At 67.2% G+C, this 55,788-nt stretch carries 55 protein-coding genes (1 of these 55 running past the window's edge); 24 read left to right on the forward strand and 31 right to left on the reverse strand.

Translation table 11 applies throughout. The annotated features are described in order from the left end of the window. Nucleotides 1–336 precede the first annotated feature (336 nt). The 3 genes from ACFVIV_RS14345 to ACFVIV_RS14355 all read left to right on the forward strand — a co-directional run bounded on the left by ACFVIV_RS14345 (nt 337) and on the right by ACFVIV_RS14355 (nt 3,126). The gene (locus ACFVIV_RS14345) at nt 337–1,209 is read left to right on the forward strand and encodes a hypothetical protein (RefSeq protein ID WP_379196162.1); all 873 of its coding nucleotides are present in this window, start codon (nt 337–339) and stop codon (nt 1,207–1,209) included. After that, complete coding sequence (locus tag ACFVIV_RS14350) at nt 1,190–1,993, forward strand: hypothetical protein (protein WP_379196164.1); 804 nt, start codon at nt 1,190–1,192, stop codon at nt 1,991–1,993. Before ACFVIV_RS14345 ends, ACFVIV_RS14350 begins: the two co-directional genes overlap by 20 nt. A 758-nt stretch (nt 1,994–2,751) precedes the next feature. Continuing rightward, the gene (locus ACFVIV_RS14355; protein WP_379196166.1) at nt 2,752–3,126 is read left to right on the forward strand and encodes a hypothetical protein; all 375 of its coding nucleotides are present in this window, start codon (nt 2,752–2,754) and stop codon (nt 3,124–3,126) included. Between the two features lie 162 nt (nt 3,127–3,288). Here the strand turns inward: ACFVIV_RS14355 and ACFVIV_RS14360 are convergent, their stop codons facing one another. Both ACFVIV_RS14360 and ACFVIV_RS14365 read right to left on the reverse strand, forming a co-directional pair. Then, nucleotides 3,289–3,453: a hypothetical protein gene (locus ACFVIV_RS14360; protein ID WP_379196168.1), complete on the reverse strand. Its 165-nt coding sequence runs from the start codon at nt 3,451–3,453 to the stop codon at nt 3,289–3,291. Further along, nucleotides 3,450–3,647, reverse strand: coding sequence for a hypothetical protein (locus ACFVIV_RS14365; protein WP_379196170.1), 198 nt, complete (start codon nt 3,645–3,647; stop codon nt 3,450–3,452). Before ACFVIV_RS14365 ends, ACFVIV_RS14360 begins: the two co-directional genes overlap by 4 nt. A 181-nt stretch (nt 3,648–3,828) precedes the next feature. On the opposite strand from ACFVIV_RS14365, the gene ACFVIV_RS14370 reads away from it, so the two are divergent. Continuing rightward, on the forward strand, nt 3,829–4,980 hold the full coding sequence (locus ACFVIV_RS14370) for a helix-turn-helix domain-containing protein (RefSeq protein WP_379196172.1): 1,152 nt from the start codon (nt 3,829–3,831) through the stop codon (nt 4,978–4,980). A gap of 55 nt (nt 4,981–5,035) precedes the next feature. Here ACFVIV_RS14370 and ACFVIV_RS14375 read toward each other — a convergent pair whose 3' ends face one another. From ACFVIV_RS14375 to ACFVIV_RS14390, 4 genes are all read right to left on the reverse strand, one after another. Continuing rightward, complete coding sequence (locus tag ACFVIV_RS14375) at nt 5,036–6,397, reverse strand: beta-N-acetylhexosaminidase (RefSeq protein ID WP_379196174.1); 1,362 nt, start codon at nt 6,395–6,397, stop codon at nt 5,036–5,038. Nucleotides 6,398–6,519: 122 nt separating this feature from the next. Further along, nucleotides 6,520–7,398, reverse strand: coding sequence for a carbohydrate ABC transporter permease (locus tag ACFVIV_RS14380; protein WP_379196176.1), 879 nt, complete (start codon nt 7,396–7,398; stop codon nt 6,520–6,522). Further along, the gene (locus ACFVIV_RS14385) at nt 7,395–8,348 is read right to left on the reverse strand and encodes a carbohydrate ABC transporter permease (protein ID WP_379196177.1); all 954 of its coding nucleotides are present in this window, start codon (nt 8,346–8,348) and stop codon (nt 7,395–7,397) included. The genes ACFVIV_RS14380 and ACFVIV_RS14385 overlap by 4 nt, the downstream gene beginning before the upstream one ends. An 8-nt stretch (nt 8,349–8,356) precedes the next feature. Then, nucleotides 8,357–9,577, reverse strand: a complete 1,221-nt coding sequence (locus ACFVIV_RS14390) for an extracellular solute-binding protein (RefSeq protein ID WP_379196179.1) — start codon at nt 9,575–9,577, stop codon at nt 8,357–8,359. Nucleotides 9,578–9,837: 260 nt separating this feature from the next. Here ACFVIV_RS14390 and ACFVIV_RS14395 point away from each other — a divergent pair, with 260 nt between their 5' ends. Both ACFVIV_RS14395 and ACFVIV_RS14400 read left to right on the forward strand, forming a co-directional pair. Beyond that, nucleotides 9,838–11,322 (forward strand): AMP-binding protein, encoded by a 1,485-nt coding sequence (locus ACFVIV_RS14395; protein WP_379196181.1) that lies wholly within the window; start codon nt 9,838–9,840, stop codon nt 11,320–11,322. An 11-nt stretch (nt 11,323–11,333) separates the two neighbouring features. Next, the gene (locus ACFVIV_RS14400; RefSeq protein ID WP_379196183.1) at nt 11,334–13,355 is read left to right on the forward strand and encodes a hypothetical protein; all 2,022 of its coding nucleotides are present in this window, start codon (nt 11,334–11,336) and stop codon (nt 13,353–13,355) included. Between the two features lies 1 nt (nt 13,356). Here the strand turns inward: ACFVIV_RS14400 and ACFVIV_RS14405 are convergent, their stop codons facing one another. Further along, entirely contained in the window at nt 13,357–14,145 is a 789-nt protein-coding gene (locus ACFVIV_RS14405; RefSeq protein WP_379196184.1) for a GTP-binding protein, read from the reverse strand. Between the two features lie 156 nt (nt 14,146–14,301). Between ACFVIV_RS14405 and ACFVIV_RS14410 the strand changes: the two genes are divergently transcribed. Then, nucleotides 14,302–14,724, forward strand: a complete 423-nt coding sequence (locus ACFVIV_RS14410) for a Zn-ribbon domain-containing OB-fold protein (protein WP_379196380.1) — start codon at nt 14,302–14,304, stop codon at nt 14,722–14,724. Further along, entirely contained in the window at nt 14,717–15,916 is a 1,200-nt protein-coding gene (locus tag ACFVIV_RS14415) for a lipid-transfer protein (protein WP_379196186.1), read from the forward strand. Before ACFVIV_RS14410 ends, ACFVIV_RS14415 begins: the two co-directional genes overlap by 8 nt. Nucleotides 15,917–16,088: 172 nt before the next feature. Here the strand turns inward: ACFVIV_RS14415 and ACFVIV_RS14420 are convergent, their stop codons facing one another. Then, a complete protein-coding gene (locus tag ACFVIV_RS14420) occupies nt 16,089–16,985 on the reverse strand; it encodes a bile acid:sodium symporter family protein (RefSeq protein ID WP_379196188.1) in 897 nt (298 codons plus the stop codon). 232 nt (nt 16,986–17,217) lie between these two features. Between ACFVIV_RS14420 and ACFVIV_RS14425 the strand changes: the two genes are divergently transcribed. The 5 genes from ACFVIV_RS14425 to ACFVIV_RS14445 all read left to right on the forward strand — a co-directional run bounded on the left by ACFVIV_RS14425 (nt 17,218) and on the right by ACFVIV_RS14445 (nt 23,327). Beyond that, nucleotides 17,218–18,693, forward strand: coding sequence for a glyceraldehyde-3-phosphate dehydrogenase (locus tag ACFVIV_RS14425; RefSeq protein ID WP_379196190.1), 1,476 nt, complete (start codon nt 17,218–17,220; stop codon nt 18,691–18,693). Between the two features lie 157 nt (nt 18,694–18,850). Continuing rightward, the gene (locus ACFVIV_RS14430; protein WP_379196192.1) at nt 18,851–19,645 is read left to right on the forward strand and encodes a S1 family peptidase; all 795 of its coding nucleotides are present in this window, start codon (nt 18,851–18,853) and stop codon (nt 19,643–19,645) included. A gap of 10 nt (nt 19,646–19,655) precedes the next feature. Continuing rightward, nucleotides 19,656–21,035, forward strand: a complete 1,380-nt coding sequence (locus tag ACFVIV_RS14435; RefSeq protein ID WP_379196194.1) for an FAD-dependent oxidoreductase — start codon at nt 19,656–19,658, stop codon at nt 21,033–21,035. A 128-nt stretch (nt 21,036–21,163) separates the two neighbouring features. Next, nucleotides 21,164–22,168: a YncE family protein gene (locus ACFVIV_RS14440; RefSeq protein ID WP_379196196.1), complete on the forward strand. Its 1,005-nt coding sequence runs from the start codon at nt 21,164–21,166 to the stop codon at nt 22,166–22,168. A gap of 82 nt (nt 22,169–22,250) precedes the next feature. Continuing rightward, entirely contained in the window at nt 22,251–23,327 is a 1,077-nt protein-coding gene (locus ACFVIV_RS14445) for a serine hydrolase domain-containing protein (protein ID WP_379196198.1), read from the forward strand. Here the strand turns inward: ACFVIV_RS14445 and ACFVIV_RS14450 are convergent, their stop codons facing one another. Genes ACFVIV_RS14450 through ACFVIV_RS14460 form a run of 3 tightly spaced genes read right to left on the reverse strand, consistent with a single transcriptional unit; the run spans nt 23,328 to nt 27,284 of the window. After that, complete coding sequence (locus ACFVIV_RS14450) at nt 23,328–24,749, reverse strand: aspartate ammonia-lyase (RefSeq protein WP_379196200.1); 1,422 nt, start codon at nt 24,747–24,749, stop codon at nt 23,328–23,330. 22 nt (nt 24,750–24,771) lie between these two features. Next, nucleotides 24,772–25,821, reverse strand: coding sequence for an asparaginase (locus ACFVIV_RS14455; protein ID WP_379196202.1), 1,050 nt, complete (start codon nt 25,819–25,821; stop codon nt 24,772–24,774). Then, on the reverse strand, nt 25,818–27,284 hold the full coding sequence (locus ACFVIV_RS14460) for an amino acid permease (protein WP_379196204.1): 1,467 nt from the start codon (nt 27,282–27,284) through the stop codon (nt 25,818–25,820). Before ACFVIV_RS14460 ends, ACFVIV_RS14455 begins: the two co-directional genes overlap by 4 nt. A gap of 217 nt (nt 27,285–27,501) precedes the next feature. Between ACFVIV_RS14460 and ACFVIV_RS14465 the strand changes: the two genes are divergently transcribed. Then, nucleotides 27,502–28,179 (forward strand): FadR/GntR family transcriptional regulator, encoded by a 678-nt coding sequence (locus ACFVIV_RS14465; RefSeq protein WP_379196206.1) that lies wholly within the window; start codon nt 27,502–27,504, stop codon nt 28,177–28,179. A gap of 1 nt (nt 28,180) precedes the next feature. On the opposite strand, the gene ACFVIV_RS14470 is transcribed toward ACFVIV_RS14465, so the two are convergent. From ACFVIV_RS14470 to ACFVIV_RS14495, 6 genes are all read right to left on the reverse strand, one after another. Further along, a complete protein-coding gene (locus ACFVIV_RS14470) occupies nt 28,181–29,032 on the reverse strand; it encodes a hypothetical protein (RefSeq protein WP_379196208.1) in 852 nt (283 codons plus the stop codon). Between the two features lie 87 nt (nt 29,033–29,119). Then, a complete protein-coding gene (locus ACFVIV_RS14475; RefSeq protein ID WP_379196210.1) occupies nt 29,120–29,530 on the reverse strand; it encodes a nuclear transport factor 2 family protein in 411 nt (136 codons plus the stop codon). 241 nt (nt 29,531–29,771) lie between these two features. Further along, complete coding sequence (locus tag ACFVIV_RS14480) at nt 29,772–30,434, reverse strand: DUF998 domain-containing protein (RefSeq protein WP_379196212.1); 663 nt, start codon at nt 30,432–30,434, stop codon at nt 29,772–29,774. Nucleotides 30,435–30,553: 119 nt separating this feature from the next. Continuing rightward, nucleotides 30,554–32,200: a CocE/NonD family hydrolase gene (locus ACFVIV_RS14485; protein ID WP_379196214.1), complete on the reverse strand. Its 1,647-nt coding sequence runs from the start codon at nt 32,198–32,200 to the stop codon at nt 30,554–30,556. A gap of 577 nt (nt 32,201–32,777) precedes the next feature. Further along, nucleotides 32,778–33,509 (reverse strand): hypothetical protein, encoded by a 732-nt coding sequence (locus tag ACFVIV_RS14490; RefSeq protein WP_379196216.1) that lies wholly within the window; start codon nt 33,507–33,509, stop codon nt 32,778–32,780. A 30-nt stretch (nt 33,510–33,539) separates the two neighbouring features. Further along, complete coding sequence (locus ACFVIV_RS14495; RefSeq protein ID WP_379196218.1) at nt 33,540–34,100, reverse strand: maleylpyruvate isomerase family mycothiol-dependent enzyme; 561 nt, start codon at nt 34,098–34,100, stop codon at nt 33,540–33,542. 74 nt (nt 34,101–34,174) lie between these two features. Between ACFVIV_RS14495 and ACFVIV_RS14500 the strand changes: the two genes are divergently transcribed. Both ACFVIV_RS14500 and ACFVIV_RS14505 read left to right on the forward strand, forming a co-directional pair. After that, complete coding sequence (locus tag ACFVIV_RS14500) at nt 34,175–34,774, forward strand: TetR/AcrR family transcriptional regulator (protein ID WP_379196220.1); 600 nt, start codon at nt 34,175–34,177, stop codon at nt 34,772–34,774. A gap of 145 nt (nt 34,775–34,919) precedes the next feature. Continuing rightward, the gene (locus ACFVIV_RS14505; RefSeq protein ID WP_379196222.1) at nt 34,920–36,662 is read left to right on the forward strand and encodes a cutinase family protein; all 1,743 of its coding nucleotides are present in this window, start codon (nt 34,920–34,922) and stop codon (nt 36,660–36,662) included. A 72-nt stretch (nt 36,663–36,734) separates the two neighbouring features. On the opposite strand, the gene msrA is transcribed toward ACFVIV_RS14505, so the two are convergent. The 3 genes from msrA to ACFVIV_RS14520 form a co-directional block, all read right to left on the reverse strand. Continuing rightward, nucleotides 36,735–37,199, reverse strand: coding sequence for a peptide-methionine (S)-S-oxide reductase MsrA (msrA, locus tag ACFVIV_RS14510; RefSeq protein ID WP_379196382.1), 465 nt, complete (start codon nt 37,197–37,199; stop codon nt 36,735–36,737). A 44-nt stretch (nt 37,200–37,243) separates the two neighbouring features. Then, complete coding sequence (gene msrB / locus ACFVIV_RS14515) at nt 37,244–37,699, reverse strand: peptide-methionine (R)-S-oxide reductase MsrB (protein WP_379196224.1); 456 nt, start codon at nt 37,697–37,699, stop codon at nt 37,244–37,246. A 113-nt stretch (nt 37,700–37,812) separates the two neighbouring features. Further along, entirely contained in the window at nt 37,813–38,643 is an 831-nt protein-coding gene (locus tag ACFVIV_RS14520; protein ID WP_379196226.1) for an alpha/beta fold hydrolase, read from the reverse strand. Nucleotides 38,644–38,781: 138 nt separating this feature from the next. Here ACFVIV_RS14520 and ACFVIV_RS14525 point away from each other — a divergent pair, with 138 nt between their 5' ends. Beyond that, entirely contained in the window at nt 38,782–39,747 is a 966-nt protein-coding gene (locus ACFVIV_RS14525) for a DoxX family membrane protein (RefSeq protein ID WP_379196228.1), read from the forward strand. Nucleotides 39,748–39,818: 71 nt separating this feature from the next. Here ACFVIV_RS14525 and ACFVIV_RS14530 read toward each other — a convergent pair whose 3' ends face one another. After that, a complete protein-coding gene (locus ACFVIV_RS14530) occupies nt 39,819–40,631 on the reverse strand; it encodes an RNA polymerase sigma factor SigF (protein WP_379196230.1) in 813 nt (270 codons plus the stop codon). Between the two features lie 156 nt (nt 40,632–40,787). Here ACFVIV_RS14530 and ACFVIV_RS14535 point away from each other — a divergent pair, with 156 nt between their 5' ends. The 3 genes from ACFVIV_RS14535 (at nt 40,788) to ACFVIV_RS14545 (ending at nt 43,822) form a co-directional block, all read left to right on the forward strand. Then, a complete protein-coding gene (locus ACFVIV_RS14535) occupies nt 40,788–42,296 on the forward strand; it encodes an MFS transporter (protein ID WP_379196232.1) in 1,509 nt (502 codons plus the stop codon). A 66-nt stretch (nt 42,297–42,362) separates the two neighbouring features. Further along, the gene (locus ACFVIV_RS14540; protein ID WP_379196234.1) at nt 42,363–43,088 is read left to right on the forward strand and encodes a FadR/GntR family transcriptional regulator; all 726 of its coding nucleotides are present in this window, start codon (nt 42,363–42,365) and stop codon (nt 43,086–43,088) included. After that, nucleotides 43,085–43,822, forward strand: coding sequence for a sterol desaturase family protein (locus ACFVIV_RS14545; RefSeq protein WP_379196236.1), 738 nt, complete (start codon nt 43,085–43,087; stop codon nt 43,820–43,822). Before ACFVIV_RS14540 ends, ACFVIV_RS14545 begins: the two co-directional genes overlap by 4 nt. Before the next feature lie 17 nt (nt 43,823–43,839). On the opposite strand, the gene ACFVIV_RS14550 is transcribed toward ACFVIV_RS14545, so the two are convergent. From ACFVIV_RS14550 to ACFVIV_RS14570, 5 genes are all read right to left on the reverse strand, one after another. After that, nucleotides 43,840–44,553 carry a vancomycin high temperature exclusion protein gene (locus ACFVIV_RS14550; RefSeq protein ID WP_379196238.1) on the reverse strand — a complete coding sequence of 238 codons (714 nt, stop codon included), beginning with the start codon at nt 44,551–44,553 and terminating at the stop codon, nt 43,840–43,842. Between the two features lie 52 nt (nt 44,554–44,605). Next, on the reverse strand, nt 44,606–45,238 hold the full coding sequence (locus tag ACFVIV_RS14555; protein ID WP_379196240.1) for a TetR/AcrR family transcriptional regulator: 633 nt from the start codon (nt 45,236–45,238) through the stop codon (nt 44,606–44,608). A gap of 94 nt (nt 45,239–45,332) precedes the next feature. After that, nucleotides 45,333–45,506: a hypothetical protein gene (locus tag ACFVIV_RS14560; RefSeq protein WP_379196242.1), complete on the reverse strand. Its 174-nt coding sequence runs from the start codon at nt 45,504–45,506 to the stop codon at nt 45,333–45,335. Nucleotides 45,507–45,645: 139 nt separating this feature from the next. Beyond that, a complete protein-coding gene (locus tag ACFVIV_RS14565; RefSeq protein ID WP_379196244.1) occupies nt 45,646–46,161 on the reverse strand; it encodes a gamma carbonic anhydrase family protein in 516 nt (171 codons plus the stop codon). Nucleotides 46,162–46,172: 11 nt separating this feature from the next. Continuing rightward, complete coding sequence (locus ACFVIV_RS14570) at nt 46,173–47,132, reverse strand: GlxA family transcriptional regulator (protein WP_379196246.1); 960 nt, start codon at nt 47,130–47,132, stop codon at nt 46,173–46,175. 71 nt (nt 47,133–47,203) lie between these two features. Here ACFVIV_RS14570 and ACFVIV_RS14575 point away from each other — a divergent pair, with 71 nt between their 5' ends. Further along, nucleotides 47,204–47,977 (forward strand): MBL fold metallo-hydrolase, encoded by a 774-nt coding sequence (locus ACFVIV_RS14575; RefSeq protein ID WP_379196248.1) that lies wholly within the window; start codon nt 47,204–47,206, stop codon nt 47,975–47,977. Between the two features lie 266 nt (nt 47,978–48,243). Then, complete coding sequence (ald, locus tag ACFVIV_RS14580; protein ID WP_379196250.1) at nt 48,244–49,386, forward strand: alanine dehydrogenase; 1,143 nt, start codon at nt 48,244–48,246, stop codon at nt 49,384–49,386. A gap of 66 nt (nt 49,387–49,452) precedes the next feature. Here ald and sigJ read toward each other — a convergent pair whose 3' ends face one another. The 4 genes from sigJ to ACFVIV_RS14600 form a co-directional block, all read right to left on the reverse strand. Next, on the reverse strand, nt 49,453–50,433 hold the full coding sequence (gene sigJ / locus ACFVIV_RS14585; RefSeq protein WP_379196252.1) for an RNA polymerase sigma factor SigJ: 981 nt from the start codon (nt 50,431–50,433) through the stop codon (nt 49,453–49,455). A 111-nt stretch (nt 50,434–50,544) separates the two neighbouring features. Next, nucleotides 50,545–51,465 carry a cobalamin biosynthesis protein gene (locus ACFVIV_RS14590; protein ID WP_379196254.1) on the reverse strand — a complete coding sequence of 307 codons (921 nt, stop codon included), beginning with the start codon at nt 51,463–51,465 and terminating at the stop codon, nt 50,545–50,547. 246 nt (nt 51,466–51,711) lie between these two features. Beyond that, nucleotides 51,712–52,650 carry an SURF1 family protein gene (locus ACFVIV_RS14595; protein WP_379196384.1) on the reverse strand — a complete coding sequence of 313 codons (939 nt, stop codon included), beginning with the start codon at nt 52,648–52,650 and terminating at the stop codon, nt 51,712–51,714. Between the two features lie 20 nt (nt 52,651–52,670). Then, a complete protein-coding gene (locus ACFVIV_RS14600; RefSeq protein ID WP_379196256.1) occupies nt 52,671–53,171 on the reverse strand; it encodes a low molecular weight protein-tyrosine-phosphatase in 501 nt (166 codons plus the stop codon). Between the two features lie 134 nt (nt 53,172–53,305). Here ACFVIV_RS14600 and cobC point away from each other — a divergent pair, with 134 nt between their 5' ends. Both cobC and ACFVIV_RS14610 read left to right on the forward strand, forming a co-directional pair. Further along, nucleotides 53,306–54,373, forward strand: a complete 1,068-nt coding sequence (cobC, locus tag ACFVIV_RS14605) for an Rv2231c family pyridoxal phosphate-dependent protein CobC (protein ID WP_379196386.1) — start codon at nt 53,306–53,308, stop codon at nt 54,371–54,373. 61 nt (nt 54,374–54,434) lie between these two features. Beyond that, nucleotides 54,435–55,565: a Nif3-like dinuclear metal center hexameric protein gene (locus tag ACFVIV_RS14610; RefSeq protein WP_379196258.1), complete on the forward strand. Its 1,131-nt coding sequence runs from the start codon at nt 54,435–54,437 to the stop codon at nt 55,563–55,565. A 71-nt stretch (nt 55,566–55,636) separates the two neighbouring features. On the opposite strand, the gene ACFVIV_RS14615 is transcribed toward ACFVIV_RS14610, so the two are convergent. Continuing rightward, nucleotides 55,637–55,788, reverse strand: partial view of an OsmC family protein gene (locus tag ACFVIV_RS14615; RefSeq protein ID WP_379196260.1) — the final stretch only. It continues 295 nt past the right edge of the window; only the last 152 of its 447 coding nucleotides appear in the window; its start codon lies off the right edge, out of view; it ends in the stop codon at nt 55,637–55,639.

The raw sequence follows: 55,788 nt of genomic DNA on the forward strand, positions 1-55,788 counted from the left end.
TGTTGCTGATTGCCCTGCTGAGTTTCCGCAAGTCGGGAGGGTTCCTCAGTTTCGCTGGTGACGACGATGCGGTGTTCGCGTTTGGACATGTCGACTCTTCGTGAGCGTCAGTCTGGTGTGTTTGCAGCTTATACCCTTCTGTTGAACTGCTGTCAAACAAGCATATGGGGATGGACTCTAGTAAGCTTGTTTGACATTGTCCCGTCAGAACGCTAGAGGGGTGTGGCTGCAGTGCAGTATGACGTACTTGCTCGGCTGCTGCCATTGCTGCGGCGAGCGGGAGTTACTGTCTTAGCGGGGACACAGAATGATCTGGTGCTGAGGGTATCGGGGGACATGCCTGCCGTTCGCGTAGATCTGAAGGCGGTGCGACAGCGGCTTTGGGCGAGTACGACAAACCACAGCACTGAGGGCATCCGGACGTTGTATGTAGCGCCGTCGGCCGCGCCGGATGTTATTGCTGCTGCCGTCGCCGGGGGATTTGATCTGGTTACGGACGATCCCGAACTGGTGATCGTCGGCGGGGTCGTCCTGCTGCAGTCGGAAGAACCGAGACGTCGTCCCAGCAGTGGCAGGCCTGCCTGGGGCCGAAGCGCGGTCTTGCGTGTGCTGGCCTTGGCTTCCCGACCACTACAGCAGTCCGAACTCGCGTCGGCGATCGGTGTCAGCCAGCAAGCCGTCTCTCTTGCGCTGAGCAGGCTGTCGTCCACCGTGACTCGTGACGAGCATGGCTGGATCGCTCTCGAAGGTGCACTCGAGTCTTGGGAGCGTGACTATTCGGGCCCTGGCGGGACTGTCAGCTACTGGTATGGCCTGGACGATCCCGCAACGCAAGCGAATACCGCTTTGCAGTTACTGGACGAGTTGGGGTTGAACGCTGTTGTGTCCGGCGATCTCGCCGCAGACACCTACGCGCCCTGGCAATTGCCCACCACCGTGCGCATGTACCTGCCCGAGATCATCGATTTCACCGTCGTCGGGTTCTCTCCGGCCGAGCCGAACGACGCGACGATGACCATTGTGGTTCCCGAAGATCCCACGGTCGCACACGTTGCTGCCGCCTTTGGCACCCGCTACGGCGGGCGGCACCTTCTTGCCGACGCCGCAATCACCTTGTGGGACTTGCTCAATACCAGCACCGCGCCCACCGAAGATGAAGCGGCCGATCGGCTGCGGGACGTGATCCGCAGTGGAGGGCTCGGTGTCTGACCATCCTCGTGCACAGCTGCACATCATCTCCACATCGAACGCGGCCGATCGCGGCTTCCTGGCTCTTGCCGATCTCGCGGCCGCTGCCGAGGGCCTTCCCGAGACCAGTTATCGAGTCATCGGTGGGCACATGGTGCAGATGCTCCAGCACATCTATCCGTTGGAGGGCTGGCGGTTGCGTGGCACAGCCGATGCCGACGCCGGTATGGACAAAGAGGCCCTTGTCGCTGCGGAACGACAGTTGCACCAGGAGATGCTCGTCCTCGGTTATGAACTCGAATCGGGAAACCGCTACACCAGGGTCAGCGACAATGGCAGGCTCGATGTGGATATCCTTGTCGCGACTTACGGCAGCGCAGGCCAGAGCGAGGTTGCCGGCCGTGCATTCGACTCGGCGCCCGGCCTGCATCTGGCTGTGGCCGGTGACGCGGTCATCGCAAACGCGCGCGTGGATCTGTTCGCAGGTGGAACCATCGAATTCACTGTTCCGGTACCGGATGTCGAATCGGCTGTGGTCCTCAAAGCTCTCGCTTGGCGAAAACGGCTCGCCGACAAGGACGTCATCGATCTGGCTACGCTGTTCGAGATCGTTCATCAGCACCGCACCGAGATCCGGACCTGGCGGCTGGCCGATACCAGGCTCATCGGTGCGCGCCGAGACGCAGTCGCCGCGCTTGCCATGCTCGTCTCGAACGTCGATCAAGGCAAGTGGCGGAGCGAGTTCGCCGGCTCCGCGAACTACGCCAGATTCACCGCCATCATTCGCCGAAACGTCGGAATCTGAGTTCACGTTGGTGACGAGAGGATGCTGAGCTTGTGCGGGTCCGGAACCCGAGTTCGGCGTATCCGGATGCGCGTTTGCGGAGCGAGGAGGCGATCACCGGTGTTAGCATATCGTGATAATCGTGGACGGTCGCGGTGGTCTTGCCGGTGTGGGCGCGGGTGATGCGTCCGGCGTACTGGACGAGGCGGCCTTTGAACGAGACGGGTGCGGCCAGGAACAGGGTGTCGAGAGCGGGGTAGTCGAAGCCCTCACCGATGTAGGAGCCTGTACCGACGAGCAGCCGCTTGCTGCGCGCGCTGCGATGGATTCGGTTAGTCAGGACTCAGCTCGATCGCGTTGTCTGGTCGCCTGTGATGAGGCATACTTGCGTCTGCATCTGTCTGGGCTCGCCCTGGGTCGTCCAGGCATGAGTAGGTGAAAGGTGGTGTGGCAGAGACCTTATGAGACGGTCTAGATTCATGTGCAGTTGTTTCATTACTTTGGACGTTTAGTCCAGGCTGCCCAAAAACCGGCTTAGATCTCCGCCAGCGAGCATCACCAAATCAAGTTTCTGAGGGATCCCTGAGGCGAAGAACCTCCCAGGGGTCCGATAGCTATGCGCTTTGCACCTACCGGTCCGGCCATTGCCCGGACCGGTCTTTGGCGTGCCCACCCAACTTGGTGTGCCCGCGCTGCCTCTACCCGTATCAGCTGGCCAAGGCCAGTGTTGTCAGGCGCGAGGCAGTGCTGCTGTCGAGTGCTGGAAGGGCATCGAAGCCATGAACCAGAACTCCTTCCGCTCTGCAGCCGGGGTGCTCGCTGGCGTACCGGCCACCCTTGCTGGAGCTCTGGGTGGAGCTCCGTGGTGGGCGGTTGCCTTGATGGTCACCGCCACAATGGCGTTCAGCATTGCTGTTCCGCTGTCGGGGCTCGTTCTTGAGCACTTGCGGCAGCGAAAAGGAGACATGTTGGACACGCAGTTCGAATCCGCCGTGGCTGACATCAGCGACCCTGAGAAGAGGATTGAGGCGATCTTGAAGTATCGGCGGCTCACAGGTCAGCTGGGCTCGGAACAGTGGCGTGATCCGCCAGCTGCACAGCCGCTTGATCCGGTCGAGGATGGGGAGGGCAGTGGACCTCAGGCGCCGAACTAGGTGCTGTCGGTCGCGTGGCACGGCAACCAGCGGCAACGCTCGTTCCGCTGCTGATTCGAGTTCACGCAGACACGACCCTAGAGCAATGATCGTCTATTTCGGCCATACCGTGATCGGTCCGACGTGCCGAATATTTTACAGGGCATGGTTTGTCGTCGGGGGTCACTGATCGGGCGGCGGATCATCTTCGGACTGGATACGCGCCCGGATCCCGTCCACGGTGCGGTCCTTCGGAATCCGTTCCGGCCAGACGATCACGGTCACCAGCACTGCGAGGGGAAGGCCGATCGCGACGGCCCATCCGAGCGCGGTCCATCCGCTATTCATCGAATCTCGTTGTCTCGTACCGATATCGGCTCTACGTCGATCACTGGCACGGACACCGCCACGAGGGCCGACAGCACAACGGCGTGGAGGTCCGCCAGTTCGTCCGGGCCGATCGGCCACCCGTCCGGTCCGACTATCGACCATGTGCCGTCGTCGTGCTGGAGGTACCGCCCGGTGTCCATCGCTGAGTCCATGGCCCGTCCCCTTCTCCTCCGGTGTCGTTGGTTCGCACCCACCGCCGGGGAGCCATGGGGGGCACGGGGTTCACCCCGCGGCGGAGCTGAAATACACGCTAAGCGTGCGTATTTGGGCCTGCTGCCGCCTTGGTGTCCACAACCGTCTACAGCCGGGGCAAAGCACGGTTACCGTGGGTTCATGGACCCCGGCGGGGAGAACATCACAGGTGAGATGCTGCGGGCCGCGCGGGAAGCGGCGGGGCTCAGCCTGTCTGCGCTGGCTGCACGCACGCACTACAGCAAGCCGATGCTGGGGATGTTGGAGACCGGGCAGCGTCAGATCCACCCGGAGCACGTCCGGGCCTACGCGGATGCGTTGGGGGTTGGATCGGCGCTGTTCATCGAACCGGCGGACGGCGAACGGGCGGCGGCCGAATGGGTTCAGCGGGCAGCTGCGTCGGATATCGGCGGGGACACTCTGGAACGCCTGGAGTTGGCGGTGGACGACCTGGCGGCGAGCTACCCGACGACTCCGCCGGGCGAACTGCTCGTGCGCATTCGCCAGCATCTCGGCTATGCCGGTCGGCTCATGGACAGCCGGAAGACCTTGACCCAGCACCGCCGACTGCTGGTCACGGTCGGCTGGCTGTCGCTGCTGGCGAGCACATGCCATATCGATCTGGGTGAAGCCTCCGCCGCCGCGGCGCGTGGCCATCTGGCGTGGAAGCTCGCCGACGAAGCGGGGCACCGGGAGATCGCGGCATGGTGCCTGGAGACACGGGCGTGGCAACAGCTCACGGACGGCGCGTTCAGCGAAGCCGCCGAGCTGTCCCGCGCCGCACAGACAATCGCTCCCGAGGGTAGTTCGGCGTTCATCCAGGCCACCGCACAGGAGGGCCGCGCACTGGCAAGGCTCGGGGACGGTGTCGGCACATACGGGGCGCTGCGGAGAGTTGCCAGGCTGGTGTCCGGACTCAGCGTTCCTGACCGGCCGGAGCACCACTTTCGGTACGATCCGGCGAAATCGGATGCCTACGTGGCCACCACGCTGGCCTGGCTCGGCGATCCGGCGGCGGAGCCCTACGCGCGGCACGTACTTGCCGATCTTGCGGGCGCCGCTTCGGTTCGCCCGCGTCGGATCGCTTCGGCGAATCTGGATTTGGGGCTGGCGCTGGTCGCTTCCGACAAGCCCGATGAGGCAGCGGACATGGCCCTGGCGGCAGTCGCCTCCGGGTATCTGGTGCCGTCGAACTACTGGCGCGTTTCTGAAGTGGTCTCGGGGATCGAAGGCCGTGGCGCACCCGACGCAGCCGTGGTGCGCGAAGCGTTCCGCGACACCTATAGGACTTAGCGATCGGCCTGCACGGTGCCATCATCCGAGCGGTGAAATCCACTGGCCCTTGCGCTCAGGCAGGGGTGATACGCCGGTTCGGTGCGGAGCCAGGGCGGTCCGGCAGGGGACGGTGGGCAGTGTGGGGGACGTCGGGGCGGGTTTGCCAGGGGTGGGGGCCGGTCAAGGGGCGGTATTCGACGCCGAGGGCGGCTAGGCGGGGGAGGTGGTGGTCGCGGAGGCGGGGGAGGAATTCGGTGAAGTCGTGGAGGGGTGGGCTCCAGGCGGTTTCGGAGATTGCGCAGAGGCGGGGGAAAGTGGCGTAGTCGATGCGGCGGGCTGTGTCGAGGTGTTCGGTCCAGATTTGGGCCTGGATGCCGAGGATGTGGGGGGCGTTGGCGGGGGTGTAGGCGTGGACGTGCTCCAGGGTGTGGAGGTAGCCGACTGGGATTGGCTCGTTGGGGTGGTCGGACTGGCGGTGGTCGAGGTAGTAGGCGGATTCCGGGCAGAGGACGACTTTGTGGCCTGCGTGGGTGGCTCGGGTGGCGGCGGTGTCGTCGCGCCAGGCGCCGATCACCATTGGTGGGAGGGCGTCGATTTCGAGGACCTCGTCCCAGGCCAAGGGTGTGCGGCCGCGGGATGTCAGGTACTTTGCCAAGTCTGCGACGAATTGGCCGTGGGCGGGGGTGGCGCCGGGGGCCTCGTCGCCGCCTAGGCCGATGATCTGGGAGGGGAAGATGGTGAGGACGTGGTCGAAGACGCGGTGGAAGAAGTTCAGGGCGTAGTCGGAGGGGTGGAGGAGGTTGGTGCTGATGCCCCAGGATGTCCAGACTTCCCAAGGGGTTTCGGGGGCGGGGCCTAGTTCGGGGTAGGCGGCGATTGCGGCGCGGGAGTGGCCGGGGACGTCGATTTCCGGGATTACGGTTATTGCTCGGGCGGTGGCGTAGGCGACTATTTCGTGGAGGTCGTCGGTGGTGTAGAAGCCGCCGTGGGGGCGGCCGTCGCGTTCTGGGCCGTCGTGGCGGCCGACCATCGAACCTGTTCGCCAGGAGGCGATTTCGGTTAGGCGGGGGAAGTCGGGGACTTCGATACGCCAGCCCTGGTCGTCGGTCAGGTGGAGTTGGAGGACATTGAGTTTGTGTGCGGCGAGGAGGTCAATGAAGCGGAGGACCTCGGCTTTGGTTCGGAAGTGGCGTGCTACGTCCAGTAGGCAACCGCGCCAGGCGAAGCGGGGATAGTCCTCGATGACACCGCATGGGACAGTGAGGGTGCGGCCGGGGATGGGGGCGGCGCGGAAGGCGTCGGGTCCGGCCAGTTGGCGCAGCGTCTGCCGGGCGTAGACCAGGCCCGCGGCGTCGGAGGTGCGCACCTCGATGCCGGTTGGCGTGATGGTCAGGCGATAGCCCTCGGCGGGAAGGGTGGGGTCTGTATGGACCACGACTTCGGTGGGGTAGGGGCAGGTTCCGGGCTGCGGGGTGGCTGAGACTGGGCGGGGGAGGAGCGTGTCGAAACCTGGGATCAGCCCCTCGTTACCCGCGATCGGCCCTTCAGTACCCGGCATCAGCCTTTCACCGCCCCGTCTAGGCCGGATACCAGTTTGCGTTGGACCAGGATGAACACCACCAGCGCTGGGATTGTCATTAGGGTTGAGGCCGCCATTACCGCGCCCCAGTCGGTGTCCTCTGGTTTGAAGAACACCAGGACTGCTTGGGGCAGTGTTTGGTTTTCGGTTTTGGAGATGATGAATGTCTTGGCGAAAAGGAAGTCGTTCCAGGCGTGGATGAAGGACAGGACGCTCACCGCTGCCAGGCCGGGTAAGACCAGCGGCATGAGGATCTGCCAGGTGAAGCGGAGTCGGCTCGCGCCGTCGATTTTGGCGGCTTCCTCGAGTTCCATCGGCACGGCGGCGGTAAAGCCGCGCAGCAGCCAGATTGCCAGGGGCAGGCTGAATACCAAGTCCACCAGAATGATCGAGCCGAGTTCGTTGAGGCCGAAGGCGGGGGCGGCGTCGCCGATGGAGCGCATGAGGAAGAACAGGGGAATCGTCAGGGCCTCCACCGGGATCATCTGGGCGACCAGGATCATGACCAACAGCACCGTTCGGCCGCGGAAGCGGAAGCGGGTCAGCGCCACCGCTGACAGGAACGACAGCAGCAGGGAGAATGCCACCACTACGACGGCGACCAGCAGGCTGTTGAGGAAGTAGCGGCCGAAGCCGTTCATCGACAGCACTCGGCTGAAGCTGTCCCAGCTGGGGGCCAGCGTCCACGGTTTCGGTGTGGCCGATTGGAGCTCGCCCGGTGGCTTGATCGCCGAGAGCACCATCCAGTACAGCGGGAAGGCGACGAGGCCGGCGATCACCACGGTGATGGTTTCGGTGATCAGACGACCTACTCGACGTGGGCGAGTTCGATTGGGCGACAGGGGTTTCACGATCATGGCTCGCTCCGTCGCTGGGTGCGGACGTAGAGGCCGGTGATCGACAACAGCAGCAGGGTCATGATGACGCCGATTGCCGAGCCGAGGCCGTATTCCTGTCCGGCGAAAGCCTTTTGGTAGGCGTAGACATTGAGCACCAGGTTGCGCCCGGCCACGCCGCCGCCATTGGTCATCACATAGATCTGGGTGAAGATCTTGAAATCCCAGATGATCGACTGCACCGTCGCGATGAACAGCAGCGGTCGCAGGATGGGCAGGATCACGGAAATCGTGGTGCGCCAGGTCGATGCGCCGTCCAGGGCGGCGGCCTCGAGCACCTCACGCGGTATCGCCTTGATGCCCGCGTACATGGTCACCATGACGAACGGGAACGAACACCAGATCACCTCGGCGGCAACCAATCCGAAGGCACTGAGGGTGCCGTAGGTCCAGGAGTGGCCTTCCATCGAGCGGAATCCGATGCCGGACAGCGCCTCGTTGACCAAGCCGAAGTCGGTGTCGAACAAGAACAGCCAGACGTAGGAGCCGGCCACGGCGGGCGTCGCCCAGGCGCCGAGTGCGGCGAGGAACAACAGGGTGCGCGGCACCGCGCGCACCCGGGTGGCCAGCACCGCCAAACCGGTGCCGACCGTCAGTGCGCCGATCACGCAGACCGCGCCGAATCCGAAGGTATTGGCCAGCACCGTCCAGAACTGGCTGTCACCCAGCAGCGCGCGATAGTTGCCCAGTCCGACCCAGCGCAGTGGCGCCGCGCCAGCGGCCTGTTCCTGCCCGTAGTCGTAGAACGAGATCAGCACGATCTGGTAGATCGGATACACCAGGATCGCGAGCAGCAGCAGCCCGGCGGGGGCGAGGTACAGCCACGCGGTGACGGTATCTCGGTGCAGGCGACGGGGTTTCGGGGCGGGCGGGGCTGCCGGGTTCAACACCGGTAGTTCTTGGACAGCCATCGGTGGGCCTACTCGAACGCCTTGTTCATCTCGGCCGCCGCGGCGTCCAGCGCCGCATCGGGACCTGCGGCGCCGGTGGCTATCCGCTGCAGCGCGGTGGGCAGGATGTTCTGACTGTCGATCTTCGACCACGCCGGCGTGCTCGGCACGAATTTCGTTCCCGCTTGCAGGGTTTGAACGAACGGCAGCAGGAACGGATCGTTGGCCGCGAGCTTGCTCTGGACACCGCTCAAGGTCGGCAGATTGCCCATTGCCTGGTACATCTTCTCCTGATACTTCGGGCCCGCGAGCAGTTCGGCGAATTCGACTGCCAGGCCGCGCCGTTCGCTCGCCTTGAACACACCGAGCAGGTTGCCGCCCGCGAATGCCGGTGCGACCGAATCGGCTCGGGTGCCGGGCAGCGGAATCACCGCGTAATTGCCCTTGACCGCACCCTGTTCCATGGCCTTGCGGTTGAAGTCGCCGCCGATGGTCATGCCGGCTTTGCCGCCCGCGAAGGCGGTGACGCTCTGGGTGCCGGTGAGATCGGCGCACTGCGCGGGCGGGCAGATATCGTCGCGGATCAGTTCGGTGTAGCGGGTGATGCCTTCCTTCGCCCGGTCCGAGTTCACCGCGGCATTCCAGCCTGCGCCATCGTTGACCGCGAGTTCACCGCCGTGTGCCCACAGGAACGGCAGCATTGCGTAGGTGTACTTGCCGCCCACCGCGATTCCGTACAGCTCGGGTTTGGCGGCGCGAATGCGGCGGGCGGTGTCGGCGAGCTCGGCGAGCGTCGCCGGCGGTCGCAGTCCCAGCTCGGTGAACACGTCGGTGCGGTAGTAGAGCGCGCGAATGCCGGTGAACCACGGCAATCCGTAGGTCTTGCCCTCGAATTTCGCCGTGTCGAGCACCGAGTCGATGAGGTCCCCGCCCTCCGGCCAGGACGCGATATCGGCGCTGAGATCGGCGAACGCGCCGGTGACGGCATACCCCGCGAGATCGGTATTGCCGAACTCGGCGAGATCGGGCGCATTGCTCGGATCGTTGAACGCGCCCGCGAACTTGTCGGCGCGCGCCGCCACCGGCACCCACTGCACGTCGACCGTGACATCCGGTTTGCCCGAGGTGAATTCCGCGATGGCCTCATTGATCACCGCCTCCTTGGGGGCGCGGTTGGCCTCGTCGAACAGCCAGACCCGGACGGTGCCGGTCTTCGCGTCGCCGCCCTCGCCCGCCGGACCCGACTGCACCGGTGCGCATCCGGCGAACAGGAGCGCCGCGGCTCCAAGGATGAGTGCGCGTTTCGTAAGTCCGCCAACGACTCTGGGCCGGAAATCTCGGTGCGACATCAGGTACCTTCTAAGTCACGCTCGGCGATTGCAAATTATGCAACGGTGATTGCGAGTTATGCCACTAAGTTCTAGCACCAACCTGGATCACGTTCAATAGCCGAATGTGGGCTGCTTCACATCGATGGGCGGCATGGCATTTCGTGCCAGACTGGCTGACCATGAGCCTCGCGAGCGCGCCGACCGTCACCTGTGGAGATCTCGTCCGTACCCAAGCCGAGGTGCTCGAGCGGGCTGGGCGGTTGGCTGCGGCGCTCGTGGGGGCCGGGATTGGGCGCGGCGATCGGGTGGCGATCATGGCCCGGAATTCGATTGAGTTTCTTGAGATTTCGCTTGCCGCTGCGAATTGCGGGGCCAATCCGGTGCCGGTCAACACACGATGGCAGGCGCGCGAGGTGGCGCACGTGCTCGCCGACGCGGGCGTGCGGGTGATCTTCGCGCAGGCCGAGTTTCTGCCGGTTGTCGAAGCGGCCGTGGCGGATGTCGCGGTGAGGCCGACGGTGGTGGATTTTTCGATGATGGAGGAGTGGATCGAGGGGCGGCGGGAGTCGCTCGGTCATGTCGAGGGGGCTATTGCGGACAGTTTGGGGTTGATCTACACGTCCGGGACGACTGGTGCGCCCAAAGGGGTAGTGCGGGAACGGATGTCGGCGGAGCAGGTGCTGGGGATCGCGGGGGCTACGGCTCAGCGGATGGGGTTGGGGCCGGGGGTGCGGATGCTGGTTGCGGGGCCGCTGTATCACACGAGCCCGAATGCGGTGGCCGTCTTGGGATTGCGGATGGGGGCGGACATAGTGATCATGCCGCGGTTTTCGGGGGAGGAGTTCTTGCGGTTGATCGATCGGCATCGGATTCAGCAGGTGAAGGTGGTGCCGACCATGTTGTCGCGGGTGCAGTCGTTGCCGGCGGAAATTCGCGGGCGTTATGACATTTCCAGCTTGACTCACGTCATTCATTCGGCTGCGCCGTGCGCTCCGAGCGTGAAAAGGGCTGCCATCAGCATGTTCGGGGATGCGTTGTGGGAGTTTTACGGGTGTTCGGAGGCCGGGACCATTACGTGGATCAGTGCTGCGGAATGGCTCGAGCATCCGGGCAGTGTGGGCCGGCCGGTTGACGGGTCGGCGGTGCTCATCGCCGACGAGGACGGTAAGCCGCTACCCGTCGGTGAGGTCGGCCGGGTCTATGTGCGCGGGGCCGATTACTGGCCGGCGTTCACCTACCTGGGGCAGGGTGCGCCGGACAGCCCTGTGGCAGGCATGATTTGGGTGGGGGATATCGGCCGGGTGGATGCCGACGGCTGGTTGTATCTGACCGGTCGCAGTAGCGAGATCATTATTCGCGGGGGCGTGAACATCTATCCCGCCGAAGTCGAGAATGCGCTCATGGCAGTGGACGGCGTCGAGGACGCGGCCGTGTTCGCCATTCCTGACGCCGGTGATCTCGGGGAGGCCGTGGCGGCGCACATTGTGGCGCGGCCGGGCTCGGAGATCAGCGATGACACCATGCGGGGCGCGCTGACCGGGCGGCTGGCGGATTACAAGATTCCGACCACGATTCGGATCGTCGACGCACTGCCACGGGATGACAGTGGGAAAATAAACAAGCGCCAATTGCGTTCGCTGTACACATCGGAGTACGTCGACTAAGGGGCTCGAGTATGCGGGTGGCGAGGTCGTTCGGCAGGTACGGGGTCGCGCTGCTCGCCGTTGTGGTGCTTTTTCTGGCGACCGGCTGTACCGGGGCGAAGGATGTCGCTGCCACGGGTTTTCGGTTCCAGGTGCGGGAGGGATCGAATCTCAACTACTTCTTCCGGGATGGCGACAGCGCGGCTCATCTGGTGCTGCGGTCGGGGGAGAATCTGCGGATCGTGGTGGCCTTTCCGGCGGGGAACAGCGGTACGGGGGTGTGGTTCGAACCGCTCGCGGCAGGGGCCGAGTGGGAGCTCGGCGCGGCTCCGGAGGCACGGGCGGATACGGACTCTCGTGGGCGGCCGCGGCACGGGATCGAGTTCGAGGCGTCGGTCGCGGCGCCGAGTCTGACGTTGCGGCAGGCCGTGCTGTCGAATGTCCGGGTACTGCGGGACTACAACCAGAAGGGCATCGTACCGGCCGAAGTTCTTGTACCGCCGATGCTTTCGGACAACACCCTCACCTGGGATCGTGACCGGCTCGACGGCGGGCCGGGCTACCAGCTCAGTCTCGAGGTCGTGCACGGAACGGCGACCTCCGGTGAGGTGATTACGGCGGGCGCCGACGGCCGGATCGGCCTGCGCGTCACGGCGATGACCGGCGATACACCGCTCGCGCCGCTGGCGGGAAACGAGCTGTTGAACGGTTCCGAGGCCGACAACGAGAGCGCGAGGAACACCCTCACCTTCCTGAGCTACCGGGAGAAGTTTCTCGGCGGATCCTGGCAGTACAACACGTATTTCGGCCGTGACACCCTGATCTCGATGATGATGCTCATGCCGGTGCTGGCCCCGGATGCGACGGAGGCGGGCCTGCGGGCCGTGCTGACCAGGCTCGGCCCGGATGGGACTGTCGCTCATGAGGAGTCGCTGTCGGAGTTCGCGGTGCTCACCCGGAAACAGCAGAACGCGGCGCTGACCGGTGAGCCGATTCTCGACTACAACATGGTCGACGAAACGTATTTGCTCGCACCGGTTGCCGCCGCCTATCTGCTCGACGATCGGGCGGGCGTGGGACGCGCGGAAGCCTATTTGCGAGGCGACCTCGGGCAAGCATTGGTTCGCAATCTGCGATTGGTGGTGTCGAGCGCGGCGGCCTTCGCCGATGATCCGCGGTTCGGGAATCTGATCGCATTGCAGGCGGGCCGGGATTCCGGGCAGTGGCGCGACAGCGATATCGGGCTCGGTGGCGGTCGCTATCCGTACGACGTCAATGCCATCCTGGTGCCCGCCGCGCTGGAGGCGACGGCGCGGCTGCTGGACAGCGGAGTGCTCGCGCCGTTCCTCGACGACGCTGCGCGCCTGGACCTGTCGTTCGCCGCGGCGCATGCGAAGGTCTGGCGGGCCGAGGCGCCGCGCTTGTTCACGGTGACCGTCGACCCGCAACGGGCCCAGCAGGCGATCGACGCCTACGCCGCCGGAATCGGCGTGCCCGCGCAGGCGGTCGGATCGAATCCCGTGACGTTCCCGGCGGTTTCGCTCGGCGCGGACGGCGGGCCCATCCCGATCGTCCACTCCGACGATGTCTTCGACCTGTTGTTCGGCGCTCCCACGCCCGATGAGCTCGAGGCGAAGGTGACCGCCTTGAGTCGCCCGTTCCCGCTCGGTTTGTTGACGGGCGCGGGGATGGTCGTGGCCAATCCGGTCTTCGCGAGCCCGGATCTGCAGGCGCGATTCACCACGCACGACTACCACGGCACGGTGGTGTGGTCCTGGGTGCAGGCGGCGTTCGCCAGCGGTCTGGAACGCCAGCTGCGGCGCACCGACCTGCCGGGTCCGATCCGGGATCGGCTGGCGGCGGCCCAGGATTCGCTGTGGGACGCGATCGATGCGGCGGCGGATATGCAGAACTCCGAGCTCTGGGGCTGGCGATTCGAGAATGGCGCATTCCAGCCGACGCCGTTCGGCGCGAACACCGCCGATGTCACCGAATCCAATGCGGCGCAACTGTGGAGCAGCGTGTATCTCGCGGTGCGGCCGCCCGGATCCTGAGTCAGTAGTCGAGGGCGGCTTCCGGCTGGCAGCTGTCCAGGGGAGATGGCAGGTAGCGGATGATGGCGTCCAGGAGCGGGGCGATGTCATTGCTGCCGGGCGGCGCGCTGCACAGAACGGGCACGATGTCGCCGATGCGTGTGAGGTATCGGATGCGGTGATGCAAACGGCCGAGGGTGATCTCACGCGAGTCGAAGACGTTCGGGTCCGAGCTGCCCTGCTCGATCAGGGTTTTCACGAGTGCCTGGTAGCACTGCTCGGCGACTTGCCAATGGTTGCCGTAGATTTCGGCGGCCAGAGATTCGAGACCCCACATCGAGATCAGGTCGACGACGCCCTCGAATTCGGCGCCGAGTCCGAGTGGCATGTGCAGCGGCAACGGGACCGCGCCGCGAACGGCGGCGATGGCGCCGACGCACCGGTCGAAATCGGCGTCGGGGTGATCGAGGCCGGTGATCAGGCACAGTCGCGCGACTTGATGGTCGTCAGCGACTCGCAGCATCGTTTCGAGGCGCGGGGTGCCGTGGGCGGCGGCGTTCACTACCGCGATCACGCTGTCGGCCACCCGGATCGACCGTTCCAGTCCGGCGATGGGTGTATCGCTCGGCAGTTCGGCGAGACGAATCGTGTGCTCGACCTGGTTCGCCGACCAGGTGACCGTGGCTGCCGAGCCCGGCCCGGGCTCGGCGGAACCGTGGCGAAGCCGGCGGATCAGCCGGGCCGTCCCGGCGGGATCGCCGAGGAGGGTGACATTGCGGATCGACTGCGGGTCAATGGCTTTGGTGCCCATCGCGTTGCGGTACTCCAGATCGACTCGAGGAGGTCGGGGCATCCTCGATCTGGACTCACCGTACCGTCGGCCGCACGTCGGCGGAGCGGAATTCCGCCCCAAAGTAGAACGTGTTCCTATACCGTCGGGCTTGTGCAGAAAGAACAACGCCCTGCCGTGGCGGACTGGTTCACCGCGGACGATGGCGCGGTGCGGCTGAAAGGGAGTCGGTGTCGTGCCTGCAGCACACCGTATTTCCCGAAGAACACGCTGGCCTGCCGGAATCCGCGGTGCGCGGGTCCGCACGACGGCTCCGAGCTCGGCGAGTACCTGTTTTCCACGCGCGGCCGGATCTGGTCGTACACCGACGCCCGGTACAAGCCGCCGGCGCCCTATGTCTCGCCGGATCCCTTCGAGCCGTACGTGGTCGCGGCCGTGGAGCTCGAGGTCGAGCAGATGGTGATCCTCGGGCAGGTCGTGCGCGGGTACACGGTGGACGACCTGGCCGTCGGCATGCCGGTCGAATTGACCGTGGGCACGCTGTACGAGGACGACGAGGCAGAGCACACGGTGTGGATGTGGAGGCCGGTCAATGACTGACACGAATCGCGATGTCGCCGTCCTCGGTGCGGGCATGCACCAATGGGGGAAGTGGGGGCGCAATTTCGTCGAGTACGGGCTGGTCGCGGCCCGTGCGGCGCTGGCCGACGCGGGGGTGGATCACCTCGACGTCGGATACATCGCGGGCGCGGACACCATCCGCAATGGGTACCCCGGTTTCGTGTCCGGTGCGACCTTCGCTCAGGCGCTGGGTTGGTCGGGTGCGCGGATCTCGAGCAGCTACGCCGCCTGCGCCTCGGGTGCACAGGCGATTGCCAACGCCCGCGCCCAGATCCTGGCCGGATTGTGCGATGTGGCGCTGGTGGTCGGCGCGGATGCCGCCCCCAAGGGCTTCTTCCAGCCGGTCGGCGGCGAGCGCCGGGACGACCCGGACTGGCTGCGCTTCCACTTGCTCGGCGCCACCAACCCCATCTACTTCGCCCTGTACGCTCGCCGCCGCATGGCATTGCACGGCGCCACCCTCGACGATTTCGCCGCGGTCAAGGTGAAGAACGCCAGGCACGGCCTGAACAACCCGTACGCCCGCTACCGCAAGGAGGTCTCCGTCGAGGAGATCGCCGCCTCTGCGATCGTCTCGGATCCCCTACGGCTGCTCGACATCTGCGCCACCAGCGACGGCGGCGCCGCCCTGGTACTGACCTCGATGGACTACGCCCGCCACCACGGCATCACCGATCCGGTCCGCATCAGCGCCCTGTCGACGGTCACCCCGACCTTCCCCAAAACCGTCCTCGACCTCCCGGATTTCGCCACGGACTCCGCCGTGGCCGTCGAACCCCCGCCCCACACCTTCCGCTCCGCCATTGCGCACGCCGCCTACGAGGAAGCCGGCCTCGGCCCCGAAGACCTGTCCTTCGCCGAGGTCTACGACCTGTCCACCGCCTTGGAACTGGACTGGTACGAAGACATCGGTCTCTGCGAGGTAGGCGGCGCGGAAGAGTTGCTGCGCAGCGGCGCAACAACATTGGGCGGCCGAATCCCGGTCAACCCCAGCGGCGGTCTGGCCTGCTTCGGCGAGGCCATCCCCGCCCAGGCCATCGCCCAGATCTGCGAACTCACCTGGCAACTGCGCGGCCAGGCCGACGGCCGCCAGGTCGAGAATGCCCGCGCGGGCATCGCCGTGAACCAGGGCCTCTTCGGCCACGGCTCGGCGACTATCGTCACCCGCTGAACCTGTCGAGCCTGCGAGAACCCAGGTCATGCCTGGGTTCTCGGCTACCGATCGCGGCTGTGGCACGGGTGATCGCCGCCGATCCCGAATCCGTCGCGCGGGAAATCGCGGGCCTCGCCGCAACCGGGATTCCGGTTGCGGCAGCCGAGTAGACGCGGACTGTGTTGAAGGCTCAGGCGGTGCCTGTCACGGTGTGCTGTGGCGCTGCCTGAGTCCGGCGGGTGTGGCGGGCCAGGAGGTACGCGGCCGCGGCGGCGGGGAGGTTCATGAGGACGCCGTAGACGGCGCCGGGGACGGCCATGGGGTTGTTGTGCAGGACCGAGGTGGCCACGGCAATGGCGATGGCGCCGTTGTGGATGCCGATCTCCATGGCGGAGGCGATGGCTTCGTCGGTCTCGACCTTGAAGAGTTTGGGGGCGAAATAGCCCACGGTGAGGCTGATTACGGCGAAGAGCAGGCAGATCGAGGCCAGTTTGCCGATGTTCTCGGTGAGGGTGTCGAAGTTCTTGGCGACTGCGGCGGTGACCACCAGGACGAGGACCACGATGGACAGGATCTTCACGGCGCCGCGCATGCGTTCGGACCAGGCGGTGTAGCGGTGGTGGACGAACATGCCCACGGCCACCGGGATCAGCACGATCGCGAAGACCTGGGCGAACTTGTCGGGGCGCAGGCCGATCGATTCCGAATCGTCCAGGAACAGGCTGAAGGACAGGGCCACCACCAGCGGCAGGGTGAATACCGCCAGCACCGAATTCACCGCTGTGAGCGTGATATTGAGCGCAACATTGCCGCCCGCGATGTGGCTGAACAGGTTGGCCGAAGGCCCGCCGGGTGAGGCCGCGAGCAGCATCATCCCGGCCGCGAGCGCTCCATCGAGCCCGAACAGGTAGATGAGACCCAGGCAGACCGCCGGGAGCAGAATCATCTGGCAGACGAGCGCGATCACGGCTGCCTTGGGATACCGCAGCACCCGCGCGAAATCCTCGACGGTCAGCGTCAGTCCGAGCCCGAACATTATCAATGCCAGCGCAATCGGCAGCAGTACCGCGAAAATCGTTGAACCCATGTGGATCTCCTCTCACCGTGCCCCCGAACAACGCCGGCTGACGACGTTAGCCATAGGTGCGGCCGAGCGCGAGCCCGAAGAGATGGTGGCCCGGGGCGATCGGCCTGCCGTGTGGCCTGCATCACCGTGAAAAGGCTCCCTGACCTCACAAGGGGGTAGCGGAGCCTTGTGATAGCGCGGCCCTGGATAGCATCGATCGACAAACAGATCGAGGAAACCCCGAGGACTTGTGTTGACTAACGACCACCTTGACCGCTGGAACGCTCACGAGGCTTCCGCGGAGGCGATGATTCCGATTATTGGAAGGCTGTATCGCGAGAAGGGGGTGACGATTCTGCTGCACAGCCGGTCGCTGGTGAACAAGTCGGTGATCAGCATTCTGCGGACGCATCGGTTCGCGCGGCAGATCGAGGGGGAGGAGCTGTCGATCGAGGAGACGCTGCCGTTCCTCGAGGTGCTCAGCGGCCTGGATCTGGGGCCGTGCAAGATCGACCTCGGGCGGTTGGTCATGGCGTATCGCACCGATGCGCGGGGGCTGTCGGTGCCCGAGTTCACCGCCGCGGTGCTGGCGGAGGTGACCGGCGGCAACAAGGCCGAGGCGCAGGGGCCGCGGGATGTGGTGCTCTACGGGTTCGGGCGGATCGGGCGGCTGGTCGCGCGGCTGCTCATCGAGAAGACCGGGTCGGGCAATGGGCTGAACCTGCGGGCCGTGGTGGTGCGCAAGGGCGGCGAGGGCGATCTGGCCAAGCGGGCGTCGCTGCTGCGGCGGGACTCGGTGCACGGGCAGTTCAACGGGACCATCAAGGTCGACGCGGAGAACAATACGATCACCGCCAACGGCAGTGTGATCAAGTTCATCTACAGCGATGATCCGGCCGCCATCGACTACACCGAGTTCGGCATCGACAATGCGATCCTGATCGACAACACCGGCAAGTGGCGCGACCGGCAGGGGCTGTCGCAGCACCTGCGGCCGGGCATCGCCAAGGTGCTGCTCACCGCGCCCGGCAAGGGCGACGTCCCGAATATCGTGCACGGCGTCAACCACCTCGCGCTGGACCAGTCCGAGCAGATCGTGTCCTGCGCGTCCTGCACCACCAATGCCATCGTGCCGCCGCTCAAGGCGATGGATGACGAATTCGGCATTGTCCGTGGGCATGTCGAGACGGTGCACTCGTTCACCAATGATCAGAACCTGCTCGACAACTTCCACAAGGCCGACCGCCGTGGACGTTCCGCGCCGTTCAACCTGGTGCTCACCGAGACCGGCGCCGCCTCGGCGGTCGCCAAGGCCATGCCGGACTTCAAGGCCAAGATCACCGGAAACTCGATTCGCGTTCCCACGCCGGATGTTTCGGTCGCCATCCTGAACCTGCAGCTGAAGCGCGAGGTCACCACGAGCGAGGTGCTCGAGTACCTGCGCCAGGTGTCGCTGTCGGGTCCGCTGAGCCGCAACCTCGACTACACCGCGGCCACCGACGTGGTCTCGAGCGACTTCATCGGATCCCGCGCCGCGTCCATCGTCGACGCCAACGCCACCATCGTCGACGGCGACACCGCGATCCTGTACCTCTGGTACGACAACGAATTCGGCTACTCGTGCCAGGTTGTCCGCACGGTGCAGTACATCTCGGGCATCGAATACCCGACGTACCCGCGACTGGGTGCGCAGGAGGATGCCCCCGTGCTGGTCGCGGCCGACGCGTAGTTCGGACCCGGACATGTTCGGCCGTCGCGGTTTTCCGCGGCGGCCGAACGCTGTTATGCGAGTTCCTTCCGGAAGCCTTCCTGCCACGACAGTGCGAAATGCCAAGCAATACGGCCGCGAACAGTAATAATAGCCATTTGATATGGCTACTCGGGCGATGAGCAGACGGAATCGCGCCTCGATCATGGTGATCGCGGCCATGGCGCTGGGCCTGGCCGCGCCGGCGCGAGCGGTTGTCGGCGGGACGATCGTGCCGGATCCGCCACCGTGGCTGGCGGCCATCCGGCTCCCCGTCGCCGAGCCGATCCGGCCTTCGGGGCAGTTCTGTGCCGGGCAACTGGTGAGTGCCGCGACGGTGGTCACGGCGGCCCATTGTGTGCACCACTTCCGGGCCGCGCCGGAGCTGTTGCGGCTGACCTTCGGGCGTGCGGATCTGACCGCCGATGTGGGCGAGACGGTTACGGCCACGGCGATTCGCGTGCATCCCGGATACGCGGATTCAGCGTTCATTTCGCTGGAGGGGGAGTCGAATCCCGTGCACTACAACGATATTGCGATGGTCACCATCGATCCGCCGCTGCCTGAACGGGCCACGCTCGCCCTGCCCGAACGGGAGTGGACCGACCTCTACGGTCCCGGAGCCTCGGTGCTCGTCCAAGGCTGGGGCCAGACGTCCATCGGTGATCCATCCAACGATCGACTCCGTCGGACCACCGTCGCGGTCACCGACGATTCAGCCTGTGCCGCCGCCTACGGCTCGTTCTTCGATCCCGCACAGATGGTGTGCGCCGCCGCGCCCGGCCAGGACACCTGCAACTTCGACAGCGGCGGGCCCGCCATCATCCACGGCGTGCTCGCCGGGCTGGCGTCGTGGGGCAGCGGTTGTGCTCGCCCGGGATTCCCCGGCGTCTACACCCGGCTTGCCGCCTATGTGCCCTTCGTCCGGTCGTAACGTGGTCTGCATGAGTGAACGGGTGGTGGTCATCGGCGCGGATGCGGCCGGTATGGCCGCGGCATCGCAGGCGCGCCGGTTGAAGAAGGCGGACGAGCTCGAGATCGTGGTGTTCGAACGCGGTCATTTCACCTCGTATTCGGCGTGCGGGATCCCCTATTGGGTGGGCGGAGATGTGCGGGATCGAGACGAGCTCATCGCACGCACGCCCGAGGAGCATCGGGCCCGGCGGATCGATCTGCGGCTGCGGACCGAGGTGGTCGAGATCGATATCGCCGGACAGCGGGTGCGGGCTCGCGATCTGGAGACCGGCGCGGAGAGCTGGACCGGGTACGGGAAACTCGTGATCGCCACCGGGGCGACGCCGATCCGGCCGCCGCTGCCCGGAATGGACGCGGCGGGCGTGCACGGGGTGCAGACTCTCGACGACGGGCAGGCGCTCATCGACACCCTTGAGTCCACCGAGGGCCGCCGCGCGATCGTGGTGGGCGCGGGCTATATCGGGGTGGAGATGGCGGAAGCCTTCATCAACCGCGGCTACGAGGTCACCATGCTCAACCGCGGACCGGAGCCGATGTCCACCCTCGACCCGGATATGGGCGTCTTGATCCGGAAAGCCATGCAAGGCATGGGTATTCGCGTAATCGACGACGCCGAAGTGATCGAAATCCGCACCGATGACGCGAACCGAGTCCGCGCCGTCGCCACCGCCGACGCCGAATACCCCGCCGACGTGGTCGTGCTCGGCATCGGCGTCCGTCCCGCCACCGATCTCGCCCGCGCCGCCGGTCTGCCCCTGGGCGCGTCCGGCGGCCTGCTCACCGACCTCGCCATGCGCGTCCGCGGCCACGAAAACATCTGGGCCGGAGGCGATTGCGTGGAGGTGCTCGACCTGGTCTCCGGCGCGCAGCGCCACATTCCGCTGGGCACCCACGCCAATAAGCACGGTCAGATCATCGGCTCCGGCGTGGGCGGCGACTACGCCACCTTCCCCGGCGTCGTGGGCACCGCCGTCAGCAAGGTCTGTGATCTGGAAGTAGCGCGAACCGGCCTGCGCGAGAAGGACGCTCGCGCCGCCGGTCTCCAATTCGTGACCGTGGTCATCGAATCCACCAGCCGCTCCGGCTATTTTCCGGGTACAGCCCCCATGACAGTGAAAATGCTCGCCGAACGCCGCACCGGACGCCTGCTCGGCGTGCAGATCGTCGGCCGCGAAGGCGCGGGCAAACGCATCGACATCGCCGCCGTGGCCCTCACCGCCCGCATGACCGTCGAGCAGATGGTCTCTCTCGATCTCGGTTATGCCCCACCGTTTTCCCCGGTTTGGGATCCGGTTCTGGTGGCCGCCCGCAAGGCCGTGACAGCGGTCCGCCGCGACGAGCGGGGATGAATGCTATCGATCTGAGCTGAATTCTCGAGGTTTCGAGGACATCGGAAGCCGGGGACGCGATCGTGTGGGGGAAATGTTCGCAACGCCCGGTTATCCGGTGATGCAGGAGGCTCGGAATGCCCTCGTTCATGTCAGTCGTTCGCGCGATCGTGCTCGGCGCGACACTGGCCGGCAGCATTGCCTGCTCGAATACCGACGAGGGTGGGATGGTCGGCCCGGCGACCCAGGTGGGCACGACCATTCCCATGCAGGGCACGGTCCGCAAGTTCGCCGTGGACCCCGCCGCCCACGCCCTCTACGCCACTGACTTCCTCGGTCTCGTCTGGGTCATCGACACCCGGACCGACAAGGTCATCGACAAGATCGAAGTAGGCGCGGGCGCACAGGGATTGGCGCTCGACCCCGACACCCGCACCCTCTACACCGCCGACTACCAGGCGCAGACCATCTCGATCGTCAATATCGACGACAAGACCCTCACCGCCACCATCCCCATCGGCAACCGCCCGGACGTGCTCGCCCTCGACCCGGTGACCAATTCCCTGTACGTCTCGCATTTCGGCGCCGACTACCTCTCGGTGATCGATCAGGTCACCCGCACGGTCACCACCGCCATCCCCATCGGCACCTACACCGACGACATGGCCCTCGACCCCGCCGGTAACCGCCTCTACCTGGCCAACTTCGGCACCTCCCGCCTGACCGTGATCGACACCCGCACGAACACCATCACCCGCACCATCGACTGCGGCGGCCGCCCCCGCGGCGTAGCCGTGGCCCCCGCCACCCAGCGCGTCTACTGCGCCAACGACGACGGCTCGGTCACCGTGCTCGACACCTGGACCGGCCGCCTGCTCGCCACCATCCCGGTCGGCGGCACCCCCTTCCGCATGTCCGTCGACCCCGCCGCCTGCGCCCTCTACCTCACCAAGAACGACGTCCGCCCCAAGGAAGCAGGCGGCGACGGCGGCCCCGTCGTAGTGATCGACACCGACACCAACGCCGTCACCGCAACCCTCCTGGTAGGCGACAGCCCCCAAGCCGTAGCCGTCGACCCCTCATCCCACAAGGTCTACGTCAACGTCTTCCTGGCCGGGAACGTGACAGTCCTGAAACCGGGCGAAGCGGGCTGATTCGCGGCGATTGCGGATCCCGTCCGGTTCGGCCGCGCGTGTCGCCGATGCTCGAGGTTTGCTGGGTATTACTGTGCGCGAAATGCGTCGAGTGCTGCTCGTCCTGTCCGCCGTGATGGCGTTCGCGGGTGCCGTGGAGACTCCTGCCGCTGCTGATGCCGGGCGGTGGCAGCGGCAGTTGGACGGCATTGTCGCGGCGGGGGCCGCCGGGGTTCAGGCTCATGTGCACAGTCCCGGAGGGGACTGGGATGGGTCGGCGGGGGTGGAGGATATGGAATGGCTGGTGCCGGTGCTGGGGGGTGGACGGTTCCGGATCGGGAGTGTTACCAAGACCATGACCGCCACGGCACTGCTGCAGTTGGTGGGGGAGGGGCGGATCGGGCTCGACGATGCGGTCGCGGATCGATTGCCGGAATACGGGGTGGACCCTCGGATCACCGTGCGGATGGTGCTCGGGCAGACGAGCGGGCTGGCGGACTACCTCAATGGCGGGGCGGGGCATGGGCCGTTGGTGCGGGATACGCTCGCCGATATTCGGAGGGATTGGGAGCCTTCCGATTTCGTGCATTGGGCGACCGGTAAGCCGTTGCAGTTCACGCCCGGCAGCAGTTGGGCGTACTCGAATACCAATTACATTCTTGCGGGGTTGCTCATCGAGAGGGTTTCGGGGCTGCCCTACCACGCCAATATCTATGCTCGAATCACACTGCCGCTGTTGATGTTCGCCACCAGCGTTCCGCAGACGGCGGAGACCATCCTCGGGCCCAATGCTCGCGCCTATTACGACTATGGCGGTGGGGTGGTCGATGTGACCGATCAGAATCCCTCGTATGTCTGGGCCGCCGGTGGAATCGTTTCTACCGCACGGGATCTCGACACATTCCTGGCGGGACTGCTCGGCGGTCGCTTGCTGCCGCCGCACCTGCTGGACGAGATGCGTGCCGTGCGACCCGTGAACGGTTCCTACGGGTACGGGCTCGGGATCTACGAGTACTACCTCGGCGATGGGTGCGTGGCCTACGGGCACGAGGGCTACGTCAACGGGTTCAGCTCGCACGCCATGCGCAGTGCGGACGGCCGCCGGGGGATCACGCTCTCCATCACCGGTGCGTCCGGCGGCGCCGTGGATCGGATGATCCACGACGCCGTGTGCGGATAGCTAGAGGCTGGCCGCCGGTTCGGGGGCAGGGAGGCCGGCCAGGCGGTGGGGCGCCAGAAGGGCTTTCACCGTGTCGGGTTCGAGCAGGCCGAATTCCGTGGCGATTTCGCTGACGGGCTGGCCGGTCTGCAAGGCGTGCTTGGCGATCCGGGCGCTGGCCGCGTAGCCGATATGGGGGGTGAGGGCGGTGACGATGCCGATGGAGCGGTGCACGTTCTGTTCCAGCAGGTCGCGGTTGGCGGTGATGCCGGTGACGCACTTGGTGGCCAGGGTGTCGGCGGCGGCGGTCAGGTGGGCGGTGGTGCGGAGCAGGCTGTAGCCGATAATGGGCTCGAAGGCGTTGAGCTGGAACTGGCCCCCTTCGGCGGCCATGGTGACGGTGAGGTCGGCGCCGATGGCCTCGAAGGCGACCTGGTTGACGATCTCGGGGATGACCGGGTTGACCTTGCCGGGCATGATCGACGAACCGGCCTGCACCGGAGGCAGATTGATCTCGCGCAGGCCGGTGAGCGGGCCGGAGGACATCAGGCGCAGGTCATTGCAGATCTTGGAGAGCTTGACGGCGACCCGCTTGAGAATGCCGGAGACCTGGACGAAGGCGCCGCAGTCCTGGGTGGCCTCGATGAGGTTCTCGGCGGGGATCATGTGCTCGCCGGTGAGATCGCTCAGGTGGGCGCAGGCCAGCGCCGAATAGCGAGGGTGGCCATTGATTCCGGTGCCGATGGCGGTGCCGCCGAGATTGCATTCGCGCAGCAGGGCGATGCCCTCCTCGAGGCGGGCGCAGTCCTCGCGCAGCATGACCGCGAAGGTGCCGAACTCCTGACCGAGGGTCATCGGGACGGCATCCTGCAGCTGGGTGCGGCCCATCTTGATGACATCGGCGAATTCGGCCGACTTGCCCGCGAACTCATCGATCAACCGGCCGAGCGCGGCCACCAGCAGCCGAATGTGCTGAACCACAGCGAGTCTGACGGCGGTGGGGTAGACGTCGTTGGTGGACTGGCCCAGGTTCACGTGATCGAGCGGATCGAGTTCGGAGTAGGTTCCGCGCTCCAGGCCGAGCAGTTCCAGCGCCCGGTTGGCGATGACCTCGTTGGCGTTCATATTCGTCGAGGTGCCCGCGCCGCCCTGGATCGGGTCGATCGGGAACTGATCGTGCAGCGCACCGCCCCGGATCTCGGCGCAAGCCGCCTCGATGGCCTCCGCCCGGCGGGCGTCGAGCAACCCGAGGTCCCGATTGGCATGGCAGGCCGCCTGTTTCACCGCCGCCAGCGAGGCGATGAGCGCCGGATACCGCCCGATGCTGTCGCCGGAAATGGCGAAGTTGTCCAGCGCGCGGGCGGTGTGAATGCCCCAGTAGGCGGCGCGGGGCACCTCGAGCGTGCCGAGGGAATCGTTTTCGGTGCGGGTTTCTGTGGTCATCGTCGGCTCCGTGCGGTCGCGTTCAGTGTTCGTCGATGGATGGGGGGACAGGGGAATTCGAGAGTTCGCCGAGCAGATTGGTGGTCATCCACCGGCGCAGCTCGGCCGCGGGCAGCCCGAGACCGGCGAGATGGGACAGCTTGGCGAGCGCGGCCTCGCGGGTCATGTCCCCGCCGCCGATGGCGCCCGCCTCGAGCAGGGCCCGCCCGGGCTCGTACAGGCCGAGATCGACCGAGCCGCTGTCGCAATGGGTGATCACGACGACGGGCGTGCCGCGCCGGGTGGCCCGCCGGACCGCCTCGACCGTCGCGGAGCCGTGCATCGGCATGGTGCCCGCGCCGTAGCATTCGAGCACCACGCCGCCGTGATAGATGCGCAAGGCCGCGTCGAGCAGATCCGGGTCCATGCCGGGGAATGCGGTGAAAAGACCCACCGGCACCTGGGTTTCGCCGGTCCCGGACGGCATGGTGAGCGGTGGCGCGGGCGGCGTGAACTTCCGCAGGGTGGTGAACCCGTCGTAGCCGTCGCAGCTGCGCTTACTGGCCCGCACCGCGGGATGCAGCGTGGTGCCGAAGGCGATGAACGTGCCCGGATCCGGATAGGCGGCAATCGAATCCAGGGCCAGGCGCAGATTGTCCCGGGCATCGCTGCCCGCCTGCCCCAGCGGGATCTGCGCCCCGGTGAGCACCACCGGCACCGGAATATCGTGCAGGTCGAAGGCCATCCGGGCGCCGGTGTAGGCCATTGTGTCGGTGCCGTGAATGACGATCACGCCATCGGGCAGCGTCGCGCCGAGATTGGCACGCACCCGCGCGCCAATGCGGCGCGCGGTACCGCCATCCGCATTGGCGCTGTCGATGACCTGATCGAGCTCGGAATACCGGAGGGTCACGGCGGTCCCGCGATCGGCGGCGAATTCATCCACCACAGCGGCGATCTCACCGCCGATCCCGGAACGCGGGCGCAGTCCGTCGCCGAGATCGACCATCCCGAAGGTGCCCCCGGTATAGAGGATGTCGACGCGCCGCTCCGGAACCCGCTGTGCCGCGGTCATTCCCAGACCGTCGCTCATAGGCCCTTGGCCTCATCGCTCGCGCCGATGGGCGCCAGCACCTCGGGATCGAGCCGCCCGCGCACCCGGAACCAGCCCGCCACCATGGCGGCCACCACACCCAGGAACACGACCAGCGTGATCCGCCCGATCTCCTCGTCGAAGAACATCAGCACGACCACCGCGACCAGGAAGCCCAGCGTCGCGATATTCAGCACCGGCGCGAACGGCAGCCGGAATTCGGGCCGCTGGTATTCCCCGCGCTCGGCCTTGCGCACGAAGATCCAGTGGCACACCATGATCGACGCCCAGGTGCCGACGATGCCGAGGCCGGCCAGATTCAGCACGATCTCGAAAGCCTTGTGCGGCATGACCATATTCAGCACCACGCCCGCGATGCCGACCGCGCTGGTCATGAGAATGCCGCCGTAGGGCACGCCGTTGCGATTCATTCGCGCGGCGAAGCGCGGCGCGGCCCCGGCCACCGCCATGGACCGCAGCGTGCGGCCGGTCGCGTACAAACCCGCGTTCAGGCTCGACATGGCGGCGGTCAGCACCACCAGGTTCATCACATCGCCCGCGTGCGGAATGCCGATCTTGCTCATGACCGTGACGAACGGGCTCTCGTCCCCGGAGTAGGCCGTCCACGGCAGCAGCAGCGTGAACAGCACGACCGACCCGGCGTAGAACAGGATGATCCGCCACATGATGGAGTTGACGGCCTTCGGCACCACGGCGCGCGGATTGTCGGATTCGCCCGCGGCCACGCCGATCATCTCGGTGCCGCCGAAGGCGAACACCACGCCGAGCGCAATGGTCAGCATGGGCGCGAGGCCCTTCGGGAACAGGCCGCCATTGTCGGTAATGGTGGAGATGCCGGGCACATTGCCGTCGATGGCGGTGCCGGTGACGATGAAGCCGATGGCCACCAGCATGAACACCACAATGGTGCCGACCTTGATCAGGGCGAACCAGAATTCCATCTCGCCGAAGAGCCGGACCGAGACGACATTCAGCACCACCACGACCGCCAGCGCGATCAATGCGAGCACCCACTGCGGCACCGGCACGAAGAACGACCAGAAGTGCGCGTACAGCGCGACCGCGGTGATGTCGGCGACCAGGGTCGTGGACCAGTTCAGGAAGTACAGCCAGCCCACCGAGTACGCGCCGCGCTCACCGAGGAATTCGCGGGCGTAGGAGACGAACGCGCCGGAGGAGGGCCGGTACATGACCAGCTCGCCCAGCGCGCGCACCACCATGAAGGTGAAGATGCCGCAGATGATGTAGACGATGGCCAGCGACGGCCCGGCCAGCGCCATGCGGCCGCTGGCGCCGAGGAACAGGCCGGTGCCGATGGAACCGCCGATGGCGATCATCTGCATGTGCCGCTTGCGCAGGCCCTTCTGATAGCCGACGTCACCCAGGTCGACTCGGGGCGCGGGGGTGCCGGCCGCGGGCGGCGGCAGTTCTTGGTGCTGCATGGAAAACCTTCCTCGGACCCCGACAGTCCTGGTGAGCATGCGAATATGAGCGCTCAGGCAGTAAGGCTGTCAGGCTGTAAGACAGGTAGAAGGTAATCGGGATCACACCCGCTGTCAATGCCGGGGGTCCCATCCGGTGCAAGCCGGCCGTCTCACCCAGTGAAAACGCAGGCCGAGCGCTTTTGCGCCGCATCGGCCGAGTCACCATACTGGTCGCGTGACGGTCGGAGAGGGACAAGTGCAGCGCATCGGCGCTACGGAGGCGGTCTTTCGTCGACTGAAGAGCCTCATCCAGGACGGCGAATACGCCGTAGGTGACCGGCTGCCCGGCGAAATCGCCCTCGCCAAGGAATTCGGGGTCAGCCGCCCGGTGGTCCGCGAGGCCCTGCAAGCCTGCGCCATTCTCGGCCTCACCGAAACGCACACCGGCCGCGGCACCTTCGTCATCTCCGCCAAGGAGAGCGCCAAGCTGACCTTCGCCGGCATCGACGCCCGCGACCTCATCGAGGCCCGTCAGCTGGTCGAGATCCCCGCCGCCGGTTTCGCCGCCGATCGCCACTCGCCCGACCAGCTGCACCGCCTGTTCGACATCCTCGACCAGCTCGCCGCCACCACCGACGCCCACGAATGGGTCCGCCTGGACGGCGAACTGCACACCGCCATCGCCGCGGCCAGCGGCAACACCATGCTCACCTCGATGGTCGCCGACACCCGCCGCGCCCTGGACGTGCAGTCCGAATTCCTCAACCTGACCCAGGACCGCCGCGCCGACTCCGACCGCGAACACGAGGCCATCGTGCGCGCCATCGAGGCCCGCTCCGCCGAACGCGCCCGCCTCGCCATGGCCGACCACCTGGAACGCGTCGCCGAAACCATCGCCCGCATCGGCGACTGACTCACCACCCGCCCTCGAAGAGCGCCGCGAGCGCCGGGGCCGAGTCCGCCGCGGTCGTCGTATTCGCCACCGCGACAACAATCGCGGCCAGCGACAACACTGCCGAGAGGGCCCCGAACGAGCCCAGCACGCGTCTCGTTCGCGGGTCGGAGCTGCGTGCGACGCCGATCCACGACAGCACGCTCAGGCCGATGAGGACGACCGCAACGACCGCGGCGATCACGGCCATCACCACGTGATACCGGGCAAAGTCGCTGATCATCACATCGAGGGCGGGTGCGGTCGGGCCGTCCGCGGATTCGGCCAGGCCCTGCCGGACCTGATCGAGCGTCGCGGCGAGCTCGGCATCGGCCGTCCCGTCCGTCAGCATCGGCAACAGCGAGGCGAAGGGCGCCACCGCCCCCTGGATATTGGCCATGACCAGCACCACCGAGAACAGCGCGAGCACCGTCGCGACGACACCGCCCGCCCCGAGAACGGCCTTCCGTCCCGCCCCGACACCGCCTGCGCTCAGAAATGCCTTCCACAGCAGCACGCCGAGCCAGGCGAGCGCGATCAGCAGCAATGCCGCGATCACCGCTTTGACCACGTGATAGTGAAACCAGAAATCGACGACCCGCGCCAGCCCGGACGGGAATTCCGCACTGCCGGAACCCCAATACTCGACGAACGCCGCCCGGAACGAGGCCCGAATGTCCTCCTCATCGGCGAAGCCGTCCCCCGGCCCGCTCGCCGCCAACGCGCGCGGGGCGAGCACGAAGGCCGCGGCGAGCACCGCGGCCAGCGCTGCCAGCGCGGCGACCGCACGACCGGAGACCCCGGAAGACAGCGATGAAGCTGCGGGACTGGACAATTCGATTCCTCCGGCTCGCTCGACAAGATGGCCCGCTCACCATCTTCCACGGAAAGAGCCGACAGCCAAGCGATCACCGGCGCATGCTCACCGCAGGCAGGCCTGCGCGATGGAGAGGCTGTTCTCGTAGAGGTGGTGGCGGGTGATGCGGCCGTTCTCGACGGTCAGCCGGAGGGCGAAAGGGCCTTCGAAGGTCTTGCCGGTGGCGCGGACCTTGCCGGCGACGTGACCGAAGAGCGCGGCTTCGGTGCCATCGACGAGGAAGGTGTCGATGGTGGCCTCGGCCTCCTCGGGAACCACGTGGGACATCAATTCGTCGAACTGGGCGGCACATTCGGCCGCGGTGCGGCGGGGGCGGATCCAGGGGACGTTCGGATTGTCGGCCAGCACCCAGTCGACTTCATCGGCGAACAGAGCGGTCATGGCGGCGGTGTCGGCGGCGGCGCGGGCCGCGAGGAAGGCATCGACGGTGGTGCGGGTGGCCTCGGCGGCGGTCATTCGGTTCTCCTGCTCTCGCTGGCTGGTGGCACAGACGATGTTTGCAGGGTGTCTGCGGCGCGTCGATTACCTCGGAGGTAAGCCGATCGAGGCGCGGTTGCCGAAAGCAGGGCGGCCCCTGCGGCGATGACCGGGCGGGCGGGCCGAGGTGCAGCGGCTGCGGAAGACGTTGCTGGCCATCATCGGTGGCGCGGGGTCGACCTACGCCGGGACGACGCCGCGCCGTGAGTAGTGAAATCGGTTACTGCGCGCGGGTTTCGGACAGGACTCGGGCGGAGAGCACGATCATCCAGACGGCGGCGATGACGCCCGTGATCCACAGCGGGATGAAGTTGTAGTAGCCCTCGGCGTTCTGGGTGGCCTGGACCGACAAGCCGCCGACGACATAAACGATCATCGTGAGGACGGTGTAGACCGCAAGGCCGGTATGGCCGGCGCGGCGCCAGCGCAGGGCGAAGGCGACCATGGCGCCGACGGCGCCGATCATGCCGATGATCGGGGCGACGGCGTGCAGCCAGCCGTGCCAGCTCAGCGTGTCCGGTGCGAGTGCGGGTGCGCCGTCGGGGTAGCCGAAGGCCGGATCGGTGACGAAGACGCCCCCGGCGATGAGGCCGACGCCGTTGAGGGCGATCCAGCGCGGGCCCCAGGTCCCGGCGGGCTGCCCGCGCAGGACCTCGCGCAGGCCGTAGGCGCCCAGCAGCATGAGCAGGCCGGAGACGACGAAGTTGGCGATATTGAGCCAGCCGAGATCGCCGGTGCTCAACTGGCTCAGCGGGTTCTTGACCATGTCGAAGCTCGCGCGGGTGAGCCCGCCGATGATTCCCGCGGTGATGAACAGGGCGGAGCCGGCGCCGATGGCAGGGATCAGGCGGCGGGCCGATGTGGTGGTGGCTGTGACGGTCATGACGAGTCTCCATCCGGCGTGGTGCGGTGCTACGGATGAAGACGGTGCGGGCGCGCGAAACTGACCGCCGATCTGCCGAAAGCCCCGGGACCGGCCCGGGGCTTTCGGCGGGAGTCCGGTCAGGATGTCATGGGGATGTCGATGTAGGCCCCGTCCTGTCCGCTGGACAGCGTGATGGTGGCGCCCGCAGCGGTTTCATCACCGTACAGCGGATCCTTCGGGTCGATGATCAGCACGAGGCGGTGCAGGACCGGAATGCGATAGTCGGTGGCCTGCAGGCGCAACCGCACCGGTTTCGGCTGGCCGGGCTGCTGGTTGTGCACGGTGGTGGCGGCATGGGTGATGATGCGCATGGCGCCGGTGAAGGGATTGTGGTCGAAGAGGTAGGCCACGAGGGTGACGGTTTCGCTGGAGGGGGTGACGGTCAATTCGAGGGCGGGGATGCCCGCGATGTGCTGTGGTTTGAGGAAGGCGGGCTTGGTCGTCCAGACCGCGGCCGCGGTGCGGTCGACCTCCGCGAAGCGCTGGCGCTTGGGCATGAGCAGGCGCTCGGCGAAGCCGTCGAAGACGAGCTTCTCCACGGCTTGGACCTGCTTCTCGCCCGCCTGGAAGCTGTGGCTGAAGGAGGACGGCTGGTTGAGCGTCAGCGTGCCGTCGGGGGATTCGGGGTTCGGCGCCGTGAGATGGTAGCGGCGCATGGGAAGCGACCAGGAGCGCAGATCCGGCGCTGCCGCCGAGGTGAAGGCGTGCATGGACTCGGTGTGGACCGCGCCGTCCCGGGAGATGTCGTTGTCCTGCTCGCGCACATAGTGGTCGAGCCAGTCGTAGGCGGCTTCGGTGGTGCGGGTGTACACGCCCAGCATGAGACCCGGAATCTCCACCGCGCCATGGTCGCCCACCGCCAGGTCCAGCCGCTTCGGGCCGGGGAAGCGGTCGAAATAGGCGAGCAACTGGTTCTGCGGGAAGATCGTCTCGTGCCAGAAGCTGGTGAAGAAGGTCGGCACGGGCCGTAGGTCCTGCTCCGGGATCTGCGCGGGCGACCTGGGTTTCGCGTAGTCCAGGACCCCTTCGATATTGGTGTTGGCCTGGAAGTCGGCGAGCACCTTCTCCAGTTCGGCACTGGGATTCTCGCTGACCGAGCCCAGGGCGTTCGCGGCCTGAATGTGCCGGGTCTGGTTGTCGTAGAGTGCTTCGCCGAGATCCGCCCAAGTACTCAGGGCGACAACGGCTTTGACCTTCGATTCGGGATTGTTCGCCACCAGCTGGCTGATGCCGGAGCCATAGGAGATCCCGGCCATGCCGATGCGATTCTCATCGATGTTCAGGTCGGCGTTCCCGATGGCCCAATGGATTACCGCGAGCCCGTCCGCGACGTCCTCGGGCCCGGCGACGGTCAGCTCGCCCCCGGAGCCCGGCAGTCCGCGCTCGGTATAGGCGACGACGGCATAACCGCGCATCAGCAGCCGAACGATGGCTCCGGCGTACATCTTCCAGCCGGTGGCGTCCAAGCCCGCGGGCATGACGATCAGCGGGTGCGGGCCCCCGAGCAGCGGCCGCGCGGCGAACCCGTCGAGTGCTACGCCCTTCTCGCGATGGATGGTCACCGCGCCGAGACTGCTCTGACCGCGCACCGCGGCGATATCGTCGGCCAGGTATTCGGGAACCCCGGCGGTCGAGCCGGTGAGCAGGGCCTGGACGACCGCGTCGGCCATCGCCTCCTGGTCGGGGGCCAGCAAGCGCAACTGATACTGACGAGCCTCTGACATGACCGTATCCTTTCGATCCTGTTCCGCCCGAACACCGTTCGTGATCACGGCAGCGCAGGACTAACGAAATGTGGTTTGACACAAGGACTTTGAATGGTCAGGCCAGCCTGGCTTCGATGCTACCGCTCGTCGCCCACCCGCACCGTCGAATCCGGCATCGTAACAACCGGTCTCATCTGCGCTAACCCATGAGGAAACCCCGGGGCCTAGCCTGCCCCGGGGCTTCGGTGTCCGCCCATTTGCAACACGCCGACACGTTTAAGAACGGGATCAGCTTCAAGTTGACGTGACGCTCTGCGATTGAGCTACGGCCCATTGGTGGCTGGGCCGGCGGGAGTTGAACCCGCAGCCTTCACGTTGAGAAACCGTTCTCTCGATTCGGCGTTCGGCGGCGAATGCTGAAACTGGAGCGATAACGTGAGTTTGAAGGCGCGGTGCCTCTGCCGGTTGGGCTATCCCGCCGTGGATGGCGGGAGGAGGATTCGAACCTCCACTGTGCCGCTGGGCCTGTCACATTGAACTTCTGTTTCAGCTTGCGCTCCTTGCGCACCACCGACAGTAGCCGGTGGCGCGGCGGTCAGCCAAACAAATATCCGAAGACGTCCTCGCCCAGCTTGCGCTGGGTGATCTCGGCATTATTGGCCTCCTCGCGGGCGAACTTCACCGCCTGCTGCAGCTTTTCGACGCGCTCGGTGAGCTCGTTGACCCGCTTGGCCGGCAGCGCGCCCGAGAACTTGATGGTGCGCCAGTAGCCGACCACCACATCCTCGTGATAAACCTCGACCTGTGCCGGATGCTTCTCCGTCGCTTCGGCTTTCACGTGATTGCGCGGAATCTTCTTGGTGCGCACCGTCTGCACCGGCTCGGTGGCGTAGCAGTCGGCGGAGGCGTCGTACTCCCAGGACTCCGAGGCGTCGAGGACCGGCAGCTTGCGCACGAAGGTGTGCAGGTCCACCAGCTGCTTCTCCAGGAACAGCAGATAGGTGACCGGCGCGTCCTGAATCAGCGTGCGCCCGTCGACCACCACATCGGCGCGGGCCGTGCAGTTCGCCCAATCCTTGGTCGCGACGACGTCGAACAGTTTGGTCAGGATTTCCGCCGTGGTCTTCAGGACCTCCTCGGACTTCACCTGTACGCGCGTCGACTCGGGCGGCAACTGCTCGCCCTCCTCGTCCTTGGGACGGTAGGTGCGCGAAATACCGCTCAGCAGCGGGTTCTTACCCAGCTTGTGATGGGCGTCGGTGAGCTCGGAGAAGGTCCGGGACTTGATCCCTTTCTCTACGGCGACAATCTGATTCAAACGTGTCATGCCGGAACTGTAGCGGCGGAGACGAGCGCCCTACCAATGGTTTTCACGCCGCGGATCCCGACCCAGAAGTGCGGCGATATTGTCCATGGGGGTCAGCGACGAATCCTCGTGCAGGGGAGTGCGGTAAACGCCGCCGGGTCCATTGAGCGGGCTGCCGGGAGCCGTCGTGGCCCGCGCCATGGGGAGAGCGAGCTCGGTGAGGCGGGCGGGCACCGGGCACGGGCGCCCCAGCGCGCGTGCGATATCCCAGCGATGGACGAGCATGTCGACGAAGTGGATTCGCAACACCATCTCGGTGGGGATCGTCCCGGTGAGCGGAAGCCGCACCACCTCCCCGGCCTGCTCCATGGCGGCCATCCAGCGCGCCGCGATCCGGGCGAAGCCATCACGCCGATCGGCCGCCTGCTCATCGAGCGGCCCCAGCACGGTTTCGATGATCTCCTCGTGCCGCTCGTTCATGTGGTCGATCAGGTCCGCGACGTTCCACCCGGTGCACGGCGTCGGCGCGGTGAGATCGCTCTCGTCGAGGGTGGCGATGTCATGGCCGATCAAGGCCAGGGCCGTCGCATCGAGTCGTAACAGGTCGCTCATCAGGCACACTCCGGTTTTAGCGTTCGATCGTTCGCTATCACTATAGCGAACGATCGGACGCTATAGTTGGATTCATGTCGCCGCGTAGCTCATTCGCCGATGCCGCCCGCACCCGGGAACGGATCGTGCGGCTCGCGGTCGACGAGGCTTCGCGAATCGGCCTGGAGGGCTTGACCATCGGCTCGCTCGCCGACCGATTGGGCATGAGCAAGGCGGGCGTGGTCGGCCCCTTCGGCTCCCGGGAACAACTGCAGGCCGCCGCGCTGGAACAAGCCGGGCAGATCTTCCGTGCGGCCGTCATCGCACCGCTGGCGGAGTTCCCGCCGGGCGCGGGCCGTTTGACGCGACTGATCGACGGCTGGGTCGAGTACCTGGCCGAGTGCCCGTTCCCCGGCGGCTGTTTCGTCACCGCGGCCTCGACCGAACTCGACGGCAGGCCCGGGGTGCTCCGGGACCGGCTCGCCGCGGTCGCCGTCGAGTGGCGTGCATTCCTCGCGGCCGAAGTGGCTGCCGCGCAGGCCGACCTGCCGCAGCCGCACCGGTCGCCGCGGGAGATCGCGACCGTCTTGATCGGCACCGCGATGGCGATCAACGAGGAGATTCAGTTGCTGCACGACTCGTCCGCCGCCGCGCGGGGCCGCGCCGCCATGCGCGCCGTGGCCGGACTGAGTTAGCAGCTCATCGAATTCGCGACACGCCCGCAATAGCATCGTTGTAACACTCGAGCGTCCAACTCCGACGTTCCCCGTGACTCGTGGGCCGGTCTGTCGGGAGCCTGTCCGTCCGCTTGTAGTTGTTCTTGGAATGGGGAATAAGGGCATGGCTCTTGGCGATTTTTTCGCGCGTCATCGCATAGCCTCCGCGGTCGCTGCACCCGCGGTTCTGGGCGTGGCAGTGGCTGTCGCAGCGACGTTTTCGGTGACGTCGTCGACACCGGACGACACCACGGAAACACAGCTCAAAGCCTCGGTCACGGAATGCCATGACATGGTGACCATTTCGGTCGCCGGACGTGGTGACACACCGCGCACCGGTGAGGCGAAACTGCTGGTGGGAGCCAATGGCGAGGAATTGCCCGCCGCTTTGGCGGGTGATCATTCCAGCGAGTGGCTGGACCCGGTGGTCAATGCGCCCGACGGCTCGGTGGACCCCGACTCCTATGCTGCCGTTTATATTGCCTATCCGGCGAATATGGCCACCTACGAAGATGCCGTCAATACCGGTGTGGCCAATGCCGAACGGGTGATGACGGAGATTTCGGCGGCTTGCCCGGATACCAAGTTCTCGATCGTCGGCTACAGCGAAGGCGCGGATGTGGTGCGCCGCGTGGCGATGAAGATCGGAAATCAGGAACCCGGCGCGAACGGGGAATACGGGATTGTCGATCCGGCCGATGTGGTCGGCGTCGTCATTCTCGCCGATTCCGGTCGCCAGGCCGGCGACGGCCCGTTCATCGGCGCGCAGGACCCCTTCAGCAATCCCGACGGCTTCGACCAGAAGTATCAGAACGGCGCGAAGCCGGTGGCGGGCCAGGGCGCACTGCCCGGCACCAGCGGCGATTTCGGCAAATTGAACGGCAAGATCGCCTCGTTCTGCTCCGACGGCGACCTGACCTGCTCGGCGCCGCAGAATATTTCGCTGCTGCAACTGGTCGTGAACGTGGGCCGGCAGGTGAATGCCGATCAGCTGGAACGCGAGGGGCTCACCCCGGCGACCGGACAGGATGTCGCCACCGCGCTGGGCCGTATCGCCATGGCGGCCTTCGCGGATATCTCCTCGCAGCCGAACTGGATGGCCAGCGACGAGACCTTCCTCACGGTGCTGCTGCGGGTATCGGACCCGGCCTACAAGCCGGGTGAGAAGAAGGCTCCCGCGGCCGCGGACGCCATTGCGGCCGAGAACATGTCGCCGCTGGCGTATCTGCCGCAGAAGATCTTCAACGAGATCGTCGGCCTCATCGTGACCAACCAGAACACCATTCCGGTCATCATGAGCGACCCGTACAAGCTCACCCTCGGCCCGAACGGCACCGGCCACCACTTCGACTACTGGCGCGATGCGAATCCCCAGGACGGCAAGCCGCTGACCTCCGCCGAATACGCGGCGGCCTGGCTCACCGAGCTGGCCAAGAAGGCGCAGGCCGGCGAGCTGAACACCACGACCGCCAAGCCGTCGGCCAATGCCGCCGTGCTGGCCGCCGCGCCGGAGAGCACCTCGGGCGCGCCGACCACGACCTCGAAGTCGGGCACCACCACGGTCACCACCACCCCCGGTAGCGACCCGAAGGCCCTGACCACGACCACCGGTCCGACGACCACGCTGCCGACGACGACCGCGCCCACCACGACGCCGCCGACGACGACCGCGCCGACCACCACCGATCCCGCGGCGCCGCTGACCACGACCGCCGCCCCGGAGGTGACCACCCCGCCCACCACCGCCGCGGACGTGGCGCTGCCGGAGACGACGCAGCCGACCACCACCGCCCCGACCACCACCGCCCCGACGACCACCGCGCCCACCACGACCACGGCGCCGGTCACCACCACCCCCGCCAACTGACCGCTCCACCGAACGAACACAGCCGCAGGTCATCGACCTGCGGCTGTGTTCTTTTCGAGCTATTTCGGGCGATCAGGCGGTCGTCTGCCGCTTGGGCAGCTTCCAGCCCGGCCGCGGGAAGTGGCAGGTGTAGCCCTCCGGATACCGCTCCAGGTAATCCTGATGCTCCGGCTCGGCCTCCCAGAACTCGCTCGCCGGCGTCACCTCGGTGACCACCTTGCCGGGCCACAGCCCCGAATCGTCCACATCGGCAATGGTCTCCAGCGCGATCCGCTTCTGCTCGTCATCGAGATAGAAGATGGCCGACCGGTAGCTGCTGCCGATGTCATTGCCCTGGCGATCCTTGGTGGTCGGATCGTGGATCTGGAACAGGAACTCCAGCAACGCCCGGTAATCCGTGCGCGCCGGGTCGTAGATGATCTCCACGGCCTCCGCGTGCCCCGGGTGATTGCGATAGGTCGGGTGGTCGTTGACCCCGCCGGTGTAGCCCACCCGGGTCGACACCACTCCCGGCTGCTTGCGGATCAAATCCTGCATGCCCCAGAAGCATCCGCCGGCCAGAATCGCCTTGCGCGTGTCGGTCACGCTTCCTCCTTCGTGAAGAGAGTCTTGTACTGCCCGTAGCCCTCCGCCTCGAGGTTATCGAGGTGAATGAACCGCAGCGCCGCGGAGTTGATGCAATACCGCAGCCCGCCCGCCTCGCGCGGCCCATCGGGGAACACGTGCCCGAGGTGGCTGTCGCCGTGCGTGGATCGCACCTCGGTGCGGATCATGAAATGGCTGCGATCCTTCTTCTCGACCACGGTGCCGCCGTCGATGGGCTTGGTGAAGCTGGGCCATCCGGACCCGCTGTCGAATTTGTCCACCGATGCGAACAACGGTTCCCCGGACACCACGTCCACGTAGATTCCCGGCTCGTGGTTGTCCCAGTACTCGCCGGTGAACGCCCGCTCGGTGCCGTTCTCCTGCGTAACGTGGTACTGCTCGGGCGACAGCGCGGCGACCGCCGCCGGATTCCGGTTGTATTCCTGCGCCACTTGACCTCCTCGGTTCGGCCACACGTACAACCGACGCCCCTGCACCGACCTTCCCCGCTGCCGGGCCACGTCATACTTCCGTCATCTATCGCTGTCCCGAGCGTACGCGCGGGCTATCCGGTTGTCCGGCGCCGCAGGAAGCCGGTCACGACGGCCGCGTAATCGGCCGGGCGGGTCACCAGCAGGGAGTGGCCGCCGGTGGGGAAGGCCTCGAACTCGGTGTGCGGGTGCAGCGCGCGCAGGCGGCCGGTGTGGGTCTCGGTGATCAGAGGATCGTCGTCGGATCGGACGATGAGGGTGGGGCCCTGCCACGGCGGCTGCTGTTGCAGTTCGGGCAGGCGCTCGGCCAGATCGAGCAGCCAGCGCAGGGCATTGGCGGAGCCCTGCCGGCCGGCGCGGTCGTAGGCGGCGTCCACTTGCCCGACCCAGAACTCGGCTTCGGCGGAATCCCGCCAGGCGGCGCGCAAGGCTTGCCGGGCGGCCGCGCGAGTCTGCTCCCACGGTGTCGATTCCGTGGCTGCCACACGGGTTTTCAGTCGCTCGATGTCTTCGGGCCCATACAGGCCGGTGCCGGTGAACACGATCGATTCGATCCGTCGCGGCGCGCGGCGCGAGAGCACCTCGGCCAGCATGCCGCCCGCGGATTGGCCGATCAGATGCACGGATTCGATGTGCTCCGCATCCAGGACGGCGATCAGGCCGTCGGCGAGTTCGTCGAATGATGTTGCGGTGGCGGGATAGTCGGCGGTGAGCACGGTGAAATCGGGTAGCAGCGCGGGCGTCAGGTCGAGCCAGCTGATCGCGATGCCCGCCCCGCCGGGCAGGAGTAGTACGGGAATGCCTTGTCCGCCAAGGTAATAGGACCAGTCGTGCCCGTTCGCGCGCAGCTGTCTCCGGTCCAGGTCGCGTTCGAAGGCCGCGGCCCGCTGCTGAATCGACTCCATATCGCGACGTTAACATATGCCTACCTGATTATGGGTTTGCTCATTTTCCCTCGCTGACGTACCGGTCCTCGGCGTTTGCTTCGAGGTTGGGGAGGTATCCGGTCGATCGGTAGGCAAATCTAGGTAAAGGGGATGTTCATGTTGTTACGACGAGTTGCGCGGCCGCTGCTGGCGTCGGCGTTTGTGGTGGATGGGGTCGACACCTTGATGCATCCCGAGCAGCGGGTCGAGGTGGCGGGGGTGCTGTTGCGACAGGCCAAGGACCGCAGCACCGAGGACATCGGCGCGAAGCTGCCCGATGATCCGGAGCTGGTGGTGCGGATCAATGCCGGGGCGCAGGTCGTGGGCGGGGTATTGCTGGCCCTGGGGCGCGCGCCGCGGGCGGCGGCACTGGTGCTGGCGGCGACGGTGGTGCCCTCGGCGCTGATCGAACAGGACTTCTGGGCGGAGAAGGACCCGGAGCGGAAGGCCATCAAGCGCAACGCGTTCCTCAAGGATGTGAGCCTGCTCGGGGGGCTGCTCATCGCGAGCGCCGATACCGAGGGCAAGCCGTCGCTGGGCTGGCGCGGGCGGCGGGCGGCGCGCCGGACCGCGGCCGCGGTGTCGGCGGCGATTCCGGTCGGGGCGTCCAGTGATACCGGCGAGGCTCTGACGGAACAGTTGCACGACACGGCGATTCGCGCCAAGGCGCTGGCCGGGCTGGCGGCGGACAAGGGTGCGGAACTGGCCGAGCTGGCGCGCGAACGCGGGGCGGAGTGGGCGGAGATCGCCAAGGAACGCGGGCCGGAATGGGCCGAGACGGCGCGGCACCGGAGTGCGGAGCTGGCCGAGGTGGCCCGCGACCGCGGCGCCGAACTGGCCGAGCTGGCCCGGGAACGCGGTGCGGAGCTGGCCGGGATGGCCAAGGACCGTGGCCCCGGCTGGGCGGATGCCCTCCGTGAGAAGGAAGCCGAACTGGCCGAGGCCGTGCGGGAATGGGAGGCGGAGCTGGCCGAACTGGTCAGGGACCGCGGACCCGAACTCGCGGCGACGGCCCGGCAGCGCGGGACGCGGCTGGTCGAGTCGGTGCGCGACGGTGTCGAGACCAGGGTGTCGCGCAGCTAGGCAAACGGTTTCGCGGAGCTGGACGGACGAAAGCTCGCGTACCCGAATCAGGTACGCGAGCTACGCGGGGATCAGGAGCGGTGGCCGTCGCTCAGCGCCTGCTTGCGCAGGGTCGCGAGGGTGCGGCTCAGGATGCGGGAGACCTGCATTTGCGACACGCGCAGGCGCGCCGCGATCTGTGACTGCGTCATGTGCTCGTAGAAACGCATGATCAGCACGCTGCGCTCCCGCTCGGGCAGTTCGGCGATGAGCGGGCGCACCGCCATGGCGTCCTCCATGAGCGTGTAGCAGGGCTCGTCGGCGCCGAGGGTGTTGACGACCGAGCGCACGGTGCCCTCATCGGTGTCCGAGGCGGCGTCGAGGGAATGCGCCTTGTAGGCATTGCGCGCGACCAGCGCCTGGGTGACCTCGGTGAGTTCGACCTCGAGTTCGGCGGCGAGTTCGCGCGCGGTGGGCATGCGGCAGTAGCGTTGCGCCAGCAGTTCGATCGCGGGGCCGATGCGGTGCTGGATCTCCTTGGTGCGGCGGGGAACTCGCACCGCCCAGGTGTGATCGCGGAAGTGCCTGCGCACCTCGCCCATGATGGTGGGCACGGCGAAGGAGAGGAAGTTGCTGCCGCGGGTGACGTCGAAGCGATCGACGGCGAGGACCAATCCCAGCGACGCGATTTGATAAAGATCGTCGAATTCCTCGCCGCGGCCGGTGAAACGCCGGGCGACGTGTTCGGCCAGCGGGCGGCACATCTGGAGGACTTCCTCGCGAATTCGCCTGCGCTGTGGGTCATCCGGCGCCAGCGCGGCCATCTTCTCGAACCAGGGTTCGATGTTCTCGTAGGGGTCGGCGGTGTGTTCCGCCCGACTCGGTCGAGCGTCGGTGATCGGCATCTGCTGCTCCTCGATCTCATAGAGAATCCGACCTCATTGGAATACCCGATCCCGCGTTATCGAAACGTAATAACAGACCGAAGTAGGGTTCAGTTTGTTTGGCCAGATTGGTGGCGGGTAGTCCGAACTGCAGTTTTCAACTTCAGGGAGGTCGTGATGTCGGGGTCGCCGGAAGTGGCGGAGGGCGCGGTTCGGACATTGGTTCCGGCGCGTATCGATCGATTGCCGTGGTCGCGCTTTCACACCCGGATGGTGGTCGCCCTGGGGGTGGCGTGGATCCTCGACGGACTCGAGATCACGGTGGCCAGCGCGGTGGCGGAGACGCTGACCGAACCGGAGACCCTGGCCCTGTCCTCCACCGCGGTGGGGTTGATGGCCACGGTGTACCTGGCCGGAGAAGTGGTGGGCGCGTTGCTTTTCGGCAATTTGTCCGACCGGCTGGGGCGGCGGAATCTGTTCATGATCACGCTGGGCGTATATCTGATCGGCAGCGGGCTCACCGCGTTCACGCTGGGAAACGGTCCCGGCTGGATCGCATTCCTGTATGTCACGCGGTTCATCGCCGGTATGGGCATCGGCGGTGAGTACGCGGCGATCAATTCCGCTATCGACGAGCTGATTCCCGCGCGGTATCGGGGCCGAGTTGATATTGCGGTGAATGGAACCTATTGGGCCGGTGCGGTTATCGGCACCATCGGCACCTACATTCTGCTGAATCATATGAGTTTGTCGGTGGGCTGGCGCATCGGATTCCTGATCGGCCCGGTGCTGGGCGTGGTGATTCTGCTGGTGCGGCGGCATCTTCCGGAGAGCCCGCGCTGGCAGATCATGCACGGGCACGAGCGGGCGGCGGAGACCACCATTGCCGGCATCGAGCGGGAGGTGGCGGCGACCGGGCACGAGCTGCCGCCCATCGACGAGTCGAAGGCCATGGAGGTCAAGCCCGCTGAGCGGATCGGCTTCGTGGCGCTGACCCGGGTGCTGTTCCGCGAGTATCCGCAGCGGGCGGTGCTGGGCGCCTCGCTGATGATCAGCCAGTCGTTCCTCTACAACGCGATCTTCTTCACCTACACGCTGGTGCTGGGCAAGTTCTACGGCGTGCCCGCCTCGGAGACGCCCATCTACCTGATCGCGTTCGCGGCCGGAAACCTGCTGGGGCCCTTCACCATCGGGCATCTGTTCGACACCGTCGGGCGGCGCACCATGATCTCGGGTACCTACATCCTCTCCGGTGTGCTGCTCGCCGTCTCCGCCGCCATGTTCTACGCGGGGTGGCTCAATGCGGTCACCCAGACGCTGTGCTGGTGCGTCATCTTCTTCTTCGCCTCGGCGGGCGCGAGTTCGGCATACCTCACGGTGAGCGAGATCTTCCCGCTGGAGGTGCGGGCGAAGTCCATTGCGGTGTTCTTCGCCATCGGGCAGTGCGTGGGCGCGCTCGGCCCCGGTATCTACGGCGCGCTGATCGGCGACGGTTCGCGGCCGGGCCGGTTGTTCCTGGGCTATCTGCTGGGCGCGGCCGTCATGATCATCGGCGGGGTGATCGCGCGGGCGCTGGCCGTGAATGCCGAGGGCCGGGCGCTCGAGGACATCGCCCTGCCGCTGTCGGTCACCGGGCGGGGCGGGCAGACCCGATCCGAAGGCGCGGGCTCACCGTTCTCGACCTGACCTGGGAAAAGCTAAAGTGGTCTGACCACTTGACCACCTGGCCACTCGGGTCGTACCGTCGGTGGCATGGCGATCAAGCGAATCGATCGGCGCACCGTGCCGGACACCGTGTTCGATCAACTCGTCGGCGAGGTGCTCGACGGGGACCTGGAACCGGGCGCGGCGCTGCCCGCCGAACGGCAGCTGGCCGAGGCCCTCGGGGTGTCGCGGCCGACCGTGCGGGAGGCGCTGCAACGGCTGGCGCACAGCGGGCTGGTCGAGGTCCGGCAGGGCGGGGCCACCACGGTCCGCGACTTCCGGCGCTCCGCCGGTCTGGATCTGCTGCCGCGCTTGCTGATTCGCAAGGGCCGGCTGGACCCGGCGGTGATTCGCAGCGTGCTGGAGACCCGGCGGGCCATGGGCGGCGAGATCGCGGCCCTGGCCGCCGAGCGCGGTGGCTCGCGGATTGCCGGTGCGCTCGATGACGCGCTGGAATCGCTTGCCGCGCAGTCGGACCCGGTGGCCCAGCAGATCGAGGCGCTCGGCTTCTGGGATCACCTGGTGGATGCCGCGGATTCGATCGTCTACCGGCTGCTGTTCAACAACCTCAAGGCCGTGTACGAGCCCGCGATCGTCGCGCTCGCGGGCGTCATGGCCGCCGAGGTCGGGCAGATCGACCGGTATCGGCGGCTCGCGGCGGCGGTCACGGACGGCGACAGCGCCGCCGCCCGCGAGTCCGCGGGCGAGCTCTTGGCTTTGGCGGGCACGGAATTCGAGACCGTGATGCGCCGGATGGAGGAAACAGAACAATGAACGTAGCCACGCGAATCAGAAATCGTCGCGCCAAGGAAGCCGCGATCGACGCACAGGCCCGCACCCAGCTGGCCGCGGAGGAAGCCCGGCCGCGGCGCAAGCAGCTGACCCTCGGCGCGGCCTTCCGCGAATTCCTGCGGCATCCCTCGCCGTGGATCATTGCCGGAATGCTGGTCACCGCGCTCACCGCCCGGATCCTCGCCGGCGACTGGCAGTGGACCGACGCCCTCGTCCCCGTGGTCATGCTGGCGCTGTTCCCCTTCACCGAATGGCTCATCCACGTCTGTGTCCTGCATTGGCGGCCACGCACTCTCGGCCCGGTGACCGTGGATTCGCTACTGGCTCGCAAACATCGCGAGCACCACACCGACCCGCGGGCAATCCCGCTCATCTTCATTCCGTGGCAGACCTTCCTGTGGCTGCTGCCCGCCCTGGCCGCCCTCGGCCTGCTGGCCTTCCCCCGGCTCGGAATGGGTCTGACCTTCCTGACCGTGCTCGGCGTCCTCGGCCTGAACTACGAGTGGACGCACTACCTGATCCACACCGACTACAAGCCGAAAACCAAGCTCTTCAAGGCAGTCTGGCGCAATCACCGCCTGCACCACTTCAAGAACGAGCACTACTGGTTCACCGTGACCACCTCGGGCACCGCCGATCGCGTGCTGCGCACCTACCCGGATTCGGCCACCGTGGAAAGCTCGCCGACGGTGAAAGCCTTGCACGCCCGGGCCTGAGCCGGATTCGGCACCGGCTAGCGCGGATCCGCGGCCATGGCATCGCGGACGGTGGTCTCCTGCCTGCCCAGGAAGGTCGGATCCGGTTGCACGACAATCGAGTAGATGGCCTTGGTGGTCGCGAGCTGATCGCGCAGCCAGTTCCGCCGATACGTGGTGTCGTGCAGGCGGCCGTCATCGCCCACGCCCAGGGCGTCGATGCCGACCGAACGGCACAGCGCCACCGTGCGCGGCAGGCTGAAGTCCTGGGTCACCACGATGGCGCTGCCGACGCCGAAGATACGGTGCGCGCGGGCGCAGGATTCGTAGGTGCTGAAACCCGCGTAGTCGAGCGCGATCTTGGCAGCGGGCACGCCCTTGCCGATGAGGTATCGGCGCATGCTGTCGGGTTCGCTGTAGGTCTCGCGGCCATTGTCCCCGGTGAGCAGCAGCGCCTTCACCTTGCCGGAGTCCAGCAGTTGCTTGCCCAGATCCAGGCGGGCGGCGAGGAATTCGGAGGGCGTGCCGTCGCGGTAGACCTCCGCGCCGAAGATGATCGCCACATCGGCGTTCGGGGCGGTCTGCGCGCTGTAGAGGTACTCGTCGGTCGTGAACCGGACCCACAGCACCGAGCCGGCACCCACCAGGAGTGCGGCGAGGACCGCGGCGGTCACCAGTTTCGCGATCCGGCGTGGCCGCAGCCAGGTGGCGGCCCGGGTGCGGACGGACTGCGGCAAGGGGCGGAGCTTCATGGCGTCAGTGTGGCAGCGCCGCACCCGTGATCGGCTTAACGATCTCTTGCGGTCAGTCCGGCTGCACGCCCACCATGGGCAGCATGGTGCGGCGGGCGAAATCGCGTGCGGCCTGCTCGTCGCCGAGCGGGATGAGGCCGTCCGGGGTCAGCACCAGCGACTGGCCGAGGCGGGCAAGCACTTCCGCGACCAGGTCGGCGTCGAAGTCGTTCACATGGCTGGATTCCTGGAGGGTGCGCAGCTTTTCGGCCAGGTAGGTGCGTCCGACCGCCAGCACCGGTCCGGCATCGGTGGTGAGCCGGGGCAGGATCACGTCCGGTTCGGTGCGCAGGAGTCGTTGCAGCAGTTTGTTGTTGGCGAGATTGGTGATGAAGGCGACGAAGATCTCCACCAGTTGCTCGCTGACCGAGGCGCCATTGTGCGCGACCTCCTGCACCCGCTTGTCGATCTCGGCCACGAACTGCTGGGCCTCGCGCACGCTCACGGCCTCGACGAGATCGTTCTTGGATTCGAACCGCCGGTACAGCGTGGCGGGGCTGATCCCGGCGCGACGGGCGATCTCCCCCATACTGGTTCGCTTGATCCCGAAGTCGAGGAACGCCGATAGCGCGCTCTCCAATAGCTGCTCGCCTTCGGCCCGCGGCTTTTCCAGAATGCGTTGCAGGATGGCGGGCACGGACGGCATCGAGTCTCCAGTCGATCGGTTGGCATCCGCGACGTTGCGGCTGGGGCGCAGCGATTATCTCACTGCCTCACCCGTGCAGGTGTGGGGCCCGCCGCTAGTGCAGCTTCAGCGCCGCCATTTCGCTCTCGATCGCATTGGCGGCGAAATCGATTCCGCTGGAACGTAATTCGTGAACCCGGCGCTGTAGCGCCTCGATGCCCCCCGGCTGGGCCGCGATATCGGCCACGCTGATCCGCCGTCGGTGCATACCGTCCTGCTCGTACGGCACCGTTGTAACCTCCTGCTAGCCCGAGCGCGCACCCGGCAAGCGGCGGCATAACCCGGGCCGCCGGGAACGCTTCGAGAATGCTAGCAGCGGGTTATATGGTCGCTTGTTCAGTGTGGGCCTTATCACAGACCCTCTTCAGTCACCGCTCTTGACCGGCCCGATGCAGGCTCGTGTTGTGCAGGTACGCCGCGGCATTCAGGCGAATCCGGTCCAGCTCGGCTTCGCCCAGTTCACGGCGTACCTTGCCCGGAATGCCGGCCACCAGCGAACCCGGCGGAATCTGCGCGCCCTCCGGAATGAGGGCATTGGCGGCAATGAGACTGCCCGCACCGATGACCGCGCCATTGAGCACCGTGGCGCCCATACCGACGAGCACATCGTCGCCGACCGTACAGCCGTGCAGGATCGCGTTGTGCCCGACCGAAACTCCCGCACCGACCGTACACGGGAACCCGGGATCGGCATGCAGCACGCACCCGTCCTGGATATTCGACCGATCGCCCACGCGGATCGCGTCCATATCCCCGCGCAGCACCGCCGAATACCAGACGCTCACCTCGGCGCCCAGCCGCACGCGCCCGATCACGCTGGCATTGGGCGCGATCCACGCACTCTCATCGATCTCCGGCGAATGCTCGCCCAGCTGAATGATCATGACCCCAGAACCTAGCGGGTGGGTTGCAGGCGGAACTGCGCGCGGTGGGCGGCGGGGGTCGTACCGAGGACGCGGTGGAAGTGGTGGCGGAGATTGACCGCGGTGCCCAGGCCGGCGTCGGAGGCAATGCGGTCCATGGTGTCGTCGGTGGATTCCAGCAGCAGGCGGGCGCGGTCGATGCGCTGATGCAGCAGCCACTGCTGGGGGCTGGAGCCGGTGCGCTCGCGGAAGCGGCGGGTGAAGGTGCGGCGGGACATGACCGCGGTGCGGGCCCAGGAGTCGAGGTCGATGGCTTCGTCGAGATGTGTTCGGGCCCAGACCATGGCGTGCTCCACGGGATCGTCGTCGAGGGCGTCGGGGACGGCCACCGGGATGTACTGGGCCTGGGAGCCGCTGCGGTGCGGGGCCAGCACCAGGGCGCGGGCCAGGTCGGTGGCGGTGCGGCTGCCCAGATCGGCGCGGACCAGGTGCAGGCAGCAGTCCAGGGCGGCGGCGACGCCGGCGGAGGTGATGAGATCGCCGTGATCGGACCAGAGGGTGTCGGCGCGGACGCGGACCGCGGGGAAGGCGCGGGCCAGTTCGGCGGCGGCGGACCAGTGGGTGGTGAGCTCGCGGCCGTCGGCGAGACCGCTGGCGGCGACCGCCCAGGAGCCCAGGCAGAGGCCGACGATGCGGGCGCCGCGCTCGTGGGCGCGGCGCAGGGCCGCGCGGCTCGGGTCGGGCAGCGGGCGATGGCGCTGCCAGCTCGGGATGACCACCGTGTCCGCCTCGTCCACGACCTCCAGGCCGTGCTGCACGATGATGTCGAATCCGGCTGGGGTGGACAGGATTCCGGGGCTCTCGGCGCACACCCGGACCTGATAGGGCGTGCCGTGCTCCGCGCCCGCGCCGACGCGGCCGAAGACCAGGCTGGGCACCGACAGGTGGAAGGGACTGATCTGATCGAACGCCAGCACGGCCACCGAATGCATGGCCCGATATTATCGATGCTCGGCCTTCGGGCCACTGTCGGAGTGGTTGCCGCCGAACGAAACTCGGTGTCATGACGAACACGATCGCTTCCGCCACCCTCGAGATCCTGCACATCGGCGGCCCCACCGTGCGCTTCCGCTACGGCAACCTGACCTGGCTGACCGATCCCACGTTCGATGAGCCCGGCAGCTACAACGTCGGCATCACGCTGCGCAAGCTGACCGGCCCGGCCGTGCCCGCGGATCGCATCGGCGCGGTGGACGTGGTGCTGCTCTCGCACGATCAGCACCCCGACAATCTGGACACCTCCGGACGCCAGTTCCTGACCACCGTCGACCGCGTGCTGTCCACCCCCGACGCCGCCGGCCGCATGGAAGGCGTTCAGGGCCTGCAGAACTGGGAGTCGGTGCGCATCGGCGACGTCACCGTCACCGGCGTCCCCGCCCTGCACGGCCCCGAGGGCGCCGAAGCCCTCTCCGGCGTGGTCACCGGCTTCATCCTGCAAGCCGACGGCCAACCCACCGTCTACGTCTCCGGCGACAACGCCTCCGTCGACCTGGTCGAGCAGATCGCCACCCGCATCGGCCGCATCGACCTCGCCATCCTCAACGTCGGCGCCGCCAACGTCGAACGCTTCGGCGACACCGACGTCACCCTCAACGGCCGCACCGCCGTCAAAGCCGCCGCCGCCCTGGGCAATGCCCTCATCATCCCCGTCCACGCCGAAGGCTGGGCCCACTTCTCCGAGTCCCTCGACTACCTCATCCGCAACTTCGACTACGCCGGCCGCACCAACCAACTCCGCATCCCGGTCGCCGGCGAGCCGCTCACTGTGACTGCCTGAATCAGGAGCGGGGCTTGGCTGAGGCCAGTCCCACTGTCGCCCGGCTAGGTCGGCGCCTCGCCTGGGGCCAGTCCCACTGTCGCCCAGCTAGGTCGGCGCCTTGGCTGAGGCCGGTCCCGCCGTCGCCCGGCTCGGTCGGGCGGCTTGGCTAAGGGGGTTCGGGGGCCTAGCCCCCGCCAACCCTCCGATTGCTATCGGATTGCGGATCCGAACTAGGGTCGTGGCGCTCATGGCCGAGACCGGGGTTCTGGTCCACGATGGGCGGTATGCGGATTGGTGTCCCACGGGAGGTCAAGGAGCAGGAGTACCGGGTCGCGCTCACGCCGGCGGGCGCCGGGGAGCTGGTGCGGAACGGGCACGAGGTGGTGGTGGAGGAGGGCGCGGGCGTCGGCTCCGGGTTCGCCGACGCCGACTACCTCGCTGCCGGTGCCAAGCTGCTGACCAGGGCAGACGATGTCTGGGACGTGGCGAACCTGGTGCTGAAGGTGAAGGAGCCCATTGCCGAGGAGTATCCGCGCATGCGAGCCGGGCAGGTGCTGTTCACCTTCCTGCATCTGGCGGCCTCCAAGGAGTGCACCGATGCGATCCTGCACTCCGGGATCACCGCCATCGCCTACGAGACCGTGCGGGCTGCGGATGGTTCGCTGCCATTGCTCGCGCCGATGAGCGAGGTTGCGGGAAAGCTCGGCACCCAGGTCGGCGCGTACCACCTGATGACTCCGCAGGGCGGGGCGGGCGTCCTGCTCGGCGGAGTGCCCGGGGTGCGGCAGGCCGAGGTGGTGGTGCTCGGCGGCGGCATGGCCGGCAGCAGCGCGGCGGCCGTCGCGGTCGGCATGGGCGCGCGGGTCACCGTGCTGGACACCAATATTCCGCGCCTGCGGGAGCTGGACGCCCGGTTCGGCGGGCGCATCACGACGCTCGGTTCCAATGCGGCCGAGGTCGAAAGGACGGTGCTGGCGGCGGATCTGGTGATCGGCTCGGTGCTGGTGCCGGGGGCGCGCGCCCCGAAACTGGTGCCCGACACCCTGGTGGCGGGCATGCGACCGGGCTCGGTGCTGGTGGACATCGCCATCGACCAGGGCGGCTGCTTCGAGAGCTCGCATCCGACCACGCACGCCGAACCCACCTTCCGAGTGGCGGATTCGCTGTTCTACTGCGTCGCGAACATGCCCGGCGCGGTGCCGCACACCTCCACCTGGGCGCTCACCAATGCGACCCTGCCCTATGCGCGCGCCATCGCCGACCAGGGCTGGCGCGCGGCCTGCGACGCCGATCCCGGTCTGGCCCAGGGGCTCACGGCCGATGGCGGCCAATTGTTCTCCCGGGAAGTCGCAGCGGCACACGGTTTGCAGCCTGCGGGCAAGACGACGTTCCTGAGCATTCTCGGCACGCCGCAGGGCAAGGGCTGACCAAGGTCTGACGACGACGGGCCCGCAGCCGGACCGAATCCGGTTGCGGGCCCTCCGTTTCAGCGCTCAGTCGGCCGAGCCGTCCGAGCCCTCGGTGGATTCCGTGCTGCCGAGCTGCCAGTCCGGATCGCCCTCGCTCGGCAGGTTCTGCAGCTTGTCCGGGTTGCGGACCACGTCGATATTGATGATCCGGCCCTCGTCGATGGTGAACGAGAAGACGCCGGTGTGCTTGCCGTCGAACACCACCAGACCCGGGCGGCCGTTGACCAGCACCGACCGGCCCCACGCCCCGCCCACGTGCGCGGCATGGCGGAGGAAGCCCAGGAAGGTGTTGGCCACGGTCTCGGCCCCGTGCAGCGGATCGAGGAACGCCTGCACCTTGCCGCCGCCGTCGGCGGTGAAGGTGACATCCGAATCGAGCAGGCCCAGCAGGGCGCTCAGATCGCCGGAACGCCATGCGACGGCGAAGGCGGACACCACCTTCTCGTGCTCGTCCGGGCTGGCCGGGAAGCGCGGCGTGCCGGCCTCGACATGCTTGCGGGCCCGGGAAGCCAACTGGCGCACGGCCGCCGGGGTGCGGCCGACCACCTCCGCCACCTCCGGGCCGGTCATGCCGAACACGTCCTGCAATACGAAAGCCGTGCGCTCGGCGGGCGAGAGGGATTCCAGCACCACCAGCAGCGCGGTCGTGACCCGCTCGTCCTGCGAGATCCGATCGGCCGGATCATCCCAGGTGGTGATCTCCGGCTCCGGCAGCCACTCGCCGACGTACTGTTCTCGCCGCGCCCGCGCCGAACCGAGATGATCCAGCGCCAGCCGCCCGGTGACCGTGGTCAGCCAGGCGCGCAGGTTCTCGATATCCGCGCCCTCCGGACTGGTCTCGTAGTACCGCTGCAACCGCAGCCAGGCCTCCTGCACCACGTCGTCGGCGTCGCTGAGGCTGCCGAGCGTGCTGTAGGCGACCCGCCGCAGGTAGTTCCGATGCTCCTCGAACTGCCGTGCCAGCTCGGCCTGATCGGGCGCACCCCGCCGTTCGTCGTTGCTCATTGCCCTCACCGTTCGTTCCCACTCGCCGATTCGGACGAGTCACCGAATCGACGAAACAGACGGGATAACTGTGACATTCCAAGCCGACTGGTCGGTCTTGTGGGTCGGTGACTACGCGCGGCGGCGGGACCAGGCGAATGCCGCGGCCGCGAGTGCGGTGGCGAGCTGTACGGCTTCGGACAGCCGGACGGCACGCCGCAGGTCGCGGACCACCGGGGCGGGACCATCGCCGAGAGTGGGACGCATTTCGACGCCGTGGCGGTATTCGGTCCTGCCGCCGAGGGTGACGCCGAGCGCCCCGGCCATGGTCGATTCCGCCACACCGGCATTCGGGCTGGGATGCTCGGCCGCATCGCGCCGCCACGCCCGCCAGGCATCGGCGGGGCGGCCACCGATGACCGGTGCGAGGGCCGTGGTGATCGCACCACTGACCCGGGCGGGCACCAGATTCGCGACATCGTCCGTCCGCGCCGCCGCCCACCCGAACCGTCCGTACCGCTCATTGCGGTACCCGACCATTGCATCGAGCGTGTTCACCGCGCGATAGCCGAGCAGCCCCGGAACCCCCGCCACCGCACCCCACACCAGCGGCGCGACCGTCGCATCCGAGGTGTTCTCCGCAATGGATTCCAGCGCCGCCCGAGCCAGCCCATCCGCATCGAGCACCTCCGGATCCCGCCCGCACAACGAAGGCAGCAACTCCCGCGCCCCCGTCAGATCACCGGCTTCGAGCCGATCCGCCATGTCCCGCCCCGTGCGCGCCAAGGTGGTCCCGCCCAGCACGGTCCACGTCGCCAGCGCCGTCACCAGCACCTCACCGGCGCGATTCCCGGACACCGCCCGCGACAACCCGATTCCGAGCCCGGTCGTGACGCCCACCAACACCAACTCGTGCACGACCCCGGCAGCCCGGTCATCGCGATAGGTCACCCGCTCCAGTGCCTGTGCCGCCGAACCGAATCCCGCCACCGGATGCCCTCTGCGCGGGTCGCCGAGGGCGCGATCCAGCGCGAATCCCAGCACCAGTCCCATTGCAGTCGAAGTCCCACGCACCCGGCGAGATTAACCGACCACCCGATTCGCCCCGGCACCGCGCACCTATCCCGATACGCACCTTTCCGGCTGGTCCGCACCCACTGTGGTTCCCCGATTCGGCGCGCGTGCCAGTCCGATGTCGTGTGCGCCCAGCACATCGGATGCCTCGTGAACGCGGTGGCGCAGGCCGGGACCGCCATCTGCGGGAGTGCCGACGCGGATTGGCCGCGTTCATCAGGACGATCAGCGGCGGGTGCCACCGTAGCGGTCGGCGAGGCGGGCCTCGTTGGAGGTGGGCTTCGGGGCCGGAGCCGAGGCACTCGGCTCAGCCGCCGGAGTCGGCCGGGGTTCGCTTGCCTCGGGTGAGGTTGCCTGTGCGATCGAGGGTTTCGGTTCGTCGGGCGCGGCGGATTCGGCCGGGGCGGCGGCGCGTTCGCGGCGGCGGGCGCGGAGTTCGGCGTAGACGAAGTAGCCGAGGCCGAGGGGCGCCATGATGCCGAAGGCCAGCCATTGCAGGCCGTAGGAGAGGTAGGGGCCGGCGTCCAGCTGGGGGAGGGCGACGGGGGTGAAGGCGCCGGGCTGGCCGGGATCCAGTTGCAGGTAGCCGCCGCGGCCATCGGTGGGGATGGGGGTGAGCGGGAGGCCGAGGACGGTGGCGACCTGTTCGGTGTCGGTCGAATAGACCTGGCGGTAGCCGTCTTCGGTCATCGGCGGCTTGGATTCGATTATGCCCTCGGAGGCGCGGACGCGGGCCTCGAGATGCTGCGGGCCGGTGGGCGGGGCCGGGATCTCGGGTGCGCGGGTGCCATTGATCGCGGCGATCTGGCCGCGATCCACGAGCAGGGTGCGGCCGTCATCGAGCCGGAAGGCCGCGAGCACCGAATAGGCGGGCGCGCCATCGAGATGGCGCAGCCGGACCAGAACGGTCGAATCGGGGACGTAGCTGCCATTGGCGGTGACGCGATGCCATTCGGTGTCCTTGCCAGGACCGGCGAGAATCGTGGTGATATCGACCGGCGCGGCCTCCACCGAGTCGGCGATCCGCTGATTGCGTTCCGACGTGGAGGTGTTCTTGCCCAGCTGCCACGGCGCGAGCACGGTGAAACACAGATACGCGAACCCGGCGACCACCGCGGCCAGGATCACCCAGCTGGGCCGCAGCAGGAACCCGAGCCGCCGCAGCCCGGAAAGCTTCGAGCCGCTCATGCCCGCTCACCCCTCGCCGGTTCGCCGAGCTGTTCCCGCACCCAGTCGAGCAATCCCGGCACGGCCGCCTCGATCTGCTCGCGCACCAGCACGAAATCCGACTGATCGCCGTAATACGGATCCGGCACATCCGCCCCGTCGGCCTCCGGATCGAAGCTGCGCAGCAACCGCCGCCGCTCCGACGGCACCCCCAGCCGCGCCAGCGCCCGCTCATGCCCGGTATCCAGCGCCACCAGCAGATCCGCGTCCCGATGATCGGCCCCGATCACCGCGGCGGCATGCCCGACCGGATACCCGTGCCCGCGCAGTTCCGCGTTCGTCCGCGGATCGGCCTCGTCCCCCACATGCCAGCTCCCGGTCCCGGCACTGCTCACCCGCACCCGGTCAGTGAGCCCCGCGCGCTCGAGATGCGCCAGGAAGATCTTCTCGGCCATCGGAGACCGGCAGATGTTCCCGGTGCAGATGAAGGTCACATGCAGCTCGCCCACGACAGCCATTCTGTCGGTTGGCCCCCGCACCCGGCCACGTAGGGTGGATCGCTGTGCCGGAGGACACCGCCAACCCCACCCCAGCCCCCGCGGCCACCCCCGCCCAGGAGGCCGCGGTGAGCCATGCCTCGAGCCCGGCCGGGGTGGGGGAAGTCGACCTGGCGAAGTTGCGGCATCACGGGGATGTCGAGACGCGGGTGGGGATGGTTGATTTCGCTGTGAATGTGCAGGGGAGTGCGCCGCCGGAGTGGTTGCGGGAGCGGTTGGCGGCCCGGCTCACCGAGCTCGGGCGGTATCCGGGCGGCGACGACGAGCGGAGGGCGCGGGCGGCCGTGGCGGCTCGGCATGGGCGGAGGCCGGAGGAAGTGCTGTTGCTGGCGGGGGCGGCGGAAGGGTTCGCCATGCTGCCGCGGTTGGGGGCGGCCCCCGGTGGTGCGGCGGGAGATGGCCAGGGGCTGCGCTTGGCTGCGGCGATCCATCCGTCGTTCACCGAGCCGGAGCTGGCGTTGCGGGAGGCCGGGGTGCCGGTGGTGCGGGTGGTGCTGGAGGCGCCGTACACCCTGGAGTCGGCGGTGGTGCCCGACGAGGCGGATTTGGTGGTTGTGGGGAATCCGACCAATCCGACGTCGGTGCTGCATTCGGCCGAGAGCATTCAGCGGTTGCGGCGACCCGGGCGGATCGTGGTGGTGGACGAGGCGTTCGCCGATGCGGTGGTGGGGGAGCCGGAATCGCTTGCCGGGGTGAGTTATCCGGATGTGCTGGTACTGCGGAGCCTCACCAAGACGTGGGCGCTGGCGGGATTGCGGTGCGGGTATGTGCTCGGGGATCCGGAGTTGCTGGCGCGATTGAATCATGGGCGGGCGCATTGGCCGTTGGGGACATTGCAGTTGGAGGCCATTGCGGCGACCGCCGAGCCCGGGGCGGTGGCGGAGTCGCAGCGGAAGGCGGAAGGCATTGCCGCTGACCGGCAGGCGATGATTCCGCGGTTGCGCGAGCTCGGGGTCGAGGTGCACGAACCGGCGCGGGGGCCGTTTCTGCTGATTCGGGTTCCGGATGCGGAGCTGCTGCGGAAGCGGCTCGCGGCCAAGGGGATCGCGGTGCGGCGCGGGGACACTTTTCCGGGCTTGGGGCCCGGATTCCTGCGGCTGGCGGTGCGGCCCGCAACCGAAGTGGATCGGCTGGTGGCGGCCATCCGGGAGGTCGGGCTGTGAGCCGCCGGCGGGGATGTGCTGAAGTCCGTATGAATGTGACTGTCTCGGAGGAGGTTCGGTTGTGGTGACGGTGCGGCTGGCGGATCTCATTGCGGCTTTGGATGCGGCGTATCCGCCGAAACTGGCCGAGTCGTGGGACTCGGTGGGGCTGGTGTGCGGTGATCCGGACGAGGCGGTGTCGCGGGTGCTGTTCGCGGTGGACGCCACCGCGGCCGTGGTCGACGAGGCCATCGAGTGGGGTGCGCAGGCGCTGGTGGTGCACCATCCGCTGCTGCTGCGCGGGGTGGACACCGTGGCGGCCGATACGCCGAAAGGGGCGTTGCTGCACCGGCTCATCCGGTTCGGATGCGCGCTGTTCACCGCGCACACCAATGCCGATTCGGCAGACCCGGGCGTCTCGGATGCGCTGGCGCAGGCCATCGGGCTGACGGTCACCGGGCCGCTGGATCCCAAACCGCTTACCGCCCTGGACAAGTGGACGGTGCTGACGCCGAGTACCCACACCGAGGCGGTGCTCGCCGCCCTGTTCGCGGCGGGCGCCGGCGCGGACGGCAACTACAACGACAGTGCTTGGCGCGCAGCGGGAACGGCGCAGTTCCGGCCGCTCGACGGCGCGAATCCGGCGCTGGGCGCGATCGGCGAACTACATGTCGAGGATGAGGACCGTATCGAGGTCGTCGCATCCCCGGGCAAGCGCGCGGCGGTGCTGGCGGCCTTGCGGGCCGCGCATCCGTTCGAGGAGCCCGCCTATCACGTGACCGAGCGGGCGGCGCTCCCGTCGGGTCTGGGCATCGGCCGCGTCGGCGAGCTGGCCGCACCGGAATCACTGCGGGAGTTCACCGCTCGCGTGCGCAAGGGGTTGCCCGCGACCACGTGGGGTGTGCGCGCCGCCGGTGATCCGGATCGGGTGATCCGCACCGTGGCGGTCTGCGGCGGCGCGGGTGATTCCTTCCTCGGCAAGGTCGCCCGGCTGGGCGTGGACGCTTACGTCACCGCCGACCTGCGCCATCACCCCGCCGACGAGCACCTGCGCGCCGGCGGTCCGGCGCTGGTCGACGCCGCCCACTGGGCGACCGAATTCCCTTGGTGCGCACAGGCGGAAGGTATTGTCCGCACGGCGCTGCCGTCCCTGGAGACGCGGGTGTCCACGCTGCGCACCGATCCGTGGAGCATCGGCGCGGCGGAGGGGTGATGGCGGCCTGAGCGTCCACTACCAGGCCGCGATCGGCGGGAAACCGCCGAATACGCGCTCCTGGTGCACGTTCAGGCCGGGTTGGCCACCACCGTCGGCTCGTGTCCCACCGGAAAATTCACCGAATTGGCGATGAAGCACTTCTTGTGCGCCTCCTCGTGCAACCCCAGCGCCGGCTCGATCATCTCCGGGTCGGTCACGGTGACCCGGGGGCGCAGCGTGA

Source organism: Nocardia sp. NPDC127526, assembly GCF_042672265.1.
Taxonomy (GTDB): domain Bacteria; phylum Actinomycetota; class Actinomycetes; order Mycobacteriales; family Mycobacteriaceae; genus Nocardia.

Bases quoted from the DNA above. Each gene is read 5' to 3' on its own strand.
- ACFVIV_RS14520 (WP_379196226.1), bottom strand. From the start codon at position 38,643: ATGGAGTCGATTCAGCAGCGGGCCGCGGCCTTCGAACGCGACCTGGAC.
- ACFVIV_RS14575 (WP_379196248.1), top strand. From the start codon at position 47,204: ATGACGAACACGATCGCTTCCGCCACCCTCGAGATCCTGCACATCGGC.
- ACFVIV_RS14475 (WP_379196210.1), bottom strand. From the start codon at position 29,530: ATGACCGCCGCCGAGGCCACCCGCACCACCGTCGATGCCTTCCTCGCG.
- ACFVIV_RS14545 (WP_379196236.1), top strand. From the start codon at position 43,085: ATGAACGTAGCCACGCGAATCAGAAATCGTCGCGCCAAGGAAGCCGCG.
- ACFVIV_RS14370 (WP_379196172.1), top strand. From the start codon at position 3,829: ATGGACCCCGGCGGGGAGAACATCACAGGTGAGATGCTGCGGGCCGCG.
- ACFVIV_RS14555 (WP_379196240.1), bottom strand. From the start codon at position 45,238: ATGCCGTCCGTGCCCGCCATCCTGCAACGCATTCTGGAAAAGCCGCGG.
- ACFVIV_RS14505 (WP_379196222.1), top strand. From the start codon at position 34,920: ATGGCTCTTGGCGATTTTTTCGCGCGTCATCGCATAGCCTCCGCGGTC.
- ACFVIV_RS14450 (WP_379196200.1), bottom strand. From the start codon at position 24,749: ATGACCACAGAAACCCGCACCGAAAACGATTCCCTCGGCACGCTCGAG.
- ACFVIV_RS14420 (WP_379196188.1), bottom strand. From the start codon at position 16,985: ATGGGTTCAACGATTTTCGCGGTACTGCTGCCGATTGCGCTGGCATTG.
- ACFVIV_RS14445 (WP_379196198.1), top strand. From the start codon at position 22,251: ATGCGTCGAGTGCTGCTCGTCCTGTCCGCCGTGATGGCGTTCGCGGGT.
- ACFVIV_RS14530 (WP_379196230.1), bottom strand. From the start codon at position 40,631: ATGCCGATCACCGACGCTCGACCGAGTCGGGCGGAACACACCGCCGAC.
- msrA (WP_379196382.1), bottom strand. From the start codon at position 37,199: ATGCAGGATTTGATCCGCAAGCAGCCGGGAGTGGTGTCGACCCGGGTG.
- ACFVIV_RS14565 (WP_379196244.1), bottom strand. From the start codon at position 46,161: ATGATCATTCAGCTGGGCGAGCATTCGCCGGAGATCGATGAGAGTGCG.
- ACFVIV_RS14345 (WP_379196162.1), top strand. From the start codon at position 337: ATGCCTGCCGTTCGCGTAGATCTGAAGGCGGTGCGACAGCGGCTTTGG.
- ACFVIV_RS14490 (WP_379196216.1), bottom strand. From the start codon at position 33,509: ATGACACGTTTGAATCAGATTGTCGCCGTAGAGAAAGGGATCAAGTCC.
- ACFVIV_RS14550 (WP_379196238.1), bottom strand. From the start codon at position 44,553: ATGAAGCTCCGCCCCTTGCCGCAGTCCGTCCGCACCCGGGCCGCCACC.
- ACFVIV_RS14430 (WP_379196192.1), top strand. From the start codon at position 18,851: ATGAGCAGACGGAATCGCGCCTCGATCATGGTGATCGCGGCCATGGCG.
- ACFVIV_RS14365 (WP_379196170.1), bottom strand. From the start codon at position 3,647: ATGGACTCAGCGATGGACACCGGGCGGTACCTCCAGCACGACGACGGC.
- ACFVIV_RS14495 (WP_379196218.1), bottom strand. From the start codon at position 34,100: ATGAGCGACCTGTTACGACTCGATGCGACGGCCCTGGCCTTGATCGGC.
- ACFVIV_RS14385 (WP_379196177.1), bottom strand. From the start codon at position 8,348: ATGGCTGTCCAAGAACTACCGGTGTTGAACCCGGCAGCCCCGCCCGCC.
- ACFVIV_RS14455 (WP_379196202.1), bottom strand. From the start codon at position 25,821: ATGAGCGACGGTCTGGGAATGACCGCGGCACAGCGGGTTCCGGAGCGG.
- ACFVIV_RS14380 (WP_379196176.1), bottom strand. From the start codon at position 7,398: ATGATCGTGAAACCCCTGTCGCCCAATCGAACTCGCCCACGTCGAGTA.
- ACFVIV_RS14500 (WP_379196220.1), top strand. From the start codon at position 34,175: ATGTCGCCGCGTAGCTCATTCGCCGATGCCGCCCGCACCCGGGAACGG.
- ACFVIV_RS14590 (WP_379196254.1), bottom strand. From the start codon at position 51,465: ATGGGACTGGTGCTGGGATTCGCGCTGGATCGCGCCCTCGGCGACCCG.
- ACFVIV_RS14355 (WP_379196166.1), top strand. From the start codon at position 2,752: ATGAACCAGAACTCCTTCCGCTCTGCAGCCGGGGTGCTCGCTGGCGTA.
- ACFVIV_RS14600 (WP_379196256.1), bottom strand. From the start codon at position 53,171: ATGGCTGTCGTGGGCGAGCTGCATGTGACCTTCATCTGCACCGGGAAC.
- ACFVIV_RS14480 (WP_379196212.1), bottom strand. From the start codon at position 30,434: ATGACCGTCACAGCCACCACCACATCGGCCCGCCGCCTGATCCCTGCC.
- ACFVIV_RS14535 (WP_379196232.1), top strand. From the start codon at position 40,788: ATGTCGGGGTCGCCGGAAGTGGCGGAGGGCGCGGTTCGGACATTGGTT.
- ACFVIV_RS14360 (WP_379196168.1), bottom strand. From the start codon at position 3,453: ATGAATAGCGGATGGACCGCGCTCGGATGGGCCGTCGCGATCGGCCTT.
- ACFVIV_RS14485 (WP_379196214.1), bottom strand. From the start codon at position 32,200: ATGTCAGAGGCTCGTCAGTATCAGTTGCGCTTGCTGGCCCCCGACCAG.
- ACFVIV_RS14570 (WP_379196246.1), bottom strand. From the start codon at position 47,132: ATGCATTCGGTGGCCGTGCTGGCGTTCGATCAGATCAGTCCCTTCCAC.
- ACFVIV_RS14440 (WP_379196196.1), top strand. From the start codon at position 21,164: ATGTCAGTCGTTCGCGCGATCGTGCTCGGCGCGACACTGGCCGGCAGC.
- ACFVIV_RS14435 (WP_379196194.1), top strand. From the start codon at position 19,656: ATGAGTGAACGGGTGGTGGTCATCGGCGCGGATGCGGCCGGTATGGCC.
- sigJ (WP_379196252.1), bottom strand. From the start codon at position 50,433: ATGAGCAACGACGAACGGCGGGGTGCGCCCGATCAGGCCGAGCTGGCA.
- ACFVIV_RS14540 (WP_379196234.1), top strand. From the start codon at position 42,363: ATGGCGATCAAGCGAATCGATCGGCGCACCGTGCCGGACACCGTGTTC.
- ald (WP_379196250.1), top strand. From the start codon at position 48,244: ATGCGGATTGGTGTCCCACGGGAGGTCAAGGAGCAGGAGTACCGGGTC.
- ACFVIV_RS14460 (WP_379196204.1), bottom strand. From the start codon at position 27,284: ATGCAGCACCAAGAACTGCCGCCGCCCGCGGCCGGCACCCCCGCGCCC.
- ACFVIV_RS14415 (WP_379196186.1), top strand. From the start codon at position 14,717: ATGACTGACACGAATCGCGATGTCGCCGTCCTCGGTGCGGGCATGCAC.
- ACFVIV_RS14405 (WP_379196184.1), bottom strand. From the start codon at position 14,145: ATGGGCACCAAAGCCATTGACCCGCAGTCGATCCGCAATGTCACCCTC.
- ACFVIV_RS14395 (WP_379196181.1), top strand. From the start codon at position 9,838: ATGAGCCTCGCGAGCGCGCCGACCGTCACCTGTGGAGATCTCGTCCGT.
- ACFVIV_RS14525 (WP_379196228.1), top strand. From the start codon at position 38,782: ATGTTGTTACGACGAGTTGCGCGGCCGCTGCTGGCGTCGGCGTTTGTG.
- ACFVIV_RS14400 (WP_379196183.1), top strand. From the start codon at position 11,334: ATGCGGGTGGCGAGGTCGTTCGGCAGGTACGGGGTCGCGCTGCTCGCC.